Annotated in this window: 55 protein-coding genes and 1 pseudogene (1 of these 56 running past the window's edge); 22 read left to right on the top strand and 34 right to left on the bottom strand. The window is 62.7% G+C overall.

Features of this window, described 5'->3' with window-relative positions:
• Together P1U55_RS06480 and P1U55_RS06485 are read left to right on the top strand one after the other, a co-directional pair.
• A pseudogene (locus P1U55_RS06480) lies at positions 1 to 377 on the top strand (IS5/IS1182 family transposase); the annotation flags it as partial.
• A 125-nt stretch (positions 378 to 502) separates the two neighbouring features.
• Complete coding sequence (locus P1U55_RS06485; RefSeq protein ID WP_301046720.1) at positions 503 to 655, top strand: hypothetical protein; 153 nt, start codon at positions 503 to 505, stop codon at positions 653 to 655.
• Between the two features lie 68 nt (positions 656 to 723).
• On the opposite strand, the gene P1U55_RS06490 is transcribed toward P1U55_RS06485, so the two are convergent.
• On the bottom strand, positions 724 to 1,398 hold the full coding sequence (locus tag P1U55_RS06490) for a DsbA family protein (RefSeq protein ID WP_301046721.1): 675 nt from the start codon (positions 1,396 to 1,398) through the stop codon (positions 724 to 726).
• Between the two features lie 42 nt (positions 1,399 to 1,440).
• On the bottom strand, positions 1,441 to 1,968 hold the full coding sequence (locus P1U55_RS06495; protein ID WP_301046722.1) for a DciA family protein: 528 nt from the start codon (positions 1,966 to 1,968) through the stop codon (positions 1,441 to 1,443).
• 87 nt (positions 1,969 to 2,055) lie between these two features.
• Here P1U55_RS06495 and mutY point away from each other — a divergent pair, with 87 nt between their 5' ends.
• Positions 2,056 to 3,111, top strand: a complete 1,056-nt coding sequence (gene mutY / locus P1U55_RS06500) for an A/G-specific adenine glycosylase (RefSeq protein WP_301046723.1) — start codon at positions 2,056 to 2,058, stop codon at positions 3,109 to 3,111.
• Between the two features lie 45 nt (positions 3,112 to 3,156).
• Positions 3,157 to 4,311 (top strand): alkane 1-monooxygenase, encoded by a 1,155-nt coding sequence (locus P1U55_RS06505; protein WP_301046724.1) that lies wholly within the window; start codon positions 3,157 to 3,159, stop codon positions 4,309 to 4,311.
• A 39-nt stretch (positions 4,312 to 4,350) separates the two neighbouring features.
• Here the strand turns inward: P1U55_RS06505 and P1U55_RS06510 are convergent, their stop codons facing one another.
• Together P1U55_RS06510 and P1U55_RS06515 are read right to left on the bottom strand one after the other, a co-directional pair.
• Positions 4,351 to 5,055, bottom strand: coding sequence for a hypothetical protein (locus P1U55_RS06510; protein WP_301046725.1), 705 nt, complete (start codon positions 5,053 to 5,055; stop codon positions 4,351 to 4,353).
• The gene (locus tag P1U55_RS06515; protein WP_301046726.1) at positions 5,027 to 5,320 is read right to left on the bottom strand and encodes a hypothetical protein; all 294 of its coding nucleotides are present in this window, start codon (positions 5,318 to 5,320) and stop codon (positions 5,027 to 5,029) included. Before P1U55_RS06515 ends, P1U55_RS06510 begins: the two co-directional genes overlap by 29 nt.
• A 167-nt stretch (positions 5,321 to 5,487) precedes the next feature.
• Here P1U55_RS06515 and P1U55_RS06520 point away from each other — a divergent pair, with 167 nt between their 5' ends.
• The 5 genes from P1U55_RS06520 (at position 5,488) to P1U55_RS06540 (ending at position 9,170) form a co-directional block, all read left to right on the top strand.
• Entirely contained in the window at positions 5,488 to 5,976 is a 489-nt protein-coding gene (locus P1U55_RS06520; RefSeq protein ID WP_301046727.1) for a hypothetical protein, read from the top strand.
• A gap of 162 nt (positions 5,977 to 6,138) precedes the next feature.
• Entirely contained in the window at positions 6,139 to 6,774 is a 636-nt protein-coding gene (locus P1U55_RS06525) for a ribonuclease HII (protein ID WP_301046728.1), read from the top strand.
• A 92-nt stretch (positions 6,775 to 6,866) separates the two neighbouring features.
• Entirely contained in the window at positions 6,867 to 7,973 is a 1,107-nt protein-coding gene (locus P1U55_RS06530; RefSeq protein WP_301046729.1) for a site-specific DNA-methyltransferase, read from the top strand.
• A gap of 292 nt (positions 7,974 to 8,265) precedes the next feature.
• Positions 8,266 to 8,643: a hypothetical protein gene (locus tag P1U55_RS06535; protein WP_301046730.1), complete on the top strand. Its 378-nt coding sequence runs from the start codon at positions 8,266 to 8,268 to the stop codon at positions 8,641 to 8,643.
• Between the two features lie 101 nt (positions 8,644 to 8,744).
• On the top strand, positions 8,745 to 9,170 hold the full coding sequence (locus P1U55_RS06540; RefSeq protein WP_301046731.1) for a cytochrome c: 426 nt from the start codon (positions 8,745 to 8,747) through the stop codon (positions 9,168 to 9,170).
• A gap of 24 nt (positions 9,171 to 9,194) precedes the next feature.
• Here P1U55_RS06540 and lpxK read toward each other — a convergent pair whose 3' ends face one another.
• The 4 genes from lpxK to P1U55_RS06560 form a co-directional block, all read right to left on the bottom strand.
• Positions 9,195 to 10,175 (bottom strand): tetraacyldisaccharide 4'-kinase, encoded by a 981-nt coding sequence (gene lpxK, locus P1U55_RS06545; RefSeq protein WP_301046732.1) that lies wholly within the window; start codon positions 10,173 to 10,175, stop codon positions 9,195 to 9,197.
• Position 10,176: 1 nt separating this feature from the next.
• Positions 10,177 to 11,382 (bottom strand): glycosyltransferase N-terminal domain-containing protein, encoded by a 1,206-nt coding sequence (locus P1U55_RS06550; RefSeq protein WP_301046733.1) that lies wholly within the window; start codon positions 11,380 to 11,382, stop codon positions 10,177 to 10,179.
• A 13-nt stretch (positions 11,383 to 11,395) separates the two neighbouring features.
• Positions 11,396 to 11,641: a DUF4170 domain-containing protein gene (locus tag P1U55_RS06555; RefSeq protein ID WP_301046734.1), complete on the bottom strand. Its 246-nt coding sequence runs from the start codon at positions 11,639 to 11,641 to the stop codon at positions 11,396 to 11,398.
• A gap of 200 nt (positions 11,642 to 11,841) precedes the next feature.
• Entirely contained in the window at positions 11,842 to 13,884 is a 2,043-nt protein-coding gene (locus tag P1U55_RS06560; RefSeq protein WP_301046735.1) for a TonB-dependent receptor, read from the bottom strand.
• 197 nt (positions 13,885 to 14,081) lie between these two features.
• Here P1U55_RS06560 and P1U55_RS06565 point away from each other — a divergent pair, with 197 nt between their 5' ends.
• The 7 genes from P1U55_RS06565 to P1U55_RS06595 all read left to right on the top strand — a co-directional run bounded on the left by P1U55_RS06565 (position 14,082) and on the right by P1U55_RS06595 (position 22,452).
• Positions 14,082 to 15,134 (top strand): ChuX/HutX family heme-like substrate-binding protein, encoded by a 1,053-nt coding sequence (locus tag P1U55_RS06565; protein WP_301046736.1) that lies wholly within the window; start codon positions 14,082 to 14,084, stop codon positions 15,132 to 15,134.
• On the top strand, positions 15,131 to 16,027 hold the full coding sequence (locus tag P1U55_RS06570) for an ABC transporter substrate-binding protein (RefSeq protein WP_301046737.1): 897 nt from the start codon (positions 15,131 to 15,133) through the stop codon (positions 16,025 to 16,027). The genes P1U55_RS06565 and P1U55_RS06570 overlap by 4 nt, the downstream gene beginning before the upstream one ends.
• A gap of 3 nt (positions 16,028 to 16,030) precedes the next feature.
• A complete protein-coding gene (locus P1U55_RS06575) occupies positions 16,031 to 17,098 on the top strand; it encodes an iron ABC transporter permease (protein WP_301046738.1) in 1,068 nt (355 codons plus the stop codon).
• Positions 17,095 to 17,898: a heme ABC transporter ATP-binding protein gene (locus P1U55_RS06580; protein WP_301046739.1), complete on the top strand. Its 804-nt coding sequence runs from the start codon at positions 17,095 to 17,097 to the stop codon at positions 17,896 to 17,898. The genes P1U55_RS06575 and P1U55_RS06580 overlap by 4 nt, the downstream gene beginning before the upstream one ends.
• Complete coding sequence (locus P1U55_RS06585) at positions 17,889 to 18,638, top strand: ChaN family lipoprotein (protein WP_301046740.1); 750 nt, start codon at positions 17,889 to 17,891, stop codon at positions 18,636 to 18,638. Before P1U55_RS06580 ends, P1U55_RS06585 begins: the two co-directional genes overlap by 10 nt.
• 602 nt (positions 18,639 to 19,240) lie before the next feature.
• The gene (locus tag P1U55_RS06590) at positions 19,241 to 21,595 is read left to right on the top strand and encodes a glycosyl transferase family 1 (protein WP_301046741.1); all 2,355 of its coding nucleotides are present in this window, start codon (positions 19,241 to 19,243) and stop codon (positions 21,593 to 21,595) included.
• On the top strand, positions 21,592 to 22,452 hold the full coding sequence (locus P1U55_RS06595) for a hypothetical protein (protein WP_301046742.1): 861 nt from the start codon (positions 21,592 to 21,594) through the stop codon (positions 22,450 to 22,452). Before P1U55_RS06590 ends, P1U55_RS06595 begins: the two co-directional genes overlap by 4 nt.
• A gap of 1 nt (position 22,453) precedes the next feature.
• Here P1U55_RS06595 and P1U55_RS06600 read toward each other — a convergent pair whose 3' ends face one another.
• From P1U55_RS06600 to P1U55_RS06655, 12 genes are all read right to left on the bottom strand, one after another.
• Positions 22,454 to 23,425 (bottom strand): glycosyltransferase, encoded by a 972-nt coding sequence (locus tag P1U55_RS06600; RefSeq protein WP_301046743.1) that lies wholly within the window; start codon positions 23,423 to 23,425, stop codon positions 22,454 to 22,456.
• A gap of 206 nt (positions 23,426 to 23,631) precedes the next feature.
• Complete coding sequence (locus P1U55_RS06605; protein WP_301046744.1) at positions 23,632 to 24,789, bottom strand: NAD-dependent epimerase/dehydratase family protein; 1,158 nt, start codon at positions 24,787 to 24,789, stop codon at positions 23,632 to 23,634.
• A 100-nt stretch (positions 24,790 to 24,889) separates the two neighbouring features.
• On the bottom strand, positions 24,890 to 25,837 hold the full coding sequence (locus P1U55_RS06610) for a sulfotransferase family 2 domain-containing protein (RefSeq protein WP_301046745.1): 948 nt from the start codon (positions 25,835 to 25,837) through the stop codon (positions 24,890 to 24,892).
• Positions 25,838 to 25,851: 14 nt separating this feature from the next.
• Positions 25,852 to 26,751, bottom strand: coding sequence for a glucose-1-phosphate thymidylyltransferase RfbA (gene rfbA / locus P1U55_RS06615; protein WP_301046746.1), 900 nt, complete (start codon positions 26,749 to 26,751; stop codon positions 25,852 to 25,854).
• A gap of 82 nt (positions 26,752 to 26,833) precedes the next feature.
• Entirely contained in the window at positions 26,834 to 27,577 is a 744-nt protein-coding gene (locus tag P1U55_RS06620) for a glycosyltransferase family 2 protein (RefSeq protein WP_301046747.1), read from the bottom strand.
• Positions 27,567 to 29,819 (bottom strand): glycosyltransferase family 4 protein, encoded by a 2,253-nt coding sequence (locus P1U55_RS06625; protein ID WP_301046748.1) that lies wholly within the window; start codon positions 29,817 to 29,819, stop codon positions 27,567 to 27,569. Before P1U55_RS06625 ends, P1U55_RS06620 begins: the two co-directional genes overlap by 11 nt.
• A gap of 16 nt (positions 29,820 to 29,835) precedes the next feature.
• Complete coding sequence (gene rfbB, locus P1U55_RS06630; RefSeq protein WP_301046749.1) at positions 29,836 to 30,876, bottom strand: dTDP-glucose 4,6-dehydratase; 1,041 nt, start codon at positions 30,874 to 30,876, stop codon at positions 29,836 to 29,838.
• Positions 30,873 to 31,442 (bottom strand): dTDP-4-dehydrorhamnose 3,5-epimerase, encoded by a 570-nt coding sequence (gene rfbC / locus P1U55_RS06635; protein WP_301046787.1) that lies wholly within the window; start codon positions 31,440 to 31,442, stop codon positions 30,873 to 30,875. The genes rfbB and rfbC overlap by 4 nt, the downstream gene beginning before the upstream one ends.
• A gap of 121 nt (positions 31,443 to 31,563) precedes the next feature.
• The gene (rfbD, locus tag P1U55_RS06640) at positions 31,564 to 32,418 is read right to left on the bottom strand and encodes a dTDP-4-dehydrorhamnose reductase (RefSeq protein ID WP_301046750.1); all 855 of its coding nucleotides are present in this window, start codon (positions 32,416 to 32,418) and stop codon (positions 31,564 to 31,566) included.
• A complete protein-coding gene (locus P1U55_RS06645; RefSeq protein WP_301046751.1) occupies positions 32,415 to 33,329 on the bottom strand; it encodes an NAD-dependent epimerase/dehydratase family protein in 915 nt (304 codons plus the stop codon). The genes rfbD and P1U55_RS06645 overlap by 4 nt, the downstream gene beginning before the upstream one ends.
• Before the next feature lie 381 nt (positions 33,330 to 33,710).
• Entirely contained in the window at positions 33,711 to 34,367 is a 657-nt protein-coding gene (locus P1U55_RS06650; RefSeq protein WP_301046752.1) for a sugar transferase, read from the bottom strand.
• A 39-nt stretch (positions 34,368 to 34,406) separates the two neighbouring features.
• Positions 34,407 to 35,759 (bottom strand): UDP-glucose/GDP-mannose dehydrogenase family protein, encoded by a 1,353-nt coding sequence (locus P1U55_RS06655; RefSeq protein ID WP_301046753.1) that lies wholly within the window; start codon positions 35,757 to 35,759, stop codon positions 34,407 to 34,409.
• 173 nt (positions 35,760 to 35,932) lie between these two features.
• On the opposite strand from P1U55_RS06655, the gene P1U55_RS06660 reads away from it, so the two are divergent.
• From P1U55_RS06660 to P1U55_RS06670, 3 genes are all read left to right on the top strand, one after another.
• Positions 35,933 to 36,568, top strand: a complete 636-nt coding sequence (locus P1U55_RS06660; RefSeq protein ID WP_301046754.1) for a CAP domain-containing protein — start codon at positions 35,933 to 35,935, stop codon at positions 36,566 to 36,568.
• Positions 36,569 to 36,701: 133 nt separating this feature from the next.
• Positions 36,702 to 36,953 carry a hypothetical protein gene (locus P1U55_RS06665; RefSeq protein ID WP_301046755.1) on the top strand — a complete coding sequence of 84 codons (252 nt, stop codon included), beginning with the start codon at positions 36,702 to 36,704 and terminating at the stop codon, positions 36,951 to 36,953.
• A gap of 104 nt (positions 36,954 to 37,057) precedes the next feature.
• Complete coding sequence (locus tag P1U55_RS06670; RefSeq protein ID WP_301046756.1) at positions 37,058 to 37,282, top strand: hypothetical protein; 225 nt, start codon at positions 37,058 to 37,060, stop codon at positions 37,280 to 37,282.
• Between the two features lie 207 nt (positions 37,283 to 37,489).
• On the opposite strand, the gene P1U55_RS06675 is transcribed toward P1U55_RS06670, so the two are convergent.
• The 14 genes from P1U55_RS06675 to P1U55_RS06740 form a co-directional block, all read right to left on the bottom strand.
• Positions 37,490 to 38,515, bottom strand: coding sequence for an SDR family NAD(P)-dependent oxidoreductase (locus P1U55_RS06675; RefSeq protein ID WP_301046757.1), 1,026 nt, complete (start codon positions 38,513 to 38,515; stop codon positions 37,490 to 37,492).
• Positions 38,516 to 38,533: 18 nt separating this feature from the next.
• Complete coding sequence (locus P1U55_RS06680) at positions 38,534 to 39,250, bottom strand: YjbF family lipoprotein (RefSeq protein WP_301046758.1); 717 nt, start codon at positions 39,248 to 39,250, stop codon at positions 38,534 to 38,536.
• On the bottom strand, positions 39,250 to 41,331 hold the full coding sequence (locus P1U55_RS06685) for a YjbH domain-containing protein (RefSeq protein ID WP_301046759.1): 2,082 nt from the start codon (positions 41,329 to 41,331) through the stop codon (positions 39,250 to 39,252). The genes P1U55_RS06680 and P1U55_RS06685 overlap by 1 nt, the downstream gene beginning before the upstream one ends.
• Before the next feature lie 165 nt (positions 41,332 to 41,496).
• Positions 41,497 to 42,981, bottom strand: a complete 1,485-nt coding sequence (locus P1U55_RS06690) for a glycosyltransferase family 39 protein (RefSeq protein WP_301046760.1) — start codon at positions 42,979 to 42,981, stop codon at positions 41,497 to 41,499.
• Positions 42,959 to 43,264: a lipid-A-disaccharide synthase N-terminal domain-containing protein gene (locus P1U55_RS06695; protein ID WP_301046761.1), complete on the bottom strand. Its 306-nt coding sequence runs from the start codon at positions 43,262 to 43,264 to the stop codon at positions 42,959 to 42,961. Before P1U55_RS06695 ends, P1U55_RS06690 begins: the two co-directional genes overlap by 23 nt.
• The gene (locus P1U55_RS06700) at positions 43,257 to 44,021 is read right to left on the bottom strand and encodes a glycosyltransferase family 2 protein (RefSeq protein ID WP_301046762.1); all 765 of its coding nucleotides are present in this window, start codon (positions 44,019 to 44,021) and stop codon (positions 43,257 to 43,259) included. Before P1U55_RS06700 ends, P1U55_RS06695 begins: the two co-directional genes overlap by 8 nt.
• Positions 44,022 to 44,028: 7 nt before the next feature.
• Positions 44,029 to 45,072, bottom strand: a complete 1,044-nt coding sequence (locus tag P1U55_RS06705; protein WP_301046788.1) for a LacI family DNA-binding transcriptional regulator — start codon at positions 45,070 to 45,072, stop codon at positions 44,029 to 44,031.
• Positions 45,073 to 45,350: 278 nt separating this feature from the next.
• Positions 45,351 to 46,067 carry a phosphatase PAP2 family protein gene (locus P1U55_RS06710; RefSeq protein WP_301046763.1) on the bottom strand — a complete coding sequence of 239 codons (717 nt, stop codon included), beginning with the start codon at positions 46,065 to 46,067 and terminating at the stop codon, positions 45,351 to 45,353.
• 135 nt (positions 46,068 to 46,202) lie between these two features.
• Positions 46,203 to 46,934 (bottom strand): proteasome-type protease, encoded by a 732-nt coding sequence (locus P1U55_RS06715; protein ID WP_301046764.1) that lies wholly within the window; start codon positions 46,932 to 46,934, stop codon positions 46,203 to 46,205.
• A gap of 18 nt (positions 46,935 to 46,952) precedes the next feature.
• Complete coding sequence (locus tag P1U55_RS06720; protein ID WP_301046765.1) at positions 46,953 to 47,750, bottom strand: transglutaminase family protein; 798 nt, start codon at positions 47,748 to 47,750, stop codon at positions 46,953 to 46,955.
• Positions 47,751 to 47,786: 36 nt separating this feature from the next.
• Positions 47,787 to 48,728: an alpha-E domain-containing protein gene (locus tag P1U55_RS06725; protein ID WP_301046766.1), complete on the bottom strand. Its 942-nt coding sequence runs from the start codon at positions 48,726 to 48,728 to the stop codon at positions 47,787 to 47,789.
• A 3-nt stretch (positions 48,729 to 48,731) separates the two neighbouring features.
• A complete protein-coding gene (locus P1U55_RS06730) occupies positions 48,732 to 50,159 on the bottom strand; it encodes a circularly permuted type 2 ATP-grasp protein (RefSeq protein WP_301046767.1) in 1,428 nt (475 codons plus the stop codon).
• 83 nt (positions 50,160 to 50,242) lie between these two features.
• Positions 50,243 to 51,448, bottom strand: a complete 1,206-nt coding sequence (locus P1U55_RS06735) for a M20 family metallo-hydrolase (protein ID WP_301046768.1) — start codon at positions 51,446 to 51,448, stop codon at positions 50,243 to 50,245.
• Positions 51,449 to 51,453: 5 nt separating this feature from the next.
• Entirely contained in the window at positions 51,454 to 52,119 is a 666-nt protein-coding gene (locus P1U55_RS06740; RefSeq protein WP_301046769.1) for a DUF1028 domain-containing protein, read from the bottom strand.
• Positions 52,120 to 52,257: 138 nt separating this feature from the next.
• On the opposite strand from P1U55_RS06740, the gene P1U55_RS06745 reads away from it, so the two are divergent.
• From P1U55_RS06745 to P1U55_RS06755, 3 genes are all read left to right on the top strand, one after another.
• Positions 52,258 to 53,838 carry an ABC transporter substrate-binding protein gene (locus tag P1U55_RS06745; protein WP_301046770.1) on the top strand — a complete coding sequence of 527 codons (1,581 nt, stop codon included), beginning with the start codon at positions 52,258 to 52,260 and terminating at the stop codon, positions 53,836 to 53,838.
• 149 nt (positions 53,839 to 53,987) lie between these two features.
• The gene (locus P1U55_RS06750) at positions 53,988 to 54,935 is read left to right on the top strand and encodes an ABC transporter permease (protein ID WP_301046771.1); all 948 of its coding nucleotides are present in this window, start codon (positions 53,988 to 53,990) and stop codon (positions 54,933 to 54,935) included.
• Between the two features lie 211 nt (positions 54,936 to 55,146).
• Positions 55,147 to 55,976 carry the 5' portion of a dipeptide/oligopeptide/nickel ABC transporter permease/ATP-binding protein gene (locus P1U55_RS06755; RefSeq protein ID WP_301046772.1) on the top strand. The gene runs 1,048 nt beyond the window's last position, so 830 of the gene's 1,878 nt are visible here — the first part of the coding sequence; its start codon is at positions 55,147 to 55,149; its stop codon lies beyond the right edge, outside the window.

Genomic DNA, 55,976 nt, shown 5'->3' on the forward strand with positions numbered 1-55,976 from the left:
TCCTGGCGCAAGCTGCACCTCGGTCTCGATCTTGTCAGCGGCGAAGTCGTCTGCTTGAGCGCTTTGGCGAAGGAATTGAGATTGCGATCCCACCTCCCAAAACCGCGATGCTGAGCCCGGACGCCGCCCGGAATCCGACGATCCGCGATCGGAAAACTACCGAAAATAAGGCGTACGGACGCATAGCTTGGCAGAAGACATCGGGCTACAATCAGCGCAGTTGAAGTGGAACTTTGATGGGTCGTTGGAAGGCCGTCATCGGGCCGAAGCTAAAAGCGCGCAGCTTTGAGAACCAGAAAACGGAGGCCAGGATTGGTGTCCGCGTGCTGAACCGGATGACCGAACTTGGTCGCCCCAGTTTCGAACGCACCGCCTGAATTCCGTCTCGGGCAGGGCCTGTTCCGAATTGGAGGCGATCCGTGCAGCACGACCCCACTACCCGCTGTTTGACAGCATCGAAGGCGAGATTTTGTTGGTGGTAGACCGGATTTATCGCCCGAGCATGCGGGAGAAGCGCGATAGCATTGGGGTCACCACCATCCCCTGCCCGGACGAGCGCCTTGACGCTGAAACCAACCTTATGGACCCGCGTTTTCGCACCTGGCGCCAAGCGGATACGCACCATGCCACCCAGAATGGGGTGGCATGGTGCTAAGTGGTATTCACGCTCATCTGGATGCCCTGACCGCCATAGCGGCCTGAGCTTTCACGCGCTTGAGGGGCTTATTCTCCCAGTTTCTTGTCGAGGATCGCCTTGAACTCATCGTAGGACATGTTCGAGTACTTTTCGCCATCAATGATGAACGAGGGGGTTGAGCTGATGTCATCGGCCTTGGAGTTCGTCTGGAAGGTCGCGATCAGCGCCTGAGCCTTGTCAGCGTCTTTCAGGCAGGCGTCGATTTGGCCTTGGTCAAGCCCGGCGCGCAGGCCGAGGGTGCGCAGGTTCTTGTCAATCTCGGCGGGGGTGCCGGAGCCGATCCATTCCTGCTGCTCACTGTAGATCATGTCGGTGATGCCAAAGTACCGGATCGGGCCTGCGCAGCGGGCAACCATGCCGGCCCAGAGGCCGAACTTGTCGAAATACACTTCGCGGTGGATGAACTTCACCTTGCCGGTGTCGATGTAATCGGCCTTCAGACGGCCGAGCACCTGATCGTGAAAACTTGCGCAATGCGGGCAGGTGAAGGAGGCGTATTCGATCACGGTGATCGGTGCATCCTGCTGGCCCATCGTCATATCTATCACCGACGAGGTATCAACCTCGGCGGCGGTCTGGGCGTTGGCGGTAAGGCTCAACCCACTCGTGCTGCTGACCTGATTGCTTGTGCCAATGGCAAAGTAGGCGCCAAGCCCGAGGGCGACGGCAAAGATGGCGGATAGGGTGATCTTGTGGTTCATTGGTTTCCTCGTTTTGTCCTGCTCGATAGCACCGCCAGCGCTTTAGCTGCTCCGGTCGGCCTTTTCCATAACATGTGCGCCCAGACGATCGAGCGCCGCTTTCAGCCCCGGATCGGTGACCCCGCAAGACAGGGCCTCGGCGGCCTCAACGTGCTGTGGGGCGGGGCGGCGGCGCTTGGGTTTGGGGGCGTGGTTGAAATCTGCCTGCCCTTCGGCAAAGCCGGTGGGGGCGGTTTGGGTGAAGCGGATTTTCTGAATTGCCGCATAGCCGTAAACGGCGTTGATTCGGGCGCGCAGCTGGGGCTCCTGCATTTGTAGCATCGGTGCTTCGGCCCCTGTGGTGAGCACCGTCAGCGTCGCGCCAAAGGCACCGCGACCAAAGCTCACCTTCACCGGGCGGGTCTTGCCAGCCACCTCATCGCCCACGATTTCAGCCCAATGGGTCAACACGCGCGTCTCCGCAAAGCCGCGCGCCTCCCCGGCCTTGCGGATCTCGGAGGTGAGAAACTGCCCGGTTTGAGCGAAGCCGCGTTTGGTGCGCTTCGGTTTAGTGTAGGGCTGTTTCGCCATGGCCTCGCAATCTGATGGTCTGCGCCCTATCTTACCGTCCGGGTGGGCCGTGGGGCCAGCCAATTGCGCGAGGGGGTGCCATAAACATTGCGTGACGGAGATTTGAGCGAGGCGCTTCTGGCGTGGTATGACAAGCACGCACGCACGCTTCCGTGGCGTGTGCCGCCGGGTGCGGACGAGCGGGCCGATCCCTACCGCGTGTGGCTTTCGGAGGTGATGCTCCAGCAAACCACGGTTGCGGCGGTGAAGGGTTATTTCATCACATTTACAAGCCTTTGGCCGAGGGTTGAGGCGCTTGCCGCCGCCCGTGATGAGGATGTGATGGCGCGTTGGGCGGGGCTTGGCTACTACGCCCGTGCCCGCAACTTGCTAAAGTGTGCAAGGGTTGTGGCGGATGAATTCGGCGGGGTATTCCCGGACAGCGCCGAGGCCTTGCAAAAGCTGCCGGGCATCGGCCCTTACACGGCGGCGGCGGTGGCGGCGATTGCCTTTGATCGCCCCGAGGTGGTTGTGGATGGCAATGTGGAGCGGGTGATGGCGCGGCTGCACGGGGTGCAAACCCCGCTGCCCGCAGCCAAGCCCGAGCTTGTGGCCTTGGCTGCGAAACACACGCCAAACACCCGCCCCGGCGATTACGCTCAAGCGGTGATGGACCTTGGCGCAACCCTGTGCACCCCGCGCAGCCCGGCTTGCGGTATTTGCCCGTGGCGCGCGCCTTGCGTGGCAAGTGCCGAGGGGATTGCCGCCGAGCTTCCGCGCAAAATCCCCAAGAAACCAAAGCCAATCCGCCATGGCACCGCCTATGTGATCCGCCGCGATGATGGCGCTTTCCTGCTGGAGCGGCGGCCTGACAAGGGCCTGCTGGGCGGGATGCTGGGCTGGCCCGGCGGGCACTGGGCCGAGCAGGCCCCCAGTGCCGCTCCACCCGTGACCGCCGCGCTGGAGGAGGTGGGCGAAGTGCGCCACACCTTCACCCATTTTCACCTGATCCTGAGCATTCAGGCCGGAGAAGCCACGGCAATCACCGAGGCCCCGGATGGGCTGGACTGGTTGCGCCTGTCCCCCGCCGCATTGCCAACGGTGATGCGCAAGGCCTATGACCTTGCGGCCACATCCCCCGCCCTTGGCGCAGCCAAAGATTGACGGCGCGCACCATGAGCCTATGGTCCGGCTCCGAGGGGCGCGCGCATGACGAACCGGAGAGCCATGATGGTCCCGTCTTCCACAGTTGAGTCCTTTCGCAGCGCGGCCCCCTTTGGCCTGTCGCTGTTGACCCTGCCGCTTGCGCTGGCCTCTGCCGCATGGGGCGGGCTTTGGGTGATTTCGCTGCCGCTTTTCGCGTGGATGCTCTTCACCCTGCTCGATGCCGCGCTGGGCCTGAACGAGGAAAACGCCGACCTGACCACCACCGAGGCGCAGCTTTTCTGGTATCGCCTCATCACGATGATCTGGGCACCCATTCAGGTGCTGCTGATCCTTGGGATGCTGGCCTATGTGCCGCAGGCGGCGCATCTCAACGTGCTGGAAAAGATCATGATCTTCTTCGGCCTCGGGGTGATCACCGGCACCATCGGGATTGTTTACGCGCATGAGCTGGTTCACCAGCGCAACCGGGTGGAGCGCTGGCTGGGGGATATCCTGCTGGCCTCGGTGCTTTACTCGCATTTCCGTTCCGAGCATTTGCTGGTGCATCATCGCTACATTGGCACCCCGCGCGATGCGGTGACGGCACGCTATAACGAGCATTTCTGGGCCTTCCTGATCCGGGTTATGCGCGAAGAGCCGGTTTCGGCGTTCAAGGCGGAGCGGGATATGTTGGCGCGGCGTGGCCTGCCGTGGTGGCACCGCAGCAACCCGCATTGGCGCTACTGGTGCCTGCAAGCCGCCTTCCTCATCGCGGCGGTGGTGCTGGGCGGCTGGGCCGGGCTGTTTTTGTTTTTGTATCAAGCCTTTGTGGCGGTTTGGCAGCTTGAGTTGACCAACTATATCGAGCACTACGGGCTAACCCGAAAGCACCTTGGCGAGGGCAAATATGAGCATGTTTTGCCGCGCCATAGCTGGAACGCTTCGCAGACCGCATCGAACTGGCTGCTGATCAACCTTCAGCGCCACTCTGATCATCATTACAAGCCTGACAGGCGCTTTCCACTGCTGCAAACCTACGACGAGGATGAAGCGCCGCAACTGCCCTATGGCTACCCGCTGATGGGGATTTTTGCGATGATCCCGCCGGTCTGGCTGCGCCGGATGAACCCGCGTGTGCGCGAATGGCGGCGCAAGTATTACCCCGAGATCGAGGATTGGACCCCCTACAAGGAAGCGACCAACCCCTTGCCGCGCTGATGGTGGGTTTCACCCACCACCCGGCTATCACGAACCGGCTCAGACCATGCGGATCACGTTCTTGTCGATGGAGAGCATGTAGCCCTTGCGGGCGATGTTCTTCACCAGCAATTCGCTCACCATCTGGTTGCCAAGGCTGTCTCTCAGCCGCTTGATCCGTGTCGCGCCTGCGGCTTCATCACAATCGGCCTCGGGCTTGCCCTGAATGACGCCCTCGATGGCGGCCCCGGTGAGCACATCTTCATCCATCCGGGCCTCGGCCAGCACGGCCAGTGTTTCAATCGCGGCTTCGGTGAGCTTGAATTCCATGTTGTTCAGCAGCACCACCCGCTCCTCGCGCGAGATCACCAGCGATGACACCTGAATGCCCTGCCGCTCAATCTCGCCCATCCGGCGATTGAGCGCGATGATGGTGACGAGAAACACCAGCGAAGCGATCAGCAGTGCCGTGGCAAAGATTAGCAGCACAAAGATGACTATTCGGTAACTGACCAGCACATCCCCGAACGCCGTGCCCGATTGTGCGAGGATCTCCAGCAGCGTCACGGCCTCGCCGGACACAAGCGCATCGTTTTCTGTGAATATCTGCTCAACCCGCGCGTTGAAGGCGTTGCCGTCCGGCAGGGTGAGGAACAAAAAGACCGCAGCCACAGCGAGGATCGCCACGATCCCGCCGATGCCATAGGTCACCACACGGCCGCCGGAGCGGCGGATGTCAGTAGCGGAGGTAGTTTGATCCGGCATTCTTCTCCTGCGCCTTGCTTGGCTCCCCGTCAAAGAGCGAGATCACATTAAGCAGCACCCAGCCGCCACGGGAAAGGCGGGCAGAGACCTGCGCCTGTGCCTCGCCGCGTGGGGGGCAGGTGGCGCCAAGCTGCATCACACCGTAGTGGAGCTGAAGCGGATTGTCCTGCTTGGCCTTGTATTCAGCATAGCAAGTCGCCGCAGCCGGGCTGGCCAGAAGCGCCAGCGCGGTGAGGGCAGCGCTGAGGGAGATGAGGTGTTTCATGCTGTATTTCATGAGGTTTGCGTCGCTGATATTCAATAGCAATCGCACCCTGGGCGGGCGCTATCCCATATCTGCCTGCCGTTATTGAGCGACAGGGCGACCTGCCGCCATCCTGCTCTCATCCCGCCCCGTTTGTGGGGATCGAACAGCACATGAGAGGACAGGACATGATCAGGAAATTCACTGCGACCATTGCCGCTGGTGCCATTGCGCTCACCGGTTTTGCCGCCACCCCGGCGCAAGCGCTTGATGAGGGCGAAACGCTGCGGCTGCTCCTGGGGGTTGGGGCGCTTGCCGCGATCGCCAGTGCTGCGCACAACAAGAACAAGGATAAGGATCGCAACACGGGCCGCGTGAAGATAAATGCGTGGCCAAACGACCCGCATGATAACGGTTATGTGCAGGTGAAACCCTATCAGCAGCAGGGCGTCAAAACCCGCAGGCGCGCCACCCTTCCGGCCAAATGCGAGACGGTGGTTCCCACACGGCGCGGCGACCAGCGCTTCTTTGGTGAGCCTTGCCTCAAGCGCTCGGGTTTCCATGCCAAGCTGCCGCAGAAATGCGCCAAAACGCTCGATTTTGGCCGTCGCGAGGTGAAGGCCTATGGCAAGACGTGCCTTCAGAAAAAAGGTTACCGAGTGGGCTACCACCGCTAACGCCAGACACAGGTGAGGCGCGTCCCGCTTGGCGTGGGGCGCACCTGTCAGCAGGGCGTGGCCGTTATCCCCATGGGGCCACGTTGAACTTGGGGCGAAAGGTGCAGGCTTTTCGCCCCCTTTTTTCGTTGCGGTTTGCGGCGGGGCGGGGGAGAGAGGGGTATGAAAACTATGCCTGATTTCTCCTATGAGAGCACCGCCCTTGCTCAGGGCTTCACCCGGATTGCCGGGGTGGATGAGGTGGGCCGCGGGCCGCTGGCCGGGCCGGTAACAGCGGCGGCGGTGATGCTGGATAAAACGCATATTCCAGAGGGGCTTAACGATTCCAAAAAGCTCACCGAGAAGCGGCGGGTAGCTCTGGACGCGCAGATCAGGGCCACGGCGCAGGTGTGCATTGTGCATGTGAGCGTTGAGGAGATTGACGAGATCAACATCCTGCAAGCCTCGATGCAGGCGATGCTGCGGGCTGTGGCGGGGTTGAGGGAAGCGCCGGATCACCTGCTGATTGATGGCAACCGCCTGCCGCAACCGATGCCCTGTTCCGGGCAAGCGGTGGTCAAAGGCGATGGCAAATCACTGTCGATTGCGGCGGCGTCTATCGTGGCCAAGGTGGCGCGTGACAGGCTCATGGTGGATTTAGCGCAACAGCACCCCGGCTACGGCTGGGAGAGCAACGCCGGCTACGGCACAAGTGTGCACTTAAAGGCACTACAGGATTTGGGTGTGACACAACATCATCGGCGTACCTTTGCACCGATACGCAACATCTTGTTGCAACAAAAATCTTCAAACCCCTGATTCAAAAAAGAAATTGACCGGGAATCAGCTCTGACTCATTCTTCACCCCAACAACACCGAACGCCAAAAGAGCGTGGGGACAGAGGCAGACAATGACAAAGACAACAACCCGAACGGGGCAGCAGAAGCTGCCACTGAACCGGATTTTGCCGGGCGATTGCATCGAGGTGATGAACTCCCTCCCCGAAGCATCGGTCGACCTTATCTTTGCAGACCCGCCCTATAACTTGCAGCTCAAGGGCAATTTGCACCGCCCCGACAACTCCCAGGTAGACGCCTGTGACGACCATTGGGACCAGTTCGACAGCTTCAAAGCCTATGACCAGTTCACCGAAGAGTGGCTGAAAGCGGCGCGCCGCATCCTGAAGCCAAACGCGGCGATCTGGGTGATTGGCAGCTATCACAACATTTTTCGCGTTGGGACCAAGATACAGGATGCCGGTTTCTGGATCCTTAACGACGTGGTCTGGCGCAAATCGAACCCCATGCCGAACTTTCGTGGAATGCGGCTGACCAACGCCCATGAAACGATGATCTGGGCCAGCAAATCAGAGGGCGGCAAATATACCTTCAACTATGAGGCCATGAAGGCCCTCAACGATGATGTTCAGATGCGGTCAGACTGGGTGCTGCCGATCTGTAACGGGGGAGAAAGACTTAAGAATTCCAGGGGAGAAAAGGCGCATCCGACACAAAAGCCGGAGGCCCTTCTCCATCGTGTCCTGCTCGCCACGACGAACCCTGGCGACGTGGTGCTGGACCCGTTCTTCGGGACCGGCACCACAGGCGCCGTTGCCAAGATGCTCGGCCGTGATTTCATTGGCATCGAGCGTGAAGAAGAGTACCGCGAAGTTGCGCAGGAACGCATTGATCGCGTTCGCAAAATCGACAGTGACGCACTGAAGGTGAGCGAAAGCAAACGGGCCCAGCCAAGGGTTCCATTTGGCCAGGTGGTGGAGCGTGGGATGCTTCGCCCCGGCGAAATGCTGATCAGCGGGAATGGCAAGAAAGCGGCAAAGATCAGGGCGGACGGAACCCTTATTTCTAACGATGTAAGAGGGTCCATTCACCAGGTTGGCGCGCAGTTGGAGGGGGCTCCAAGCTGCAATGGCTGGACCTACTGGCACTTCAAGAAAGACGGCAAACCCGTGCCGATTGACGTGCTGCGCCAGCAAATCCGCTCGGAGATGCAAGCCTAAACACCATAATTTCAATGAGTTACCGCCGGTGCCTGTGGCCTGACCATGGCACGACCTAGGCCCCGCTTGCCCTTGTGGCAGCGGGGCCCTTTTTTGTGCGTGCGGTGGGGCAGGAAAGCGCCGTTAACCGCAAAAAGCGAAGGGCCACAACCGATGCACAAGTGATGCACAACCCATGCGCAGGGTTTTTCGAACGAGCGGTTGAAAGCAATGCAGCGTGCGGCGGGGTAACGGGTGGTTTGCCGGATTGGCGGCCATTGTTCTGCCCGCGCTCATCCCCTAGGGTTCTGCCATGGCAGGTGTGCTTCATAAAGCCTCGGCGCTTCTCATGGTGTCGCTGGTTGCCCTGATCGTTTGGGGCGGCACGGCGCATGCGATGGTGATGGGCTGTTCCGGCCCCCATTGCGCCAGCCTGATGAGCGGGCCCGGTGCCAAGGATCATACTGCGGATCACACCGCCCATAGCGGCCTGCAAACCGCCCCGGAGGGCAAGGCACCGCCTGCCGACGAGGCGGCGGCCTGTGATCAGGCGCTGTGCCATGCGGTGGCGCTGGTGCCTGCGCAGGCACCTTTCAGCCCGGCCCCCGTTGCCCAAAGCGTGGCGTGGCAGGTTGTGAACATGCTCAAACGCCCGCCGCATGGCCCGCCCGAGAGGCCCCCGAACCTGTAAAGCCGCACCTCACGCGCGCGCGCCCATAGGCGGGCTGGCGCGATGACCGGGCGCGGGATGCTCCGCGCCTGCAACGCTTTATAGATACCGGGAAAAACCCAATGAAACGACCCATCATCCTGATCGGCCTTGGCGCCGTTGCAGCCGTGGCTGCCCTTTCATTTTATCAACGCGGCGCCCTGCCCGCCGCCGGAAAAGAGGCCGCTGGCAGCGCAATCGTGGCGATAGAGGTGCCGCCACTGGAGGGCGATGCGCTGATTGGAAAGCGCGCCTTTGAGAACGCCTGTGCCTCTTGCCATGGGAAGAACGCCGTGGGCCAGAACGGCGTGGCACCGCCGCTGGTGCACAAGATTTACGAACCGGGGCATCATGGTGATGCGTCCTTTCAGGCGGCGGTTGCATATGGGGTGAGGAGCCACCATTGGCGGTTTGGCGATATGCCCCCGGTAGACGGGCTGACCGAGGGGGATGTGGCGATGATCGTGGCCTATATCCGCACATTGCAGCGGGCAAATGGCATTGAATAGGCCGGTTTGGTGCGGCGCGCGCGGCTAGCTCACGCCGATCCGCGCCAGCGCGGTATCAAGCGCAGTCCAATCGGCGACCTCAAGGCGCACTGGCAGGGTGAGCACCTTCTGGCGAAACTCTGGCGGCAGGCGGACCGAGTCCTTTTCGGTGGTGACGAGCTGTGCGCCGAGGGTTTTGGCCTCTAGCTCAAGGCGGGCCATGAGGGCGGCGGTGAGGGGCTGGTGATCATCCAGTGCCTCACCGCGGATCACATTGGCCCCGAGGCCGCGCAGGGTGGCGAAGAACTTTTCGGGGTGGCCAATGCCGGCAAAGGCGAGGGTGGCGAGGCCTTCCCAATCCATCCCGGTTTGCAACGGGGCGAGGTGGCCGGTGAGGTGGGGCACGGTGATATGGCTGCCCCAATCGGCCTGGAACCGCTCCTGCGCGGCAGCGGGGCCGATGGAGAGCAGCAGATCGGCGCGCGCCATACCCGCCGCCACAGGCTCGCGCAGGGGGCCAGCGGGGATGCAGCGGCCATTGCCAAAGCCGCGATGCGCATCGACCACCACCACCGAGAGGGATTTGACGACCGAAGGGTTTTGAAAGCCGTCGTCGAGCAGGATCACCTGCGCCCCGGCGGCTTCGGCGGCCTTTACCCCGGCGGCGCGGTCTTTGGCGATCCAGGTGGGGGCGAAGGCGGCGGTGAGCAGCGGCTCGTCACCCACCTCGGCGGCGCTGTGGCTGCGCTCATTCACCTGCACCGGCCCGTCAAGGCTGCCGCCGTGGCCACGAGACACCACATGCGCCCCGGTAATCCGCTGGGCGAGCGCGATGGTGGTGGGGGTTTTGCCGGTGCCGCCCGCGTTGATGTTGCCGATGCAGATCACCGGGACAGAGGCGGTATAGCCCGGCTGGCCGAGGCGGCGGGCGGTGGCCTTGGCATAGAGCGCCCCGAGCGGGGCGAGCAAGCGGGCTTGCAGGGCCGGGGCCTTGGGCGGGGTGAACCAGTAGAGCGGTGCGCGCATTTCAGGCGACCCCTTCAGATTGCAGCTGCGCCACGAGGTGGTTGGTGAGGGCGGCCATGGTGACGGCGTCTTCGCTGATGACGGTCCAGGCCGCTTGGGCCAGCTCGGCGGCGCGATCGGGTGAGAGCAGCTCCAGCACCGCATCGGCGATGGCGGCGGGCGCGGCGATGGTGCGCGCTCCATTCGCGGTGGCGAGGCGTTTGAGGCCGGTGGTGCGGGTGGGGCCAAGAGGGCCGAAGATGATGGCGGAGCCGAGGGCGGCAGCGGCGGAAGGCGGCTCAGCCGGGGCGGGGCCTGCGAGCGTGCCACCAAGAAAGCAGACCGGGGCGAGGCGATACCACAGGCCATTTTCCTCAGGCGAGTAGCGATCCGCGAGGTAGATTTCGGTGTGATCCTCGGGGTCGTCGCCCTCATACCGCGAGGCGGTGGCAAAACCGGCATCGGTGAGATCGGCGGTGAGGCGGGCATCATCGGGGCAGCCCGCGCCGGGCAGGAGGATCAGCAGGGCCCGGTGGGCTCCAGCGAGGGCGGCGTGGTGGGCGGCGAGCACGGCGGGAAGCTCCTCTGCCGTGGGGTGGACGGCAAACCAGAGCGGGCGCGCGGCGAACCGCTCGGCCAGTTCGGCGCGCTCACTTTCGATGCAGCGGGGCGGATCAGCCAGCGCGGTGAGCGGAGCGGCGAGCCGGGTATGGACGATGCCAGCGATGCGGGCGGCGCGCAGGGAGGTGGCATCAGACACCCATGCCTCGCGGACCGCGCGCAGGGCCGTGCGGGTGGGGCGATCAAGGCCGCTGAAGGCTTCGGGCGCGCTGGTGACGAGCGTGAGGGGGCAGTGGGAGGCCCCGGCAGAGAGCAGCGGCGCAGCTTCGGCGCGGCCAAGCCAAAGCGCGACGTCGGGTTCCCAGTGAGACAGGAAGCGCCGCGCGGAGGTGCGCCCCGGCGCGGGATGCGGCTGCCAGAGCAGCGGCGTGCCCGGCGGGGTATCGGGCGGCGTGGTAGAGGTGACGAGCAGGGTCACGCCGGGATTTTCGCTTGCCAGTTCACGGGCCAGCGTGGGCAGGGCGGTGGCCTCGCCGGGCGCGGTGACATGCGCCCAGACCAACGGGCCGGGAGGCCGGGGAGGCGCCTCGCCCGAGTCCTCCCGCTCGGCGCTGCCCTGCGGAAGGAGACGCCGGAACAGGGCGTTGCGAAGGGGGCTGCGCGTCATTGGTGTTCAGGGATCAATCGTCGAGTTCTTCGGTTGGCGATGCTTCGCGCCCCTCATCGCGCAGGCGGTGCAGGTGGGCGATGAAGTAGCGGGTATGGGCATTGTCGACGGTGCGCTGGGCCTCGGCCTTCCAGGCATCGTAGGCGGCGGCGTAGTTGGGGAAGATGCCGACAATATGGATGTCATCGACATCTTTGAAGGTGGTGCCGGAGGGATCGACGAGATCGCCACCGAAGACGAGGTGCAGGCGCTGGGTCATGTTGGTCTCCGTGGGGTGAGGGCCATGTAGCCTGAGGGTAGAGGATGTTGCCGGGAGGTTGAACCAGTTTGAGGTTGAGGAAGGGTGGAGAAGGGTTCCGTCGTGCTTGTCGATTGCATTCGGCGTCGGTTTCGGCCCCTTGCCAGAGCTGAGACAGACAAATGGTGGTGGCGGTCAGCCCCAAGCGCTGACCGCTTCACTCAGAACGTTTTCGACAGTGTCACTTTGAAGGTCCTGCCCGGAGCTTTGCGGCTGGGCGATGACAGGCGACCGACGTAATCGGCGTCCAGGACGTTTTCGACCCCAAAACGCACCTCGCTTCCATCCAGCCACCCTTGCGCTTGGGGCTTCCAGGTTGCACGCAGGTTGTGCACCGTGCTGTCGGACAGATCAGCGCCCAGCGCGTCACGGCGATCAGTTGCATGGACAATTTCCCAACTGAGATCGAGGCGGTCATCCCAATTCTTGCCGAGTGTCAGCTGCGCCCGATCCGCCGGGCTGTTGCGCCAGGTCGTATCGGTGCCGTCGGGATTGAACTCTGTTCCCTCGCCAAGGTGCGCCGCGAAATCGACATAAAACCCGTTCGCCATGCCATAGGAGGCCTCCAGTTCGAAACCGCGTGAATCCACACGGTCCAGTTCGGTCGACGTCGAGCCAGCGACCGTGTAGCTGGTGATGTCCCAGAGTTCTGTCTGATAAAGGTTGCCGCGAATGGTGAACGTATCGCCAGCAACGAAGACATCCGTGCCGGTGTATTCGGCGCCAAGTTCGAAGGTATGGGATTTCTCAGATATATCGATCCGCCGTTGCGCGGTGGCACCGGTGCCCAGATCGTCGATGATCGGAAGGCCCTCAGTATAGGCGGCCGAGCCGAAGACCGACAGACCGTTGCCGAAATCGTAGGCCAGCGCCAGACCGCCCATCAAGGCGTCTTTTTCGTAGGTGTCCGGCGCGCCAGCCAAGGGCACGGCGCTTTCAATTCTGGAATTTTCATACCGCAAGGCCGGCGTGACCGAAAATTGCCCGATAGACATTTCGTCAACGACGAACAGCGCGAAGCGGTCGTTCGTGCCACCCGGCGCACCTGCTGCCGTGTTGTCCGCGCGGATGCGGCGCTGCGCCTCAACGCCCGCGAGCATGTCGTGCGACACCGCGCCGGTGGCGAACAACGCGCGGTTGGTCACGGTCAGCTTGGTTGTTTCATAGCGTTGATTGGCGTTCACGGTGCCAACGATGGCAGGGAAGCTTGGCGTGCCTTCCAGCGGGGATGAGCCGGGGATGTAATCGTATTCGATTTTCTGATCGGCATAGGAGAGGTTTGCGCGCAGGTCGACGAGGTCGTTGGTCGGGTTGAAGCGATACTCCAGAACCGTCTGGATCGTTTCGGTCAGTCGGTCGACGTTGCCGAACATTCCCCCGGAGGTGTCGAATTGGTCATAGGGCACGTCCTTGTCATCTGCGACGGTGCTCGAATGGCTGAATGTCAACGAATGCGCGTCGTCCTGTCCAAAGGTGAACTTGCCTTTCGCAAGGTAGGAGGGGGTGCGGAATGCGCTGTTGCCGACGGTAGAACCGTCGCCGGCCGTAAGGTCTTCCTGATCGCGCAGGGAATAGTTCAGGAGAAACTCGGTGCGTTCGGTCGGCATCCAGGCCAGGTTTGTTGAACTGACCCAGCCTTTTCCATTTGAGCCGAACTCAAGAGTCTGGGAACCGCCGAAACCCGGCACGCCGCCTGTGAAATCAGACGCGTCTTTCGTCTCCAACTTCACGACACCACCAACGATGCCGGACCCGTAGGCAAAGCTGCCGATGGTGCCGCGCAGCACCTCTACCTCGCGATAAAGCAGGGGGTCGGTGAAGAGCTGTGTGCCAATCCGGTACAGTTCTTCCGATCCGACCGAGGCGCCGTCGATCTGCACGGCGATCTTTTGGTCCGAACCAAATGTCGTGTTTGCACCAAAGCCACGGATGTTGATGCCCGAGCCTTGCGGCGTGGTGCCATTTACAAGCGTGACGCCGGGCACGGAATCGATGAGTTGCGCGACGGTACTGGCCTGACGGTCCTGGATTTCTTCTTCACCGACCACCGTGCGGGACAGCGCCGTGCCAAAGCTGAGATCCCTTTTCCCTCCGGTGAGAATCAGGGTGCCGAGAAAGCCTGGATCGCTATCCTGCGCCATGGCAGGCGTCGCGAGCGACAGGCAGACAAGCGCGGTCGAGCCACGCATCAGAGAAGTGAGCATTGCGCCATCCTTCGTGTGTTTCTAACCGTAGCTTGCAAAGGCTGGCGCGGCTTTGTTGGTGATTTTGTGATGAACTTTATCGCGATGGGTTGCAGCACTAACTGTATCAGACTAAAACAGTCAAGTAATTAGAGAGCCACGCACCGCTTCCTTCCGGGCGCAGCCATCGGACCACAGCCCAACCTCCGAGGACGCCCATGATGCAGCAAAACGCTGTCAGACCTGCCGATATTCGTTCCTTTGTAACGGACAACCCGAAACTGCGCGCCCGTGACGCGGCAGATGCGCAAGGCATCACCGAGGCGCAGCTCGCCGCCGCCAGCGTAGGCCATGGCGCGACCCGAATTGCGGCCCATCCCGACCGGATCATTCCCGCCGCGGAACGGCTGGGCGAGGTCATGGCCCTGACCCGTGTCGATGCCTGCGTGCACGAAAAGATCGGGGAGTACGGCAACTACCATCCGGGCGCTCATGCCGCGATGACCCTGACCGAAGAGATCGACCTGCGCATCTTTCCGTCGCATTGGGTGCATGCCTTTGCTGTCGAAACCGAGTCTGAGCAGGGCCCGCGCCGGTCGTTGCAGATTTTCGATGCAGCGGGCGACGCGGTGCACAAGATCCACCTTGGCGATGGCTCGAACCATGACGCCTGGGCCGGGCTCGTGGCGGACCTGGCCGTGGCAGACCAGTCCGACATGCAGGCTGTCGCGCCGCGCAAACCGGTCGAGCCGCCGAAACTGCGCGAGGACAAGCGCGACATCTTGCGCGAGGAATGGGAGAAACTGACCGATACGCACCAGTTCCTGCGGCTGTGCTCGAAGCTCAAGATGAACCGGCTGGGCGCCTACCGGATCGCCGGTGCACCCTGGGTGCGACAGCTCGATCCAGGTGCTGCCGATGCGATGCTTCAGGCCGTCTGCGATGCGGGGATCGAGGTGATGATCTTCGTCGGCAATCGCGGCTGCATCCAGATCCACACCGGCCCGATTCACACGCTCAAACCCATGGGGCCCTGGCAGAACGTCATGGACCCCGGGTTCAACCTGCATCTTCGGCTCGACAAGGTGGTTGAGATCTGGGCCGTGGAAAAGCCCACGCAACGCGGCCCTGCCGTGTCCGTCGAAGCCTTCGATGCAGAGGGCGGGCTCATTTTCCAGGTGTTTGGTGTTGGCAAGGAGGGTCGCGACACCCGTCCCGCTTGGGGCCGGATCGTCGAAACGCTTCCGACCCTCTCTGAGGTTCCGGCATGAAATCGAGCAACAAGAAGAACACGCCCTTCAAGGCCATAATAATGTCAATGTTCAGCGCCTTGATCGCGCTGCCCGTCAGCGCGCAGCAGAGCGCGGACCTGACGAACCCCCATGCCGATGTGCTCTCCATCGGGGGGTCGGTGACCGAAATCGTCGCCGCCCTTGACCAGCAGCATCGGCTGAAGGCGCGCGACACCACGTCCAGCTATCCACCTGACGTGATCAACCTGCCCGACGTGGGGTACATGCGGTCCCTGTCGCCCGAGGGCGTATTGTCAGTTGGCCCGTCTCTGATCCTCGCTGAAGAAGGCGCTGGACCACCCGAGGCGCTCGAAGTGATCCGCGCAGCGGATGTGGACTTTGTCGAGGTGCCCGATGCGCTGACGCCGGAGGGCATTATGCGCAAGATCGAGATCATAGGCGATGCCCTTGGCGTGCCTGACAAGGCCGATGCGCTGGCCGCTCAAGTTGAAACCGCCCTGTCCACGGCACTCGACGATGCAGAGCGCCCGGAGTCCGACAAGAAGCGCGTGCTTTTCGTCCTGTCCACGCAAGGCGGCAGGATCAATGCCTCAGGCACCGGAACCACAGCGGATGCGCTGATCCGCATGGCGGGGGGCGTGAATGCCGTTACCGATTACGAAGGATACAAGCAGATCACCGACGAGGCCGTCGGACTAGCCGCACCGGACGTGATCCTGATGATGGACAGGGGCGGTGATCATGGCGCGGCAGATGACGAGTTGTTCGAGATACCTGCGATCAAGCTGACGCTGGCAGCACAGACGCGCTCGGTGGTGCGGATGGACGGCCTGCTGATGCTGGGCTTCGGGCCGCGCTCGGCTGAGGCGGTGCGCACGTTGAACGAAGCGCTCTACGCGCCGAAGACCTGAGCCTTGATTGCTGTGACCGAGATCGATGCCGTTCCGCGCGACCGGCTGTCCCATGCCCGGACCTGGCATTGGATCCTCGCCGGTGCGCTGGCGCTGGCCTGCATCGCCAGCCTTCAGGTCGGCGCGACGGACGTGGCCCTGTCAACGATGCTGGCCAAACTGGCGAAGGGCGAGGCGCTGAGCCAGATGGAGCGCGTGGTGCTGTTCGACATTCGCCTGCCGCGGCTCGTCATGGGCGTGCTGGTTGGCGCGGCGCTGGCGGTGTCCGGCGCGGCGATGCAGGGGCTGTTCCGAAACCCGCTTGCGGATCCGGGCATCGTAGGCGTCGGTGCGGGGGCGGGCCTTGGCGCGATCCTGGCGATCGTGCTGGGCGCGCTGCTGCCCGTCTGGATGATCGATCTGACCGGCAATCAACTGGTGCCCTTCGCGGCCTTCCTCGGCGGATGGGGGTCGACCCTCCTGCTCTATCGCGTTTCGACGCGGCATGGACGCACCTCTGTTGCGACGATGCTCTTGGCGGGCATCGCGCTTGGCGCGCTGGCCGGGGCCCTTTCAGGCATCCTCGTTTACATCGCGGATGACCGGCAGTTGCGCGACCTGACCTTCTGGGGGCTTGGCTCGCTCGCCGGGGCAAGCTGGGCCAAGGTGCTCTCCGCCGGGCCGTTGATCCTACTGTCCATCAGCGCCGCGCTGATGCTGGGCCGGGGACTGAACGGGTTGGCGCTCGGCGAGGCGACGGCCGCCCATATCGGCATCGACGTGCAGCGCATGAAATCCATCGCAATCCTTGCCGTGGCAGGCGCCACCGGCGCGGCGGTCGCTGTGTCAGGCGGGATCGGTTTTATCGGCATCGTCGTGCCGCATCTCTTGCGTCTGGCCTCCGGCCCGGATCATCGGACGCTGCTGCTCAATTCCGCGCTCCTGGGCGCGATCCTGCTGATCCTTGCCGATGTGATCGCCCGCGTGGTCATCGCGCCCGCGGAACTGCCCATCGGAATCGTGACGGCGGTGCTGGGCGCGCCGGTGTTTCTGTGGATCCTGCTCAAGCGCCGGGGGCTGGTAGAGCTATGAGTCTGACTGCCAATAATATCCGCGTAAGCTATGGCAAGCGCGAAGCGCTGCGCGGGGTGAGCCTGACCGCCCTGCCCGGCGAGGTCACCGCCATCGTCGGCCCTAATGGGTCTGGTAAATCCACCCTGTTAGGGGCGATCACCGCCTCGCTGCCCTTTCACGGCCGTGTTGGTCTGAACGGGCGCGACATCGGTACGCTCAAACCATGGGACCTGGCCGCCCAACGCGCCGTGTTGCCCCAGGCGTCGCGTCTGGCCTTTCCCTTCACCGTTGTCGAAGTGGTCCGGCTTGGATTGCAATCGGGCACCGCCGGGGACCGCCCCGAGGTGCCGATGCAGGCGCTGGCCCGCGTTGGACTGGCGCATTACGCAAACCGGACATTCCAGGAACTGTCCGGTGGCGAGGCGCAGCGCGTCATGCTGGCCCGCGTTCTGGCGCAGGTCTGGGCCCCGGTCGAGCACGGCGAGCCGCGCTGGCTTTTGCTGGATGAGCCTGTCTCAAGCCTCGACATCGGGCACCAATTGCAGGTGATGGAGATCCTCCGCGATTTCGCCCGCGCGGGGGGCGGCGTGGTTGCCGTGATGCACGACCTGAACCTGACCGCGCTTTCTGCCGACCGCGTCGCGGTGCTCGCCGAGGGGCAGCGCCTGGCCTTCGGAGCGCCGGGCGAGGTCCTGACCGATGATATCCTCTCGCGCGCCTATGGCTGTGCCTTACGGGTTTCTGCCCCACCGCCCGAAACCATCCCTTACATCCTGCCCCATGCAGCATCAGCCCAAAAGGAACCTGCATGCGTCTGAGCGCCCTCTTTTTGGCCCTTGCCCTGCCCGCGACGGCCAATCCCTCGGCGGATATCGTCGTCCTCAGTGAGGTGCATGACAACCCGGACGCGCATCGTGGACAGGCCGCCGCGTTGCGAGAGCTGCGCCCTACCGCTGTCGTGTTCGAGATGCTGACCGCAGAAGAAGCGACGCGTGCCGACGCCGACCGCAGCCGGATCGCCGCCGCGTGGGAAGCCAGCGGCTGGCGAGATTTTCCAATCTATGCACCAATCTTCGAGGCCCTCGGAGCGGCCCGCATCGTTGGGGCGGCGGCTCCGCGCGAGGCAGTCCGCAGCGTCTACAGCGACGGGCCCGCGGCCCTGTTCGGCGCGGAGGCAGCCCGCTATGGCCTCGACGAAGCTCTGCCGGACGAACAACAACAGGTGCGCATGCAGATGCAATTCGAGGCGCATTGCGAGGCCATGCCGCTCGAAATGATGGCCGGTATGGTCGCGACCCAACGCTACCGCGACGCGGTTTTTGCCCGTGCCGCGCTGGCGGCGCTGGAGACCTATGGACCACCGGTCGCCATCATCGCCGGAAACGGTCACGCCCGCACCGATTGGGGTGTGCCCGCAATGATTGCCAGGGCCGCACCCGAGGTCACGACCCATGCAATCGGTTTTGTCGAAGATGACACCGGCATGCCTTTCGACGAGATCCGCATCGTGCCGCCGGCCGAGCGGGACGATCCCTGCCAATCGCCGACATTCAACTGAGGGGAGAAACATATACCTTGCGAGCAACCGTTTCCCCATACCACCTGAAAGCGCCGCCGAGTTCAAAGAGCTTTGGTCCTGTTCGACGATGGTATTGAGGTATTTGGATCGGTAGATCCTGACTCTTCGCAATCTACGCCAGCCTTGCAACGTGAGAGGTAGCCTGTCGCAGTCAGCGAGAAAGTTTTGCGGCGGAACCCCAATTGCACGGAATAGGCCGTCGCGCTGGTCCCGGCGGCATCGCCAGTTTCGCCTATATGCGCCCCTCCCGAGATCGCCGCCAGAAACAGAGGGCCCGGTGCCACGTTTTCATTGGGCGTATCCGCACATGCGAACAGGCACATCTCGCACATGGCAGCATCCGATCTCTTGGGGACATCCCGTCGCGCAGCACGGCAAACATCGTCGCTGGACGGCTTGACCCTTGCGCGCCAAATGGGCTTCAGGAGGGCCACTTTCTAGCGTGACCGGGCCAATCGCTTGGCGCGGATCGGGCGCTTGGCGGGCTAATCCGTAGCGTGTTTCCACATATTAGAATTTTTCCTTCGGTTGCATAGGGATGCAGCGGCGGCTAGAGATTTGCCTTGATAAGAGGAAGAAATTTGTCCCAAAATCCACAATACAAATCCGCCGCCGCAACCCCGCCTGTCTGGGTGGTTATGGCTGTGTTTCGCCCCACCCCCGACCACCTTCGCGCACAGATCCAAAGCATCGCGGCGCAAAGGCACTTGCCCGCCGGGCTGGTGCTCGTCATCGCCGATGGCACCTCCGCCGATCTGGCCGGCGACATTGCCGCCGAGGCGGGTATCACCGCCGTTCTGGTCACCCCCCGGCACGAGCTTGATGCCGTCCGCGCCTTTGAGGCCGGGCTTGACCGCGTGCTTGAGCTGGCCCCCGCCGAGGCCCTCATCGCCCTGTCTGACCAAGATGATATTTGGCACCCCGATCGCCTTTTGCGCGGTGTGCAGGCCATGGCCGATCCCGCCGTCATGCTCTCCCACGCCGATGCGCGGCTGGTCGATGACACGGGCGCCGAGATTGCTGCCTCGATGTTCGCCTTCGAAAAGCGCCACCATGCCCCCGGTCTGCGTGGTCTGCTCTACCAGAACAACGTCACCGGGATGACAGCACTGTTCCGCGCCAACGTCGCCCGCCTCGCGCTGCCTTTCCCGCCGCAATCGGGGGTGCATTTCTACCACGATCTCTGGTTGGCCATGGTCGCCGCGGCCCTTGGCAAGATCACCTTTATCAACACCCCGCTGGTTGATTACCGCCAGCACCAATCCAACGCGATTGGCGCGGTTGATCGCCGCTCCGCCACGCTGCCCCGCAAGTTGCCCAGCCGCAAGGGGATGACCAATTGGTTCATGCGCGAGGCCGGCGCCTACGGTCTTGCGCGGTATCTTGCCCGCAGCCTTCAGGCGCGGCTGTCCAGTGCTGTCACCAGCGGCACACTTGCCCATGGCGTGGCCCAAACCGCCCCGTTGCGCCCCTACCTGCGCACGCGCAGCACCGGGTTTGCGCACCTTTGGGATGGCACCAAGCTGCTGTGCACCGGCCATCCCCGGCTGGCCCGTCTGGCCAGCGGGCAGGCGATTGTAACGCTGGGGCGGTCCTTCTGGTCGCTGCGTCTGGCCCTCTCTGAAGGGATGCGCGCGGCGACCGAGCGGTTTGACACGCGGATCTATTCCCTGTCTCCCGGCGTCATCCCACCGCATATCGACAGCGCAGGCAATGTTGCAGCCGCCACGTCAGACCCCGCCGAAGCGCATATTGATCCCCGCAAGCACCCCTCGTGGACGCCTGTCTTTACAGCCGATACCGCCGCGCTCAACCTTCTGGTGCCCACGCTCAATCCGGCCGAAGTTTTTGCCGGGGTGGCCACCGCGCTTGATGTGGGCATCGGGTTGGCCGCGCTGGGCCACCCGGTGCGACTGATCGCCACCGACCTGCCCATCGCCTCCCATGCCGCCTCTCGCCGCTTCCTCACTGGCCGCATCCCCGCCGATGCCGCCCCCGGAACCGCCGACCGGCTCTCCCTCGCCTGCGGGCTGCACGGCACGGGCGAGCGCAAGGACTCCACCGTCACCATCCCCTCGCACAAGGACGATGTTTTTTTGACCACCGCCTGGTGGACAGCCCATGTGGCGCGTGAGTTGATTTCCACGCATGGCTACACCCAGCCCCGCTTTGCCTACCTCATCCAGGACTTCGAGCCCAATTTCTACGCATGGGGCGCGCCCTTTGCCGAAGCCATGGCCACCTATTCGATGGAGTATGTGCCGGTGTTCAACACCGCGCTGCTGCGGGATTATTTCGTGTCCCAAGGCCTCGCCTCGCCCACCGCTCTCACCTTTCGCCCCTCTATCGAGGTGCCAAACTACAGCTCCGGCACCCGGCCCAGCCGCACCGGCCCACGCCGCCTGGCGCTCTATGGTCGCCCGGAGGTTGAGCGCAATATGTTCCCCATGGCCATCGAGGCGCTCTCGTCTTTCCTCGAGGCCGAGGGGCTCGGCCCCGATGATATCGAGTTGGTCTCGATAGGCCTGCCCCATCCGCCAGTAAAGCTGCCCGGTGGGCTGCGCCTTACCAGCCTCGGCAAGCTGCCGTGGGAGGATTATCCGGATTACCTGCTCACCGTCGATCTGGGCCTGTCGCTGATGTTTTCGCCCCACCCGAGCCACCCGCCAATCGAGATGGCCGCCTCCGGCGTGCGCGTGGTGACCAACAGCTTTGGCCCCAAAGACCTATCCAAGCTCAGCCCGGCGCTCATTTCCGCCGCCCCCACCGCCGAGGCCGTGACCGCCGCCTTGCACCGCGCCTGGGCCGCAGCGCCCGTGACCCAAGCCGAGCGTGAGTTCTCGCTCGCACCGCTTGGCCTGTCGATGGACGAAATGCTCACCGCCCTGTCGTCCGAGATCACCACCCTCGGCCTGCCTCCGGAGCCCGCCACATGACAGAGCGCCACATCATCCTTCACATTGGGCTGCACAAATGCGGCTCTACCTTCCTGCAACGGGTGCTGATGCAAAACGCCCCTGCGTTGGCCGCGGCGGGGCTGGCCTATCCGCACAGCGGCACCGGCCACCCCGGCAATGCCGCTGGCGCGCATGAGTTTGACGCCGCGCAGATCGAGGAAATGTTCGGCCATTGCCAGCAGCTGTTCCTCAGCCACGAAGACCAAATCAACTTCGGCGATCAGGCCCAGCCGTTTTCTCGCGCGGCAGCCTCACTTGGCGCATCGGTAGAGATCCTGTGCTTCGTGCGCCCTTTCCCGGAGTATATCTTCGGCGATTACTCGCAACAGATGAAGCAACATTATCCAGAGTGGATCGAGGCCCGCGAGGCGTATAAGGGAATGTCGTTCGAGCAGTTCGTTGGGTCACGCTGCCGTTGGGTGAACCCGGCCAAATGGCTCAACCAGTGGCGCAATGCGCTGCGCCGCTCGCTGGGCGAGGTGCCTGTCACCGTTGCCAGCCACCGCGACATCCGCGAAACGGTTGAGCCGCTCCTGCCCCCCGGACTGGACCTTGATTGGCACGTTCCCAACCACCTCACAAACCCTTCCCTGCGGGCCGAGGATTGCGACCGGCTGGCCGCGATGATCGAAGATTTCGACATACCCGGCGAGGACATCGTGGCCACGTTAAAGGAAGCGCTGCATCACACCGGCGGGCCTGATGCAGGCCGCAACGAAGAGCGGATACGGTGGATCGAGGCGCTGTTTCGCCAACAGATCCAGCAGCTATACGATCAATATGGCTACGATATCAGCACACCGGCTTCCGGCAGGTTTGAGTACGAGGCCGAGTAGATCAGAACTTGCCGATCAGCACCGAAAACCACATCACAGCCGAGCCAAAAGCCGTTTGCCGGTAAATCCCGGCCTTTTTCAACATCAGGATGCGCCGCACCAGCGGCGCATTGCGGGCTTTTGCGATCGTTTCGAGCACGGCGCGGTTTTCCGGGGTAAAGCGATGGGCCGAGCGTGACAGCGTATCAATGTTGTCATCCAGCCAGCTTTGATAGGTGCCTTCAAACACCATCTTCAGGCGTTTCCAGCGGGCACGCCAGCTATCATTCGCGCCGATGAGGTTGTTGTCATGCTGGCGATAAAGCAGCCCCGGCGCGGGGTCATGCATCACACGCCCGCCTGCGCCCGTGATGATCTGATAAAGCCACCAGTCATGCACCGGCACATCGCCCGCCTCAAACGAGGCCGCATGGGCCAGCCGTGCGGCGGCTTCGTTCAGCACGATCGTGTTGCCACCCGCAATGTTTTGAACCACCGCGTTGGAAAAGCCCGGCGGCTTGCGGCGCATCGGCGAAACCCGATGGTTCTTCAGGTTTTCATCCGTCACCCAGCTGCGCGAGTGGTACATCGCCGGAATCCGTGGATCGAGCCCGTCAAACTTGCTGAGGGCGCGGGTTAGCTTGTGGCGCAGCCACACGTCATCCTGATCGGAAAAAGCCCAATACCCTTCAGGGCGCACCTCTTGCATCAGATTGAGGAAATTGGCTGCACAGCCCCGGCCCGGCCCGTCAATGCAGGCGATGCGCCAGCTTTCGGGGTGGTCCTCCATCAACGCGCGGCCACCGTCATCCCGGCCCTCAACGCTGGCAATCAACCTCCAGTTGGGGTGGGTTTGTTCGGCAAAGCTGTCAATCTGCTCTTCTAGATGATCGCAGCCCTCATAGACCGCCATCAAAATCGTGACCGCCGGCTCCGAGGTGAGCAGGTCAAACGCTTCTGCGTTCTTTTGCCATTCTAGCGTGGATTGCAGCATGATAGTGGCTCAGGCTCCCTGTTGGCGGGAGTCGGCACAAGTGCGCGCCAAGCCCGCAAGGGCAGCGCTCGCCAAATGGTTGCGTAACATTTGCGTCGGGCGACCTGCGGCCCGTTGCCGATTCTTCACTGGTATTCCTGTCATGCCATAGACTGTGGCACGTCCCCAATTAACAGATACTTAATGCGCATACCTTGCAGGCGCACTCATCTCCAAGTGGAAACACACGGAATCTTGTCAAGGTTGCATCGATCGGCGTATTTCTGCGCAATTTCCTTAACTTCATCAACCAAACCGCCCTCTAAACGGATTGGATCGAGGCCCAAGCCTATAAAACGGTCATTCGAAACATGCAGGTCGTTCTCTGCGGCTTCATTGCGCGGGTTGTCGATAGTGGCAATCTCGCCGCCGGTCATCTCCTGCAACATCCTGGCCAGATCACGCACCCGGTGAGTCTCGGTCATCTGGTTGAGGATATTCACGCGCTCGCCCGCTTGCGGCGGGTTGGTCAGCGCCAGTTCAACGCAGCGGCAGGTGTCCTGGATGTGGATAAAGGCGCGGGTCTGGCCCCCGGTGCCATGCACCGTCATCGGGTAGTTGATCGCCGCCTGCATGATGAAGCGGTTGAGCACGGTGCCATAATCGCCATCATAGTCAAACCGGTTAATCAGGCGCTCGTCCATCCGGGTTTCATCGGTTTGCGTGCCCCACACGATGCCCTGGTGCAGGTCGGTGATCTTTACCGCGTCATTCTTGTTGTAGAACGCAAAGAACAGCTGATCCTGGCTTTTCGTCATGTGATAGATCGAGCCGGGGTTGGTGGGGTAAAGGATCTCGGTCTCGGTCTCGCCGTCAGGCGTGGTCATCTTCACCGTCAGGTAGCCCTCGGGGATCTTCATGCCCGCCGTGCCATACCCATACACCCCCATGGTGCCCAGGTGGACAAGGTGAATGTCCTGCCCGCTTTCCACAATGGCCGCGAGCACATCATTGGTGGCGTTGAGGTTGTTGCTGACGGTGTAGCGCTTATGCGCACTCGATTTCATCGAATAGGGCGCGGCCCGCTGCTCGGCGAAGTGGATCACCGCATCGGGCTTTTCGTCCTGAAACAGTGTCAGCAGGCGGTGGTAATGTTCTCCAACGGTGAAGTCATGAAAGCCTATGCGCTTGCCGGTCAGTTCCTTCCACACGGCAATGCGCTCGCCAATCGGACGGATCGGCGTCAGGCTTTCGACCTCCAGCTCAATGTCGATCTTTCGGCGCGACAGGTTATCAACGATGATCACATCGTGCCCAAGGTTGGAAAGGTGCAAGGCCGTCGGCCATCCGCAAAATCCGTCGCCGCCAAGAACGATTACCTTCATGCGCCTCATCCATTAAATGTGCTTGTCAGTCGCGCACTTTATGTCCCGCGCCCACACAGAGGGAAAGGAAAACCTGCCCGCAGTGCCAAGCCCAGCCGGGTTAGCCCCTACGCGTTGCCGTTTTTTCCCCGTACGCCCGCCGAGCGGTATTGTAGAGCACCGTGTCCCCCTCAAACCACGGGGCCAAAACCTCGCGGGCAATGTCATTATCGGCGGTCAGGGCGCGAATGTCCCCGCGGTTTTCATGCGGCAGCGCCTCGGGCACCGGGCGCCCGATATCCGCAAGGAACCCCTCCAGAAAGCTCAAACCATCCTCGCAAAAGCCCACACCGGCAAAGCCTTCCAGCGTTTTGATCGCGCTGTCCACAAAAGCGGGTGTCGCCTCGGCAGTCATCTGAACATTGCGCCCGGTAAACAGCATCCGGCATTGCATATTGTCGAAATGGGCAAAGCGGCCCTTTTCGTTGGCGCGATCACGCAGTTTGATAATGCTTTCCCGGTCCAGCCATTCAGTCTCGGCCAGCAATGCGACGATATGAGCATAGCGCTCTTCGTTGTTTCCCTGCCCGGCCAGCGCCTCGCCCCGGTTAAAGCGATCAACCCAGTTGATGTGGCTTACCAGCCGCTTCCACGGATCGCGCAGCACTGTGATGGGGGCGTAGGCATCGGCCCCCTGCTGCCGGTGCCAGTTATTCCAGGCGATATGCCCGGTAATGCAATCTGCCTGCACCGGCGGAACCTGCCCGGATTTGATTACCGCGATGTGATATTCGGCATGCGATAGAAAGTTGTCTTCGCCGTAAGCCTGCTCCAGCACCCGGTTCCAGCTTGAGCCTGCCGTCTTGGGAATATGCACAAAAAGCACCGGTTTCAGCTTACCCTTGGGGGTGAACGGCGCCGGAACCGGAGCTTCTTGCGCAACCGTGGGGCTTAACGGCGCCGGGACCGGGGCTTCTTGCGCAACCGTGGGGCTTAACGGCGCCGGGGCCGGGGCCTCTTGCGCAACCTTGGGAGCAAGCCCCAGCCGAAGGAGGATTTTCTGAAGCACGTCGCGGCTCAGCCTCAGTTCAACAGGCGTTTAAGGTAGGTGCCATAGTCGTTCTTGGCAAAAAGCTTGGCGCGCTCCACCAGTTGCTCACCGGTGATCCACCCCCTGTGATAGGCGATCTCCTCCAAAGAGCCGGTCTGCAAGCCCTGCCGCTTTTCCAGCGTGCGCACAAAGTTGCCAGCGTCCAGCAGCGAGGCATGGGTGCCGGTATCAAGCCAGGCATAGCCACGCCCCATAAGCTGCACATCCAACTCCCCCGCCTCAAGATAGATCTCCAGCAGGGTGGTGATTTCCAACTCGCCGCGCGCCGAGGGTTGCACCTGCCTAGCGCGCTCAGGAGCGTTGCCATCCAAAAAGTAAAGGCCCGTCACAGCGTAATCCGAGGGCGCAACCTCGGGCTTTTCCACGAGCTGGCGCACCTTGCCGCTTTCGTCAAAATCCACCACGCCATAGCGCTCCGGGTCCGCCACGCGGTAGCCAAAAACCGTGGCGCCGCTGTCTCGCGCGGCGGCTTCCATCAGCATCTCCGGCAGGCCGTGGCCAAAGAAAATATTGTCTCCCAGCACCAACGCCGATGGGGCCCCGGCCAAAAACTCCTCGGCCAGCAGGTAAGCCTGTGCAAGGCCATCGGGGCTTGGCTGCTCGATATAGGTAAAAGACAGGCCCCACTGGCTGCCATCGCCCAGCAACCGCTTGAACTGATCGGCATCCTCAGGCGTGGTGATGATTGCAATCTCGCGGATATCCCCCAGCATCAGCACCGACAGCGGATAGAAGATCATCGGCTTGTCGTAGATCGGCAAAAGCTGCTTTGAAAGGCCCAAGGTGATCGGGTAAAGCCGCGTGCCACTGCCGCCTGCAAGGATGATCCCTTTGCGCTTCACGCTTGCACCGTTCTGTCCTGTCTGTGTCATCACGCTTGCTCGCTCAGGTTGTCTTTTCTGGCGGAGCTATAATCTGCTTTGCTACGGCATGCCAGCGCTGGCACGCGCCCCCTCAGCCTTCGGTGGCAGACCGCTCATAAATCGGGTGGGTATAGTCCGTTAGCGGGTTGCGACGGCCAAGTGATTTGCTGGCCGAAGCCCTTATCGTTTGCGAGTTGTTTTGCCGCCGTTTGAACAGCACCGACTCGGGCACAACCTTATGAAATTTGCCCGCGGCCACCGTTTCACAGTTCCAGACCCAATCCTCATAGGCGTAGCCAGCCTCGATATCGCGATCACAAAACGGGATCTCATGGTAAATCGCCGTGGGGCATACGCAAAGCGCATCCCAGTAGTTGGCGATCCGCAGCAGATCGGGGCGAAACGCGTCGCTCTCCTGATCAACATGGCAAAAGATCGTGGCCTGCTGCTCGAAGAAGTAGTTATAGGCCGGGTGGGCGATGTGGGTTTCGGGCGCACCATCAAGGAAATCCAGCGCCTGCACCAGCCAGTCCTCGCTCCACAGATCATCGGCATCAAGGAACGCGGTGTAGCGGCCATTTGCCTTGGCCACCGCCTCGTTGCGCACCTTGCCCTGATCGCCGTGATCATAGGCTTCAAACGCCACCGCGTCCTTGCGATGCGCTTCAAAGACCGCATGGGTGAGCGGGTTGGGGCGGTCCAGCACCAGCCGGGCCTCTACCGCGTGGCCAGCGGCGCGGGCGGCATCAATCGCGGCCCAGAAACTGCGCAGCGAGGCCACGGCAAGCCGGCCCTCCCGGTGGCCGGTGATGATGCAGGTCAGATCACAACTCATGGCGCTTCAACATCCCCTCGATCTCGGCCTCATAGCGCGATTCGGCAAATGTCGCGGCAACACGCTCGGCCAGCGCATCGGCCTTCTCTCGCGCCCCCGCAGGATCAGCCGTGGCTTGCTTGAGCGCCTTAGTGTAGGCGTCAATGTCGGTGAAATCCTCGATCAGCCAGCCGGTGCTGTCGTCCAGCATCTCGCCAATACCGCCCAGATCGGGCGCGATGATCGGCAGGCGGGCCGCCGCCATATCCAGCAGGATCGTGGGCAGCCCATCCCACTGCGCGGTGTAAAGAAAGGCCGAATAGGGCGTTTCAAGCACCTCTTGCAGGGTGCTGTAGGTGCCCTTCTCAATAATGTTTTCCGGTGGATCAAAATCTGGCAGGCGGGCCTCGGAGAGCACCGCCTTGCCGTAAACATCAAAGGTGATCTGCGGATTGGCGCGGGCGATCTCCACAAGGATATCCACCCGCTTTTGCCGGTCAAACCGCCCCGCCCAAAGCACCCGCTTTGGCGCATTGCGCCCCGCCACCACGGCGCGCACGCCGCTGTCGCTGGCGGGGGTGTGAAGCGCCAGCACCTCGGCCCCTTCGGCCCCCTCAGCATTGATCACACCATAGCCAAAACGCTCGGAAACGTCCCGCGCCAGCGCCTTGGTGTCGGTCAGCAGCACATGGTGGTGATTGCAGGTGTGACGCAGCCATTGGATCGGGTAGCCAACCCGGTCGCCATCCGGCGTTTCGTCCCATGTGAAAAGGTAGGTCACCACCTTCATCTCGCTCGCCAACTGGCGGCCAAAAGCCTCCAGCGTCTCCCACATGAGGCGGCTGTTGACGTTGATCACCGCCTGCGCGCCACAGCCCCTGAGCAGGTCAATCAGCGCCCGCTGGCGTTGCTCCTCGCTCAGATGTTCAATCAGCGTCGACAGGTTGAGGCGATCAATCTCATCGGGAAACCAGCCAATGTACTCCGCCTCAGAGCTATCGGTGGTGATGACCAGAATATCCTGCGGCCGCCGCACCCGCGCCAGGGCGGTCGCAAAGATCGAGGCCACCCGGCTCGCGCCCGACATCCGCACATGCGGCACCGCCACGATATAGCGATACCGCCTGCCGCCCAGCGCCTCGCGGATCGCCTCAACGGCATCGGCAGGGGCCTTGGCCGAAAGGGTTGGCGAGGTTGTCATGCGCTTTTCGGGTGGCATGGCAACCATCGGATCAAGCGCCTTTGCGGCATCAAGCCGGTCTTTCATGGCGCCGGGCTCGCTGAAGCTGTTGAGGATCTGCGCTTCGCGCACGCTCACCGCACGGCGCCAATGCTCCCTATGGCCGTGGCGTAGAAAGTCCAAAAACGGATTGGCGGGGTTGCTTGCCAGATCGCGGTTTTCCTTCAGGTAGAAAGACACCGAAAACTCCGCGCAGGGATCGCGCCCCTCGATCCAGCCCACGGTGGCAAAATGGAGCAGCGGATCGGTGATGTTGGCAGGCAGATCGGGGTTGGTGGCGCGGTAATAGTCCGGATCAAAATGCGCGCGCATCAGGTCCAGGTCGGCGCTCCGAGGGAGCCGCGCCTCCACCACAATCGGGCGGCGCGCACCGGCCTCGTCATCGCCTATCTCTGCGGTGGACACCATCGGCAGCGTTACATACTGGGGCGCGGACGACTCGGCGCTGATGCCGGTGAGATGCAGCCATTTCTCCTGCGGGTCTTCTCCTCCGGCCTCTATCCCCGCGTGGGAAATGAAGTGCAAAAAGGGGTTCACCGCAACCGGGTCAAGATCGGGGTTCAGGCCACACCACTGCTCTGCATCAAACCACAGGGCCGCGCGCCGCCCCTCGCGCCAGCCTGCCTTTAGATAATGCTCACGCGCATCCATCCCATGCCCGGCAACATCGGGGTTTTGTTCCAGGTAGGAAACCGGATCAAAAACGCTGTCAAACGCGGCGGTCAGCTTGCCAAGCGGTTGCTCGGCCAAACGGCCCTCCAACGTGGGATCATCGGCGCTTTTGCCCTCAAGGAACACCAGCAGCGCCGGGTCCTGACGGGTGCGGCGCCGCTGTTGCGGGCTGAGCAGGGTCGCGGCATCAAACCACGGCGCGGGCGGGCGGCCTTCGCGCCAGCCAGAGGCCATGTAATGATCCAGCGGATCAAGGCCCGCAATCGCCACATCCGGATTTTGGCTCAGGTAATAGGCGCCATCAAACGCGCGCCGCAGCAGGGTTTCGTTGACCGGTTCCGCCTTGCTCACCTGCCCCAACCCTTCGTCAAACCGTTACGCCCAGCCGCTGGCCCACACCGTCGCGCGCCCGCAACCCCTGCCACCAGGCCTCGTTGTCGAGATACCAGCGCACCGTCTTTTCCAGCCCTTCCTCCAGCGTGACCGATGGGTGCCAGCCCAGCTCGGTCGCAATGCGGGTCGGGTCGATGGCGTAGCGCAAATCATGGCCCGGACGGTCGGTCACATAGGTGATCTGCTCGGCATAGGGCCTGGCACCGGGGCGCAACCTGTCTAGCGCCGCGCAGATGGTGCGCACAATGTCGATGTTGCGCGCCTCATTCTCGCCGCCAATGTTGTAGCTGCGCCCGATCTCGCCCTTTTGGAGCACCGTCAGCAGCGCATCGGCGTGATCTTCCACATAAAGCCAGTCGCGCACATTTTCGCCCGCGCCGTAAACCGGAATGTCCTTGCCCTCCAGCGCGTTCAAAATGACCACCGGGATCAGCTTTTCGGGGAAGTGATAAGGCCCGTAGTTGTTGGAGCAATTTGTCAGCACCACCGGCAGCCCATAGGTCTCATGCCACGCCCGCACCAGATGGTCAGAGCTGGCCTTCGAGGCGCTATAAGGGCTGCGCGGATCATAGGGCGTGTCTTCGGTAAACTGGCCTTCTGCGCCCAGCGAACCATAAACCTCATCGGTGCTGATATGATGAAATCGAAAGCCCTCGGGCCGCCCCGCATCCTGCCAATAAGCGCGCGCGGCTTCGAGCAGATGGAAGGTGCCCAGCACGTTGGTTTCGATAAAGGTTGCCGGGCCATCAATCGAGCGGTCCACATGGCTCTCGGCGGCCAGGTGCATGATCGCATCGGGGCGGTGCGCGGCCAATACCTCATCAAGCGCGGCACGGTCGCGGATATCGGCCTGCACAAAGCTGTATCCCGGCGCATCGGCCACGCTGGCCACGTTTTCAAGGCAGGCGGCATAGGTCAGCGCATCGAGGTTCACCACCTCATGCCCCGCCGCGACCGCTTGGCGCACCACGGCCGAGCCGATAAAGCCTGCGCCCCCTGTGACCAACAGCTTCATACTGAACGCTCCCAGTTAAACGGGCTGTCAAAACCCTCAAAACCCGGCGCCGCCTCGTCCTTGGCCGAAAGGCACGGCACCGCACCGCCAAGGCCCCAGTCAATGCCGATTGCAGGATCATCCCAGATCAGCGCACCCTCGGTCTCGGGGGCGTAGTCATCGGAACATTTGTAGATGATCTCGGTGTTGGGCTGGCGGGTCACGAACCCATGCGCAAACCCTGGCGGAATCCACAGCTGCACGCCGTTTTCCGCCGTCAGATCCTCCCCCACCCACTGCCCGTAGGTGGGCGATCCCTTGCGAATATCCACCGCCACGTCAAACAGCGCCCCACGGCCACAGCGCACGAGCTTGGCCTGCGCCCTGGGTGGCGCCTGAAAATGCAACCCCCTCAGGGTGGGCGCGTCCACGCTGACAGAGTGATTGTCTTGCACAAAGTCCGCTTCCAGACCAAGCGCCGCCAGCTTGTTCTTGGCATAGGTTTCGGCAAAAAAGCCCCGGTTGTCCCCGTGACGAACCGGCGTAATCCTATAGACGCCGGGCAATGCCGTTTTTTCAACCTTCACGATTCGCGCGTCCTTCTGGCCATTGCCCGCAAACTCTGTGATTTGCACGAATTTCGGGTTGTGGCGGTCCTTAGCAGGTAGGCAGGGCACTGTCACCTATGCCCATTGCGCTTTCGAGCTATCAAGACAACTCGCGCAACACGCGCGCCAGCCCTTCGCGCCAATCCGGTCGAGGCAGGCCAAAGGCGGCTTCGGTGGCGCTGCAATCGAGCCTTGAGTTGGCCGGTCGCGCCGCCGGGGTGGGGAAATCGGCGCTTGTGATCGGGGTCACCTCGCAGACCACATCCGCCTGCGCAAAGATCTCTCGCGCAAAAGCCGCCCAGCTTACATCGGGCGCCCCGCTGAAATGGTAGGTGCCTGCCTTATGCGGTGCCTCGCACAGCACCCGCGCCATACGGATTGCAGCGCTGGCAATATCACCCGCCCAGGTTGGCCCGCCGTGTTGATCGTCTACAATCGCCAGCCGCTCCCGCTCGGCACCAAGCCGCAGCATGGATTTCACGAAGTTTCCGCCATGCGCCGAAAACACCCAGGAGGTGCGCATCACCGCCGCCGCGCCGCCTGCCTGCGCAATCGCCACCTCTCCGGCCAGCTTTGAGCGCCCATAGGCGTTCACCGGTGACACCCTGTCGCCCGGGGACCATGCCGCCTCGCCCGTGCCATCAAACACGTAGTCGGTCGAAATATGCACAAACGGCACGCCCCTGGCCGCGCAAGCCTCTGCCATCGCGCCCGGCGCTTCGCCGTTGATCACCGTTGCCAGCGCCTCTTCGGCTTCGGCCTTGTCAACGGCGGTATAGGCGGCAGCGTTCAGCACCGCGTCGGCTGTGCTGGCGGCAATCACGGCGGCACAGGCCGCAGGATCACTCAGATCACAGTCGCCACGCCCAAGCGCCTGCACCTCAAGCCCAGCGCCCGCCCATGCCAGCACCTCGCGCGCCACCTGGCCGGTCTGGCCAAACATCAAGAGCTTCACGCCATGTCCTCAAACCAGCGAAATGTTCGCGCCACACCCTCTTTCACGTCAAACTGCGGCTCAAAGCCCAGCTCAGCCTGCGCCTTGGTGATATCGGCGCAGTTATGGCGCACCTCACCTGGTAGCGCCTCCGCATGTTCGATCCGGGGTGCATTTGAGGGGGCGAGATCGGCCAATATCCCGGCCAACTGCAACACCGAGGTCGCAACGCCTGTGCCAAGCTGGTAGCACCCCTCCGCCTCGCGCCGGATCACCGCCGAAATCGCCGCGCTTATATCGTCAACGTAAATATAGTCGCGGGTCTGCTCGCCATCGCCATTCACCGTCATCCGGTTGTCCGCCAGAAGCTGGCGGCAGAAAGAAGGGATAACCCCGCCCTGCCGCCGCGCGTTTGGCCCATAAACATTGGAAAACCGCAGCGCCACGCACTTCATCCCGAACGAGCCGCGATACGCCGAAAGCAGCCCCTCCACCGCCAGCTTCGACGCCCCGTAAGGCGAAAGCGGCGCGGGCGGGGTGGCCTCGCTGATGGGGCCGTCATGATCACCGGCAACAGCGGCGGTCGAGGCAAAGATCAGCCGTGTTGCCGGGGTGTTGGTGCGCAAATGCTCCAGCAGCGTTTCGGTTTTGCCGACATTCTCAAAGAAGGTGCCCGCCGGATCGGCAATGCTGTCCTGCACCGAGCATTGCGCGGCCAGATGCACCACCACATCGGCCTTTTCTGCCATCGCCAACCCCTCGCGGGAGGCAAAGCAGCCCTCGCTCACATGATCAAAGGGCGCGCGCTCGGCCGGGGTAGACTCCTCCAGCCAGTCAACGGCAGAAATCTCGCTCACACTGCCTTCGCTGCGCAGGTAGGAGGCAAGGTTTACACCAATAAACCCAAGGCCCCCTGTGACCAAAACCTTCATCGGCGCACCGCCCCAAGGCCACGCGCTTGCAACTCTACAGTTATCGCTGCCCTGTCCAAGGTCCGCATTCTGCCGGTGCCCTCGCTTGTTCCCGGTCGCGTGATCCCGGCGGTTAAACAGCAAAATCGGGCCAAAGGTAAAGCCCAATCCCCGTGCCCTGGCGGCACCCCGCCTGCCCCATTCCCGGTGGTCTGGATGAGCTGCGACCGTCCCTTACCTGTGCGCCACTTGCCCCCAAATGGATCGCAGGCTGGAACGGCCGTCTGCATCATCATCGAGGTCAGCTATGCCCTTCCGCTACGGCAGCGGCGTGGAAACACCGGGGCAATTGTACGGCATTTGCCACCAATCGCGCAAATGGGGGCAGATTGTTGCGCGAGCCTAAACCCGCTCCGCCTTCGCCCTCAGCCGCGCCACACGGGCACCGGGCAGCGGCATCAGCTTCGCGGCGGTGAGGTAGATCAGGTAAAGATCAAAGCAAAAGCTCTGGCGCGCGTTGTAAAGGATATCCAACTCCGCCTTGCGCGGAATGCAGCGGGCCACATAAACCGCATTGGTCTGCTCGGCGCTGTCGGTGTCACGCAGCAGCATCTCTTCGTGGCTGTGGTAAATGATCGTGGCCAGCCCGGTGATTCCCGGCTTTGATTTCAGCACTTCGCCATAAATCTCGGGAAACATCTCAACATATTCTCGCATCGGCGGGCGCGGGCCAACAAAGCTCATATCGCCCTTCAGCACATTGAAAAGCTGGGGCAATTCATCCAGCCGCAACCGGCGCAGCTTGCGGCCCAGCGGGGTGATCCGCTCGGCCTTGTCGCCCCCCGAAACACCGCTCTCGGCCTCTTTTGACCCCTTTCGCATGGTGCGGAACTTGTAAAGCCTGAAGGGCTGACCGGGCGCTTTCATCCGCTCCGAGGTGTAAAGCGCCGGACGCCCGTCTTTCCACGCGATCGCGCACCACAACACGGCCAGCATCGGCAGGCCGGGGAGCAGCAGCACGAGCGCGAAGCTCACGTCAAAAATCCGCTTCGCCGTCACGCCCAGCCATCGCCTCCCTAGTCCTGCGCCCTTGCGGCCTTAGCCTGCAACCGCTGCCGGGTCGTCGCCCTTGTCCACCGTCATATCCGGGCGGCCAACGCAGCTATAGGCCTCAAAGCCCGCGGCTTCGGCATCTGCCGCCGAATATATGTTGCGCAGATCGGCCATGCGCGCGCTTGCCATGCTCTGCGCCATACGGCTCAGATCGAGCGCCCGAAATTCGTTCCACTCGGTGATCAGCACCAATGCATTTGCCCCCTCGGCGGCGGCGTAAGGGTCTTCCACCCAGTCCACGCCGGGCAGCAGCTTTTCGCCCTCATGGCGGCCCTGCGGATCAACCACCCGCACCTTGGCCCCACCGCCCACCAGCGCCGGCACAATGGTGAGCGACGGCGCATCGCGCATGTCATCGGTGTTGGGTTTGAAGGTGACACCCAGCACGGCAATCGTCTTGCCGTTGAAACTGCCTTCGCACAGGTCCCGCAGCTTCTCGATCATCCGCCGCTTCACCTCTTCGTTCACCATGATCACGGCTTCGGTGATCTCCTGAGGCACCGCGTGCTCCTGGCCAATCCGGGCCAGCGCCTTGGTATCCTTCGGGAAACACGAGCCACCATACCCCGGCCCCGCATGGAGAAACTTGTTACCGATCCGCCCATCCAGGCCCATCCCCTTGGAGACAGATTTGATATCAGCCCCCACCCGCTCGCAAAGCGCGGCAATCTCGTTGATGAAGGTGATCTTCGTCGCAAGGAAAGCGTTGGCGGCGTATTTGATCATCTCCGCGCTTTCCAGATCGGTGTAAACAACCGGGAAATCGCGCAGGAACAGCGGGCGGTAAATATCGCCCATTACCTCCTGGGCGCGCTCGGTCTCCACACCCACAACCACCCGGTCGGGGCGCATGAAGTCATCAATCGCGGCGCCTTCGCGCAGGAACTCGGGGTTGGACGCCACATCAAACTCATCCGTCGTGCGGGTTTTGTTGATGATCTCAAAGACCTTGCGGTTGGTGCCCACCGGCACCGTCGATTTGGTCACGATGACCGTGAAGCCCTTGATCGCAGCGGCAATTTCCTCGGCGGCGGCGTACACATAGCTTAGGTCCGCATGGCCATCACCGCGCCGCGTGGGCGTGCCCACCGCGATGAATACCGCATCCGCATCCGCCACAGCCTCGGTCAGATCACCGGTGAAAGCCAGGCGGCCGGCGGCCACGTTCTTCTCCATCAGCACATCGAGGCCCGGCTCATAAATCGGCACCTCGCCGCGGTTGAGCTGGGCAACCTTCTCGGGGTTCTTGTCCACGCACACCACAGTGTGGCCGAAGTCCGAGAAGCAAACACCCGAAACCAGCCCCACATACCCGGTGCCGATCATCGCAATCTTCATTCGTTTACCCTCGCAAATACCGGTTTGCCCTGTCCGACCTTCAATGCGCTTTTGCGGCGCAGAAAGTCAACTTGTGCAGCAGTGTTTCCCCAGATGCGCCTTATTTCGGCCCCACCCATGCGGCCTATATGACAACAGCTTTCGGGTGGGGATCCGAAGCACTGAGGTAACCGATGCATAAGGCACTGCCCTTGGCCGCTGCGGCCATCGCCATTCTCATCGTTCTGTCTCCCGCTGCCGCTTCGGCCTGCACCCGCGCTCCTGTTGCCGGTGCCCAGGCCACGCTTCAGCCCGGACAGATCAACCAGACCCTGCTTGACGCATCCATTGCGTCGGAGGTCAATTTCCAACGGTGCCGCTTGGGCCTTCGCCCGCTTGGCAAGGCGCCCGCCCTGCAACGCACCGCCAGTGAGCACGCCAGTTGGATGGCCCGTAAGGCCAAACTGAGCCACAAAAGCACGCGTCCGGGCCGGGCCACCGTCAAGGCGCGCATCCTGTCTTCGGGGCTTAAAGTCCGCCGTGGCTCGGAAAACATCGCCAAGGTCGCGCTCTACAAGGTTGAAGAGGCAGGTGGCTACCGGATCGTCAACGCTTCCGCCTGCCAGTTCGCCAGCCGTTCCGGTGCTCCGATCCCGCGCCACACCTATGGCTCGCTTTCGCGCTATGTGGTCGGCCTTTGGATGAAAAGCCCACATCACCGGGTCAATATCGTTGACCGCAAAGTCTCAATCGCGGGCACCGCCGCTGCCATTGATCCGCGTGGCAGAAACTGTGGGTCGATCTATCTTGCGCAAAATTTCGCCGGTTGAGGGCGAAATAGCTGCAAAAAAGTCACCCAAAACCCCTTGGTACCGGGTTCTTCTTGATTTTTGACCCCCCTGTGTCACTTAGGAATCAAAGGCCGGGATAACCTCGGTTTTGTGATTCTGATGTGGAGACAACATGATCAAGCTCGCAACCGCCGCCACGCTGGCACTTGCCATGAGCACCTCGGCTTTTGCTGGTGGTTATCAGGAACCTGTGCTTGAAGGCGAAGTCTTCGTTGATGAAGGCGGTTCTTCGTCTGCATCCATGGGCTCGCTCGGCAACGGTGCCGTCATCGGCGGCGTGCTCGCCCTGGCTCTGATCGTTGCGCTCGCTTCGGATGATGACAGCGACGACGATCGCGGCCCAGTCGGCGCCGTTCGCCAGTAAATCCACCACCGGTTGAAGCCCGTAACTGAGTTTCAATCCTTTTGAATTGAAATGCCCCGTGCAAATGTGCTCTAAACGGGACAGATAACATGAGGTACAGACTAATGAAAAAGCTTCTCGTAACCACCGCCGTCACCGTCGCCATGGCCTCTTCGGCCTTCGCTGGTGGCTATCAGGAACCCGTGCTTGAAGGCGAAGTCTTCGTTGATGAAGGTGATTCTTCGTCCGCTTCCATGGGTTCGCTCGGCAACGGTGCCGTCATCGGCGGCGTGCTTGCTCTGGCTCTGATCGCTGCTCTGGCTTCCGACGACGACAGCGACGACGACTGATATCCCGTCCGGGATTTCAGCCCAAACTTATAGAAAGCGCCGTGCAGAAATGCGCGGCGCTTTTCTTTTGGGCATAAGCTCGGCGACGGTGCCGTGATCGCCAGCCTCGTCGCGCTCGCGGCCCGCACCTCGGGTGACGACGGCGAAATCGGCACCGAAGTTCCTCACTGCCCGCAGGCCTTGCCGCCTGCCCAACGCGGCCCGTCCTCAGTTGGTTGGGGCGTAGTCCGCATCATACCATGAAACAAAGGCCTTCACGCCCTCATCCAGCGAGGTTTGCGGCAGTTGTCCAACCAGCGCATTGAGCAGCCCGGTGTCTGCCCAGGTGGCCGGAACATCGCCGGGCTGCATCTCCATCAGGTTCTTCTCAGCCGTCTCGCCAAGGGCACGCTCGATAGAGGCAATGAACTCGCCCAGCTCAACCGGCGCAGCGTTGCCAATGTTCACCACACGCCAGGGCGCGACGGGTGAAACACTGTCATGCGCAATCTCGGCGCGGCCCTCTCCGGGGGCTTGCGGCGCGGCCTCGATCAGGCGGCGAATCCCCTCCACCAGATCGGTGATATAGGTGAAATCGCGGCGCATCTTGCCGTGGTTATACACATCAATCGGCTGACCTCCGCGAATCGCCTTCACGAACTTGAACAGCGCCATATCAGGCCGCCCCCACGGACCATAAACCGTGAAGAACCGGAACATGGTGATCGGCAGCCCATACAAATGCGCGTAGCTGTGCGCCATCGCCTCATTGGCCTTCTTGGTGGCGGCGTAAAAGCTCATCTGGTGATCGGCGCGATCGGTTTCAGCGTAGGGCATCTCGGTGTTGGCGCCATAAGCCGATGAGGTTGAGGCCATCAGCATATGTTGGGGCGGGTGGGCGCGCGCGGCTTCGAGCAGGCGGAAGGTGCCAATCAGGTTGGCCTCCACATAGCTCTCCGGCGCTTCGATCGAGTAGCGCACCCCGGCCTGCGCGGCGAGGTGAATCACCACCTCTGGCGTGTGCTCGGCCATCAGCGCTTCCAGCCGCCCCGGCTCTTCCAGCCGCGCCTCAACGGCGGTGAACCCTTCAGATTGCATAAGCCGCTGGTGCCGCCGTTGCTTGAGGGTGACATCGTAGTAATCGGTCATCGCATCCAGCCCGATCACCTTGAAGCCATCGTCAAGCAGGCGGCGCGCGGTGTGGTAGCCAATAAACCCGGCGGTGCCGGTCACGAGGGCGGTGCGTTGAGCCATTATTGTGATCCGTCTTTGTCAGGGGCGCAGCAGCGATACCGCGATATAGCCGTTGTCATTGCCCAGCCACTGGCGCGATTGCCAAATCGTGCCGCCGCCGCTCACCCAGTAGATATTGGTGAATGTGGTGCCGCCACTGGTACTGCGGCAGATTTCGATCATCCGTTGCGTCTGCACATTGCCGCGTGTGGCGGTGGGGATGGTCTCGGCCTGATCGCGGCTGACACGGCAGGCAAAACTCAGCCCAACCTCCTGCCAATCGCCCGTCAAAAAGCGCATCACCCGCTGGCCTTGCCCGGCGCTGCGGGCGCGCACCAGCCGGGCGGTTTCATCCACGCTGGAGGACATCAGATCACCCCCCAACCCCCGGCTGGAGGTGATGATCCCGCCGCGCAGCGTGAGCGTTTGCCGCTCTGTGGTGGTGTAGGTCATGTAGCCTGCGCGGTTTTCCTGCTCACCGAGCACTGCCACCTGCTTGCCGTCGTTCAGCAGCGCCAGCAGCGCCGATCCCTTCACCCGCTTCAGCGCCAGCGGCACCAGTTGCGCTACTTGTGCGTCTGTCTGGGCACCGCCCTTGTTGTCCCCCTTCGAAACGGTCTTGCGCAGCACCTGCGTGATGTCTTTCAGCAGCGTATTGCCCGCGCCCCGGTTCGGGTCATTGCCGCAGCCCGCAAGGGCGAGGGTCAACGCAAGGGGCAGGGCCAGAAACGCGCGGGTCAGGGTCATCTGTTTCATCATCTCCAGAACCGGCCCCAGCTGGCCTCAAGATCGGGCTCATGGGCCTCACGCACGGTTTCATAAAGCCGCCCGTTCACCGATAGCTTCGCGCCACCATCGCGGCTGAGCGAGCGCAGCACAGTGCTGGACGCCGCGCGCGTCGGCTTGCCGTTGAAATAGCTCAGCGGAACGGTAATGCGGATGCCCTTGTCATAAGAGCCTTCGCCAAATTCCTCTGCGGTCACGTCGGTCTTGGTCACATAGGCCCCAATCCGCCAGCCGTTGGCAAACTCGCGGTCAATCGCCAGGGTCGCCCCCCAGTCACCGGCCAGGTAGCGGCCCACATCAAGCGTACCGTGAAAGCCGTTGCCAAAGGCATAGTAGGCCGAGGCATGGCCGGTCACGACCTCATAATCGAGAAACGAGAATTGCTGATCGTAATCGCGCTGCTTCACCCAGTTCACCTCGGCGCCAAAGGCAAGGCGGCTATCAACCGGTTTCCACAAAACCTCACCAGACACACCGGCAAACATCGGCTCAAGCAGGCCCGCGGTAAGGCGGCTGTAAAGGTCGGGTCCGGGGCGGCCATAGTGGGCAAGCGTCAGGTGGGAAATCGCGGTTTCACCTTCGGCCGCGTATAGCGCCGCATCAGAGCGCACATGCTGCAATACCGAGTTTGAGGTCTGGTCACTATCTTCAATGTTGCCCGCCAGCTTTTGCACAATCGCCCCCGAAAGCACGAGGCCGGGGCTAATGTCATACTGCGCGGCAAATTGCACCCCAAGCTGCCCGCGCACCGGCTCATCGGGATCAAACGCCGAGAAGGTCACACTTGGGCTGACCGACCATGTAAACCGCGGGTATTGGCCATCCGCAGCCACCAGATTTGCGGGCGCGGGGCCTGCGGCATCTTCAACTCTGGCACGCGCCAGGATCGCGGAGGAGGGCGCTTGCTCCAGCGCCTCCAGATCGCTGCGCTTCAGCGTTACCTTCGATCTCGGTACACCGTTGGAAACCGGCACCAGCACAAAGGTTTCAACCGAGGCGGGCAAGGCGCGGGTCATGATCCGCGCGGTGCGGCCAATCGCCTGCGGCTCGGCCCCGTAGCGGTTGTTGCGGTAGCGCACTTCGGCACGGGTGCCGCTCACGGCGAGCGATTCCAGCGTTACGCCTTCCTTGGCCATCGCCTTTGAAAGCACCCGCCGGATTGCCGGGGCCGAGGTGCTGTCAGCCGCCCAATCCTGGCTCCATGCGTCCGGGTCAGAGCGCCGCGCCGGGCGTCCGCCCACAGGCAAGGGCGCGTTCTCGTTTGCGGCCCCTGCGGCGGGTTTGCGCGGGTTGGCCGAAAAGCTGAGCTGCACCGCCATCTCCGAGCCGCGCAAGTAGGCCGCCTGCACATGCACATTGTCACGGACGCGATAATCCACGCCAAAGTTCCACGCGCTTTCAGGCTCGATGAAGGTATTGCCAGCCTCGTCATCATATCCTGCGGTCGAGTATTCGGCCTTCAGGGTCAGCCGGTCACTGGCCTGCCACGAGATGCCGCCAAACACCGCCGCATCCCCCTTGAACCAGCTTCCCGCATTCAAATCGCCGCCCTCTTCGCCCGGCACATAGGCGTCGCGCACCGCGTCCGAAAAGCCAAGCCCGCCGTATTTGGCCAAGCCCCCCCAGCCAAGGCCCGCCGAAACGCGCAGGTTGGGCAGCACCGATTTGGTGGCCACGATATACTCACCGCTGTAAATCCCGGTGCCCAGAAAGTCTTGCAGGCCAACCGCGACGGCAGGGCGATATTGCCCCTCATCCAGCAGTTGGAATTTCAGATCAAAGCTGCGGTCAAACAGATCGTCGCCATCGGCGTAGTAGCCCGTAAAGCGCGAGTAGCGGAAGCTCCCGGTCACGCGCGGCGCGATCTGAAAAGTCAGCGTGTTGCGCATCTGATCACCAATGCGGGTGACGCTGGCGGTGATTTGCGCATCTTCCTGCATCTCGGCGCTCGGCATCTGCAACAGGCCCGGCGTGCCAAACAGGTTCAGGCTTTCCGTTATCAACGGTTCAGGCGAAGCCGGGCTCGCCAGCCCCAAGACCAGCGCCGCCATGCTCCCTGAGCTGCTCCACCGCAGAATTTGTGCCAAAACCTGCCCCTTTTGCCCGCGTTTCATCCCGTGGGTCACTATAGCCACGCGGCGCGGCGCACAAAGACAAAGGCCACGCGTCGTGCAAAATGTCGCTTAATGTCGCTCACCTGCATCGCCATCGGTGGGTTAATCGGCCCAGCAATCCCCCGGCACCAGCCACACGGCTTGCGGCCGCTTGCGATAGGCCCCCTGCGTGGGCTGCAAGGTGCCAATCTCCCTGGCCCCTTCGCAGGCGGGCGGCCCTGCCTGCGCGGTGACAAAAAGCACCTCGCCCGCGCCGCCGGGATAGCTCATATGCTGCACATAATGGTTGGGCGGGCGGCCCGGTTGCGGTTTGGCAAACACCGCCACACCCTCGGGCGCCGGGCTGCTCACCCCTTGCCCCTGCACGCGGTAAACAAGGTCGGCCAGCACGTCGCGGTCATCGGCAACCACCGTGCTCACCCCCGCCATTTTGGCCAGCTCAAACACCTGCGTGCTCATCGCCTCGCGGCCCACATAGCGGCCCAGCAACAGCGTTTTGCCATCAAGGCTCAGGTGGCTGGCCTGCGTGGTGGCCAGCGGCAAAATCACCGCGAAAGCCGCGCCAATCGCAAGGCTCGCGCCTATCCACAGCCGCCCCGCGCGCAGCAGCGCAGGCGCGGCCACAAGGCTTGCGGCCAGATAGGCGGCAGCGGCCCAGTTGGCATAGGCTTTTGAAAGCAGCGCCTGCCCGCAGACCAGCAGCACAATCGGCACGGCAAACCACAGCAATAGCCTGGTCGCCTCTTCCTGCCGCTTCCACCGCGCCACCGCCCAGATCAGCGCGCCAAGGCACAGCGGGCCAAACACGATGAACTGGCTGCCAAAGAACTCCCCCAGCGATCCCCAGTTGAGCGCCGCTTTTGCGCCGGGGTCGCGCACCCAATCGGCGTTGTCCATGGTGTGCTCAAAGGTCGAAAGCCCGTTCTGAATGTTCCACAGGATGTTGGGCGAGATCACCACGATTGCCGCCACCAGCGCCATCACCGCATGGCGCGGCGCGGGCCGGGCAGCGGGCATCGCAAGCGCGGCCAATGCGGCGCAGAGCACGTAATACACCCCGGCATATTTCGCCATCACCGCCGCGCCCAGCGCCACACCCGCCAGCACCGCCGCGCCGCCGCTCTTTTCGTGCAGCACCCGCACCCAGGCCCAAAGCGCCACCGCGAGGAAGGGGAACATGATCGTATCGGTCGAGATCAAAAAGCTGCCGACGCTCACCAACGGCAGGGTGATGTAGGTTGCCGCCACCGCCAGCGCCTCTCGCCGCCCCCAAAGCTCTGCCGCCAGCCCGCCAAGGATCAGCGCGGTTGCGCCATGAAACACCGCCGCCGGGGCGCGCAGCCAAAAGGCGCTGTCGCTGCCCGCAAGCTCTGTCACGGCCCTCAGCACCCAGCCAATCAGCGGCGGCTTGGAGTAGTAGCCAAACTCGATCGACTGGCCCCAAAGCCAGTATTGCGCCTCGTCAACAAACACCTCCGCCTCGGCGAAGGGCAGCAGCGCGAGGCGAAACAGCACCACCGCACCCACCAGCGCCACCGCCGGGCCAAACCATCCGCGCCGCGCCTCAGGCATCGCGCTTCTCGGCATAAATCAGGTAAAGATTGCGCAGGTAAATGAAGAGCCCCATCGACTGGCCAAGCACAAATACCGGGTCTTGCCGATAAAGCGCATAAGCCAGCAGCACCGCCCCGCCGCCGATGGAAAACCACCAGAAGGCCAGCGGCACCACCGAGCGGCGCGCCCGCTCACTGGCGATCCACTGCACCAGAAACCGGCCCGTGAACAAAAGCTGCCCGCCAAGCCCGATCAGCACCCACCAGAACTCGACCCAAGTGTCGACGTGCAGCATCCCGAACAGCCACTCAGCCATCCTCACCGCCCCCGGGTTTCACCTCTTCGGGGGCTTGCGTCTTGCGGCGGCGGATCAACCACGCCACGCCCAGCAAATCCGACACGCCCACAATCGCGCGGCCAAAGTTGGTGTATTTCGATTGCCCCGCCGCGCGTTCGGCGTGGGTCACATCCACCAGCGCAATCTCCCAGCCGTCACGCTTGAACAGCGCGGGCAGATAGCGGTGCATATGGTTGAAAAACGGCAAGCCCAGAAAGGCATCGCGGCGAAAGCCCTTCAAGCCGCAGCCGGTATCGCGCGTGCCGTCCTTCAGGATCCTGGCCCGCAGGCCATTGGCCAGCTTCGAGGCCCAGCGCTTGCTCGCGGTATCCTGCCGCGCCACTCGCTGCCCGGCCACCAGCGCCAGCTTACCGATGTCATCGGCGAGCAGCGGCTTGAACAGTTTTGGCAGTTGGTCCGGCGGGTTTTGCCCGTCACCGTCCAGCGTGCAAATGATCTCGCCCCTGGCCGCCCTCACGCCCGAATGCACCGCCGCGCTTTGGCCCGCCGGGGCCGCGTGGCGCAGCACCCGCACCCTCGGGTCCGCCCTGGCCAAGCCCTCAAGCACCGCTCCGGTGCCATCGGTCGAGCCATCGTTCACCGCGACCACCTCGAACGCCACGCCTTCGCCCTCGCAGGCGGCGCAAATGCCCTTGATCAGCGGAGACGCGTTTTCGGCCTCGTTCATCATCGGGATCACGACGGATATCCGGGGAAGGCTCCCGCCCGCGCTCATGGCGGCGTCAGCTCCGCACCAGCGTGTCGCCCAGCGCCAGCACCGGCTCCAGCACGATCGTGGTGCCACCGCCCTCGCCCGCCGCATCGCCACTTTCGTTGCGCTCTTGCACGATCCGGGCCGCAGCTTCGCCGATCTCGCGGCGGCAGGCGTCCATGGTGGCGAGCTTTTGCGGGAAGGCATCCAGCATCTCAACCCCGTTAAAGCCCGCCAACCCCACTTCGCCCGGCACGTCAATTCCGGCGGTGAGGCAATGCAGCATCCCGCCCGCGCCGATCATGTCATTGGAATAATAGATGAAATCCAGCTCCGGCGTGCGCTTCAGCATGGTTTCGGTCATCTGGCGGCCCTTGGCGAGGCCCGAGCCACCAGCGTAAAATTTCTTGTCGATGATCTCCAGCCCAGCCTTCGCCAACCCGCCGGTGAAGCCCTCAAACCGCTTCCTTGCGCGGTGGTCGAGCGGCATCTTGGTGCCTGCAAACCCTATGTTCTTGTAGCCCGCCCCGGCAATCGCCTCGGCCATCATGCGGCCCGCGCGGCGGTGCGAAATGCCCACCATGCTGTCAATCGGCTCACCGTCCACATCCATGATCTCAACCACCGGGCAATCGGCGTTGCCCAGCATGGCGCGCGCCGCCTCGGTATGCTCCAGCCCGGCAATGATCACCCCCGAGGGCCGCCAGGACAGCATCTCATACAGCACCTTCTCGGCCCGTTCCGGCTTGTAGTTGGTGACACCCACCACCGGCTGAAGCTCGGTATCCGCCAGCACATTGCCGATCCCTGTCATCACCTCGGGGAACACCATGTTGGAAAGCGACGGGATGATCACCGCCACAAGGTTCACCCGGCTTGAGGCCAGCGCCCCGGCGATCTTGTTGGGCACGTAACCCAGCCGCTTGGCGGCGGCGAGCACCTTTTCGCGGGTGGCCTGGCTCACATCGCCCCGGTTGCGCAACACACGGCTCACCGTCATCTCGCTCACACCGCTGGCTTCAGACACATCGCGCAGGGTGAGCGGGCGGCGGGGGGGCTTGGTGGGTTTGGGCATGTCGGTTGGCACGTTGGGCACCTTTCTCGGAGCTGTTACGCCTTGATTATCCCCATTTGCGCCCGCTGTCCAAGCGGTAGCCGTCCGCCCCGGCCAATGCCGCCCATCATGGTGGCGGTTTCAGGGCCAAACCCTGCTTCCGCAGACCTCATCCACGGGGGAAAACACGCATAAACGCGGTTCAGGCAGATCAGCAACGCCACACCTATTGCAGCGGGGTCGCGGCGGTAAATCTGGTTCGCAAGGCAAGCCCGGCGCCTCTTGGGCGCGCTCCGGCCTCACCCAATGCCGCCCTCCGGCTCAATCGTGCCGCGCTTGGCCAAAGCGCGGGCCAGCAGCCACACGCCCAGCGCCCAGGCCGCGCCCAGCATCCAGCCGGCCAACACGTCAGAGGGCCAATGCACGCCCAGATACACCCGGCTAAGCCCCACCATCACCGTCACCACAATTGCCGCCGCAAAGTAAAACACCTTCAGCCGCATTCGCTTTTCCACCCGCGCGATCATCACCGCAATTGTCAGGTAGGTGACCGCCGCCATCATCGAATGCCCCGAGGGGAAGGAGGCCGTTGCCGCATCCACCGCATGTGGCACCAGGTCGGGCCTTGGCCGCGAGAACCCCGTTTTCGCAAGGTTCGAAATCAGCAAGCCACCCATCACCGCAACCCCCATGAACAGGGCCGAACTGCGCTGGCGATGCAGCAGCAACAGCATCAGCACCGTCAGGGTGATCAGCGTCAGCACACTCACCCCGCCCAGCGCCGTAAGATCGCGCATCGCGATCTCCACATGCTCGCCGCCTATCGGGTTTGAAACGTCACCGGGGGTGCGCAGCGCCAGCAGCACCCGCTCGTCAAACCCGCCCAGATCACCCTCCAGCATCTCATCGGCCAGCGCCACAAAGCTCCAGAGCGCCCCGGCCACCACAAAGATCGCCACCAACGTCACAACCTCGAAGCGCTTGAGAAAGCTGAGAAGAATGGCAGGAATTTTCATGGCTCGGCCCTGTAAAATTGCAATGTCACCGAAAGATCGCGGCATCAGGCGCAGAAAGCAACCGATGCGCCAGCGGGCCATCATGCAAGGACGGGGGAACCGCACATTCCCCCGGCGATCCCGTTGGGGGCGGCGTTAAAGCTCGATATCCGGCAGGCTATCGAGGGCCTGCCCAAGCGCCTCGCCCCACCCATCCGAGATGCGGCGAAAATCGGCATCGTCCACTTCAATCCGCTTGCTCAACCCGCTCTTCAGCGAGTTAGCTTCGTAAAGCTGCACATCCAGCGGCATCCCCACGGTGAGGTTCGCCTTGATGGTTGAATCAAAGCTCACCATCAGCAGCTTGATCGCCTCGGCAAAGGTCATCTCCGGGCGATAGGCCCTTACCAGAATGGGCCGGCCATATTTGGTTTCCCCGATCTGAAAGAACGGCGTGTCGTCGCCCGCCTCAATGAAGTTCCCCTCGGGATAAATCATGAAAAGCCGCGGATCGCTGCCCGCGATCTGGCCGCCCAGGATCAGCGTGGCGTTGAATTTGCTGTCAGCCCGCATTCCCACGTCGGCTTGAAGGGCAATCACATCGCGCAGACATGCCGCAATGAGCCGCGCCACCTGAAACATGCTTGGCGCTTCCAGCACCGAAGGAGAGCGCTCGCTGGGGGCCTTGGTGCGCTCTTCCAGCAGGCTCACCACCGCTTGCGTTGTAGCAAGGTTGCCCGCCGACATCAGGGTAATCACCCGATCTCCGGGCACGTCCCACGTGTGGCTTTTCTTGAAAATGCTGATGTTATCAACGCCCGCATTGGTGCGGGTGTCCGACATGAAGACAAGCCCGCAATCGAGCTTCATTCCCACGCAATATGTCATTTTTGTCCTGCCCGGCTCTTACTGCTGCGAAATGTCCAGTTCAACGGTGAGCACCTCGCCCTCGCCGCCAATTCTGGTGCCAGTTACCGGAGCAGCATCCCCATAGTCCAGCCCTGTTGCAACGCGAACATAGCGCGTATCGGGGGAAACCTTGTTGCTCACGTCAAAGCCCACCCAGCCCAGGCCATCCACATGTGCCTCGGCCCAGCCGTGCATGGCGTCCTGATCGGTGCGGTCATCCAGCTTGAGATAGCCCGAAACATAACGCGCCGGATGCTTCAAATGGCGCGCGGCGGCGATGAACACATGCGCCTGATCCTGGCACACGCCGCACCCCTCTTCGAGCGCCCGCTCGGCGGTCCAGTCCGGTTCCGAGGTGTTGATCTGGTATTTCACCGCCTCATGCACCGCGCCAAGCAACGCGTGAAGCTGATCCAGCCCCTCCTTGCCAGCCACCCCGCGGGCAAGATCACGCACCTTTGGCCCCACGCGCGTAAGCGGGGTAGACCGCTCAAACAGCCACACCGGCGCCGGGCCTTCATGCGGGCCAGTCACCCCCGACGCATCCTGCATCTCCACCTCGCCCTCGCTTGAAAGGATAAGCTCGGTCGCGCCGGGGGCGATGCTGATCAGTTCCACCACATTGCGGTGGTGATCCTCGTATTGCAGCTCTTTCTCGCCGCCAGCCACCTTGGTTTTCCAGTTCAGCACGGTCTGCGCCCTGTGGCTCTTGGGCGTTTTGCGCAGCTGTTCCAGCCCGTAAACAACAGGCTCGGTGAAGCTGTACTTCGTGACGTGGCGAATTTTGAGGCGCATTCTGTCTCGTTTGCGGCTGGATCTGTCGGAACGGCTTTACTGGTAGAAGCGAAAATCAATCTCGATCTGTCGGCTCAGCTCCCCGAGCGAGATCAGGATGTCCTGAATATACTCGTGCAGACCATAGTCGAAAACATTGTCGATGTCATTCTCTCGCAGCCTGCGGCACAGCGCTTCGGCCTTGTCGCGGGCCAAACAGCCGCTGCCGTAGTCATGGGCAATGAAGTTGAGGTTCTCCATCAGCCGGTTGGCGCAAAAGTAAAGACTGCGGGGCATCCGCCCGTCACGCACCAGAAAGCTGGCAATGTCGCGCGGGTTGGTGTCATGGCCATAAACCGCGCGGTAGCCGCTGTCGGCGGAGACAGAGCGCAGGATGGTTTCCCACTGCACATTGTCGAGGCTGGAGCCCACCGCAAAGGAAGAGGGCAGCAGCACATAGTATTTCACATCCAGAATGCGGGCGGTGTTGTCGGCCCGTTCCAGAAAGGTGCCGATGCGGCAAAAATCGTAGATGTCATTGCGCAGCATGGTGCCATGGGTCGCGCCGCGCACAAGGCCGGTGCGCTGGCGGATCACTTCAAGCACGCTGGGCAGATCGCGCTCGTTCACCTTGCGGCGCAGCAGCTCCTTCATCTCCATCCAGCAGCCGTTCATCGCCTCCCACACTTCATGGGTCAGCCCGGTGCGCACAAGGCGGGCATTGTTGCGTGCACTCTCCAGCGAGCGCAGCACCGACGAGGGGTTATCCTTGTCGCGCAACATCCAGTCGATCACCGCATCCTTGGACAGCTCGTCGTATTTCTCGAAATACCCCAGATCGACCGAGGCCGTCTGCATGATCGAGGCCCACTCATCGGCATCATCCGCCGAGCGGGTGAGGGCAATGCGCTGGCCCGTGTCGATCACCCGGGTAATGTTTTCGGCCCGCTCAAGCGAGCGGAACATCCAAAACAGCCCCCCTGCGGTTTTCCCAAGCATGCCCTAGTCCTCCAGCACCCAAGTGTCCTTGGTGCCTCCGCCCTGGCTGGAATTCACCACCAGCGAGCCCTTTTGCAGCGCCACCCGCGTCAGCCCGCCGGGGGTAATGTTGATCCCCTCCGGGCTGACCAGCACAAAGGGGCGCAGGTCTACGTGGCGCGGCGCAAGGCCCTTTTGCGTCATGATCGGCACCGTCGAAAGGCTCAGCGTGGGCTGCGCGATGTAGTTGCTCGGTCTGGCTTGCAGCTTCTTGCGGAACTCGGCGATGTCTTTCTTGGTGGCTGTCGGGCCAATCAGCATCCCGTATCCGCCAGAGCCATGCACCTCTTTCACAACCAGATCCTTGAGGTTTTCCAGCACGTATTTCAGGCTGTCAGCATCGCTGCACCGCCACGTTGGCACGTTCTGCAAAATTGCCTTCTCGCCGGTGTAAAACTCAACGATCTCAGGCATGTAGCTGTAAATCGCCTTGTCATCGGCAATGCCGGTGCCCGGTGCGTTGGCAATGGCAATGTTTCCGGCGCGGTACACATCCATGATCCCCGGCACGCCAAGGGCGCTATCGGGGTTAAAGTTGAGCGGATCAAGAAATTCGTCATCAACCCGGCGATACAGCACATCAATCGGCTTGTAGCCCCGCGTGGTGCGCATGGCGACGCGGCCATCAACCACCCGCAAATCATGCCCTTCCACCAGTTCCACACCCATGCCATCCGCGAGGAAAGCATGCTCAAAATAGGCGCTGTTGTAGCTGCCCGGCGTCAGCACGGCGACAGTGGGCGTCCCCTCGGTGTTGGCCGGCGCGCAGGCCCGCAAGGACCGCAGCAGCGAGCGCGGGTATTGGCTCACCTTCTGCACCCGCGTTTTCGAGAAAAGCTCGGGGAACATCTTGAGCATGGTTTCGCGGTTTTCGAGCATGTAGCTCACACCGCTGGGCGTGCGGGCATTGTCTTCCAGCACATAAAATTCATCATCGCCCGTGCGCACCAGATCAATGCCCACGATATGCGTATACACCCCGCCCGGCGGCGTCACACCGGCCATCTCGGGCAGGTAGGCATCGTTGTGCTGGATCATCTCACGCGGCACACGCCCCGCCTTGATGATCTCCTGGCGGTGGTAAATGTCATAGAGAAAGGCGTTGATCGCCCGTACCCGCTGCTCGATCCCGCGTGTGAGCTTCGTCCACTCACTGCCCGAGATGATTCTCGGCACAATGTCGAACGGGATCAGCCGTTCCTCGGCCGCCGATTGCCCATACACGTTAAAGGTGATGCCCGTCAGGCGAAAAACCTCTTCGGCTTCGCGCTGCTTGGCTCTCAGTCGCGCGGGGTCTTCCCCGTCATACCACTGGCCGAATACCTCGTAGGGGCGGCGGAGCTTTTGGCTCTCCGGATCGCGTCCCCACATTTCATCAAATGTCCCCGTCATTGCTCCGAGTATCTAAGCTGCGCGCCGGATTTACAAAGTGAATTGACATGATGACAGGAAATTAGCGAACTTGTGCTGAAAATTTAAGCAGCCGGCAGGGCGCGCAGGAAGGCGGCCATGGCCACGACGGCCTGGCCAAGATCACCCGGCGTGGCGGATTCTTCGGGGCGGTGGCTCAGGCCCCCCTTGCAGCGCAGGAACAGCATCGCAATCGGGCAAAGATCGGCCATGGCGCTGGCATCATGTGTTGCCCCCGAGGGCAGCTCCATCCCCTTACCACCGGTTGTGCGCATCGCCCCGGCCAGCACCTTGCGCAGCTTTGCATCACAGGGCGCGGCGGGTTGGTGATAGCTGCGACGCATCTCCAGCCCCAGCCGCATCTCTTTGGCGGTGGCCTGCGCAAAACGGGTCAGCGCCGCGCCAGCCTGTTCGCGCAGAGCATCGTCTTCGGAGCGGAGTTCAATCGTCAGCCGCACTTCGCCCGGCACCGCGTTCACCGCATTCGGGGCAAGCTCCAGCGCCCCAACCGTGCCGCGCAATTGGGGCGTGCTTCGTGCCAGCCGGTTCACCTCTGTCACCAGCGCAGCCGCCCCCACCAACGCATCCTGGCGCCCCTCCATCGGCAAGGTGCCCGCATGGCCGGTTTCGCCCCGAAGGCGCACCTGATGCCGCTCGATCCCGCAGATCGCGGTAACAACGCCCAGCGCCTCGCCCGCCCGTTCCAGCACCGGCCCCTGCTCGATATGCGCTTCAAGGTAGCCAATCGCCTTGGCCGGATCACGCGCCAGCGCCGGGATGCCCTCCGGGTTCACCCCGAATGCCTCCATCGCCGCGCGCATCGGCTCTCCGGGGGCGAGCGTTGCCATATCGTTGCTGCCCGCCAGCGCCCGCGATCCCACCAGCGCCGTCGGAAAGCGCACGCCTTCTTCATCGGCAAAGGCGCAAACCTCCACGGCAAAAGGCAGCTCCACGCCCTCTTGCGCCAGCAGTTCCACCGCCAAAATCGCCAGCACCACGCCAGCGATGCCATCATAAGCGCCGCCGTTCGGCACGCTGTCCTGATGTGAGCCCAGGTAAAAGGTGCGCCCCTCGCCTTTGCGGCCAATCAACGTGGCGGCGGCATCCAACTGCGGCACCAACCCGGCAGCCGTCATCATCCTCGCAAGGTAAACCAGCGCCGCGCGGTGCTCTGCGGTATAGGGCAGCCGCGTCACCCCCGGCCCGCCTGCCGAGATCTTTGCCAGTGCGCGCAAATGCGCCTCCGCCCGCTCCCCCCAGCGCTGCGCCACGGCGCTCATCCCTTCAGCACGCGATAGGGGTCTGCCGGGGTTGGCACCTGGCTCGCCCATTTGGCATAGTCACCGCTCGTCGCTCGCTCCAGCAGGGCGCTCAGTGCTTCAATCGGCGCTTCGGCATAGTCAATCCGCAGGGTGAGCGGCGCTTCGTCTTCCCGCAGCACCAGCAGCGCGGCTGAACTCAGCCCGCGAATGTCCCCACCCGCCGCCTGCGCCTCTGCCAGCCCTGTAATCAGCCGCTCGGGCAGGCTGCCTTTGCCGTTTTCATAGCCGCCAATCAGCGCCTCCAGCACCGTTGGCCGCTCCAGCATATTGCCCGCCGCAATCCCGCTGGCGCAAGCAAGGCTGGCCACTTCGGGGGTGTTCCTGCCCCCATCATGGCTCGCCACCCGCCCGCGCATGTCCAGCACTGTAAGCTGGCGCCAGTCGCGCCCCTCATCCGGCGCAACCACCGCCTCTATGGCCTCGGTCGGGCTTTGGCCGCCTGCGATACCGTCCAGCACCGACTCACCCCAAATGGTTGAAGGGGCCGCGCCCTGGCTGGCGCTCATTCCGGTGCCCCACCGGCCCCGGAGCACCCATCCGCCCACGCAAAGGCTGCCGGTGGCGGCCACCCCGGCGATGGCGTTTGTTTGTGCATCTCTTACGAGAAGTGAGAATGTCATGGGCGAAACGTAACTCCTTGACCGCAAATTTATCATGAAAAATTGACCGCAGCAATTTATCACTATAAATTGACCTTACGCATAACACGCACCGCCCGCCAAGGGTGGGCCCGAAATCCTCCAAACAGGGAGACACGAATGACCCTTCTTTCATGGACCCGCCGCACGGTGCTTGCCATGGGGGCCGCCCTGGCCCTCTCGCCCCTCGCCGCGCCCTTGGCGGCCTCGGCCCAAACACCCGAAGGCGTGCTCATCGTCGGGCAGGTGGCCGAACCCAAGTCGCTCGATCCCGCCGCCGTCACCGCGGTGAATGACTTTCGCATCTTGGTGAACCTCTACGAGGGCCTCACCCGCTACAAACCCGGCACGCTCGAGGTCGCCCCCGGCCTCGCCACCAGTTGGGTGGTGTCCGAGGATGGCACCGAATATACCTTCAAGCTGCGCGAGGGCGTCACCTTCCATGATGGCACCCCGTTCAACGCCGAAGCGGTGAAGTTCAACTTTGATCGGATGCTGAAAGAGGATCACTCCTTTCACAATACCGGCCCCTTCCCGCTGGCCTTCTTCTTCTCTTCCGTCACCGAAACCACCGCAGTTGATGATCTGACGGTCAAGTTCACCCTCTCGGCCCCCTACGCGCCGTTCTTGAGTAACCTCGCCTATCCAACAGGCCTCATCGTATCTCCTGCGGCGGTTGAGGCTGGCGGCGCTGATTATGGCCGCTCGCCCGTGGGTACCGGCCCGTTCAAGTTTGTCGAATGGCGCGCCAATGAGGCTGTCGTCGTGGAGCGGTATGAGGATTACTGGGGCGAAAAGGCCGGCACACAGGCCGTTGTCTTCCGCCCCATCGAAGACGCCAACACCCGCACCGCCGAGATGATCGCCGGCGGGATCGACATGATGGTTGAAGTCCCGCCAACCTCACTGTCGCAGTTCTCCGGCGATGGTTTTACCGTGGCCGAGCAGGCAGGCCCGCACGTCTGGTTCCTGATCCTCAACGCCAAGGAAGGGCCCTTTGCCGACAAGCGCGTGCGTCAGGCCGCGAACTACGCGATCAACAAGGAAGCGCTGGTGAATGACGTGCTTGAAGGCACCGCCGAAGTCGCCGCCGGCCCCACCCCGCCCGCCTTTGCTTGGGCCTACAACAGCGATCTTGAACCGTACCCCTACGATCCCGAGAAGGCCAAGGCCCTGCTGGCCGAAGCCGGGGCCGAAGGCGCATCGCTCACCTTTTACGTCACCGAGGGCGGCTCGGGGATGCTTGATCCCGTCGCCATGGGCACCGCCATCCAGGCCGATCTCGCCGCCGTGGGCCTTGATGTGAAGATCGAAACCTACGAGTGGAACACCTTCCTCGGCAACGTCAATCCGGGGCTGGAAGGCAAGGCAGACATGGCCGAAATGGCCTGGATGACGAATGATCCCGATACCCTCCCCTACCTCGCCCTGCGCACCGATGCCTGGCCCGACAAGGGCGGCTTCAACTCGGGCTACTATTCCAACGCCGAGGTCGATGCGCTGCTCGAAGAGGCCCGCACCGCCGTGGACCAAGGCAAACGCGCCGAGCTTTACAAGAAGATGCAAGCCATCGTGCAGGAAGATGCCCCATGGGTCTTTGTCGCCAACTGGAAGCAGAACGCCGTCACCAGCAACCGGGTTGAGGGTTTCGAGCTGGAACCAAGTTTCCTGCTCTCGCTTCAGAACGTGGTGAAGAAGTAACGCGCGCTTGGTAACGAGTTCTCTTTTTTCCCGTCCGGCCCCATCTGTGCGTGTGTTGGGGCCGGGCACTTCTCCCCGCCGGGTGGGCGCTGCCCACACATTCGCCCACCCGGCCTGTCCTGCCTGCGCCAGCCACACAGGAGCCGCCCATGGGTGCCTATATCCTCAAGCGTTTGGCCGCCGCGATCCCGGTGATGATCGGCGTTTCGGTGCTGGTGTTCTTCATCATGGCGATGATACCCGGCGATCCCGCCACCGCGATCCTCGGCAGCTACGCCACACCCGAAAATGTCGAAAAGCTCAACCGTGACCTTGGCCTCGATAAGCCGCTGGTCGCGCGGTATTTCATCTGGCTCGGCAACATGCTGACCGGTGATTTTGGCCGCAGCTACTCGCAGAACAAACCGGTGATTGATGAGGTGATGGGCCGCTTTGGCAACACGCTCATCCTCGCAGGCGTCGCCTTTGTGCTCTGTGCCGTACTGGGCATCCTCGCCGGGGTGATCTCGGCGGCGCGGCAGTATGGCTTTGCCGACAAGGCGATCACCTTCGTGGTGCTGATCGGCATCTCCATCCCCTCTTTCTTTCTGGGGATGATCCTCATCATCCTCTTCGCCCTGAAGTGGAAGCTCTTTCCCGTGTCGGGCATGTATCTCATCTATGGCGGCGGCGGGCTGGCCGATCTGGCCAATCACCTCGTCCTGCCCGCCTCGGCGCTGGCTGTTGTGGCCACCGGGGTGATTGCGCGGCTGTCCCGCTCGGCCATGCTGGAGGTGCTGCGCCAGGATTTCATCCGCACCGCACGGGCCAAGGGCGTGGGCGAGCGGCGGGTCATCATGGGACACGCGCTCAAGGCCGCAATGGTCTCGATCATCCCGGTGCTCGGCATCCAGGCCGGATTCGTGATCTCGGGCGCGGTCTATATCGAAATGGTGTTCGACTGGCCCGGCATCGGCCAGATGCTGGTGAATGCGATCCGCCAGCGCGATGTGCTGCTGGTGCAAGGCGGCGTCGTGGTTGTCGCCGCCTGCTACGTGCTGTTCAACATCGTGGTCGACGTTGCCCAGGGCATGCTCGACCCAAGGATCAAGACATGAGCCGCCTCGCTCAAGCCGGGCGTGCGCCGTTCCGCGGGGTGGCGCTGCGCCCTCTGAGCGGGTGGGCTTTGTGGTCCCGTCGTCATCCACCCTCCAAGGTCATCCAAAACGTCCCCCAAGCGCCACTCCGGGGGGCGGAACGGCGCACGCCCGGCGCCTGCGGCTTGATTCCGGGCACAGCCACACCCGCCCTCCCCACGGGAGGCCCCGCATGATCGCCTTCTTCAAGCTCCTCTTCCGCAACCGCCTCGCCGCTGTTGGCGCTGTGGTTCTCACGGTGATCGTGCTCATGGCCCTCGCCGTGCCGATCCTGCCGCTGAAAGACCCCAACCTGCCCCACACCGCCGCCCGCTTCACGCCGCCCTTCTCCGAGGGCTACCTGCTGGGCGCCGATCATCTTGGCCGTGACCAGCTTTCGCGGCTGCTCTGGGGCACCCGCACCTCCCTTGCCGTAGGGGCCGTTGCCGCCTTTCTTGCGGCCTTCCTTGGCTCGGCCATCGGCATCCTCTCGGGTTACTTCGGCGGGCGCACCGATAACATCCTGATGCGCCTGATCGATATGCTCATGGCCTTCCCCTATATCCTCCTCGCGCTGGCCATCGTTGCCGCGCTGGGCACCGGGCTCATCAACGCCCTGATCGCGGTTGCCGCCGTCAACATCCCCTTCTTTGCCCGCAATATCCGGGGCATCACCGTGGGCCTCTCGCACCGCGAATTTGTTGATGCGGCGCGGCTGGCAGGCAAGGGGCACAGCCGGATCATCCTGTCCGAAATCCTGCCAAATGTGTTGCCGGTGATCGTGATCGCCATGTCCACCACCGTCGGCTGGATGATCCTTGAAACGGCGGGCCTGTCGTTCCTCGGCCTCGGCTCGCAGCCGCCCGATAGTGACCTCGGCTCAATGCTCGGCCTCGCCCGCGCCGCCTTTACCACCCACCCGCACACCTCGATCATCCCCGGCGTGATGATCTTCCTGATCGTCATGTCGGTGAACCTGCTGGGCGATGGCGTGCGTGACGCACTTGATCCCCGCCTTCGCTC

It is taken from the genome of Vannielia sp. (assembly GCF_029212645.1).
GTDB lineage: Bacteria > Pseudomonadota > Alphaproteobacteria > Rhodobacterales > Rhodobacteraceae > Vannielia.

Excerpts from the sequence above, each read along its gene's own strand:
- P1U55_RS06715 (WP_301046764.1), bottom strand. The coding sequence starts at position 46,934 with ATGACATATTGCGTGGGAATGAAGCTCGATTGCGGGCTTGTCTTCATG.
- P1U55_RS06710 (WP_301046763.1), bottom strand. The coding sequence starts at position 46,067 with ATGAAAATTCCTGCCATTCTTCTCAGCTTTCTCAAGCGCTTCGAGGTT.
- P1U55_RS06525 (WP_301046728.1), top strand. The coding sequence starts at position 6,139 with ATGAAAACTATGCCTGATTTCTCCTATGAGAGCACCGCCCTTGCTCAG.
- P1U55_RS06725 (WP_301046766.1), bottom strand. The coding sequence starts at position 48,728 with ATGCTTGGGAAAACCGCAGGGGGGCTGTTTTGGATGTTCCGCTCGCTT.
- P1U55_RS06595 (WP_301046742.1), top strand. The coding sequence starts at position 21,592 with ATGACAGAGCGCCACATCATCCTTCACATTGGGCTGCACAAATGCGGC.
- P1U55_RS06520 (WP_301046727.1), top strand. The coding sequence starts at position 5,488 with ATGATCAGGAAATTCACTGCGACCATTGCCGCTGGTGCCATTGCGCTC.
- P1U55_RS06695 (WP_301046761.1), bottom strand. The coding sequence starts at position 43,264 with ATGGCTGAGTGGCTGTTCGGGATGCTGCACGTCGACACTTGGGTCGAG.
- rfbB (WP_301046749.1), bottom strand. The coding sequence starts at position 30,876 with ATGAAGCTGTTGGTCACAGGGGGCGCAGGCTTTATCGGCTCGGCCGTG.
- P1U55_RS06505 (WP_301046724.1), top strand. The coding sequence starts at position 3,157 with ATGACGAACCGGAGAGCCATGATGGTCCCGTCTTCCACAGTTGAGTCC.
- P1U55_RS06495 (WP_301046722.1), bottom strand. The coding sequence starts at position 1,968 with ATGGCGAAACAGCCCTACACTAAACCGAAGCGCACCAAACGCGGCTTC.
- P1U55_RS06485 (WP_301046720.1), top strand. The coding sequence starts at position 503 with ATGCGGGAGAAGCGCGATAGCATTGGGGTCACCACCATCCCCTGCCCG.
- P1U55_RS06580 (WP_301046739.1), top strand. The coding sequence starts at position 17,095 with ATGAGTCTGACTGCCAATAATATCCGCGTAAGCTATGGCAAGCGCGAA.
- P1U55_RS06750 (WP_301046771.1), top strand. The coding sequence starts at position 53,988 with ATGGGTGCCTATATCCTCAAGCGTTTGGCCGCCGCGATCCCGGTGATG.
- P1U55_RS06605 (WP_301046744.1), bottom strand. The coding sequence starts at position 24,789 with ATGAAGGTAATCGTTCTTGGCGGCGACGGATTTTGCGGATGGCCGACG.
- P1U55_RS06720 (WP_301046765.1), bottom strand. The coding sequence starts at position 47,750 with ATGCGCCTCAAAATTCGCCACGTCACGAAGTACAGCTTCACCGAGCCT.
- P1U55_RS06540 (WP_301046731.1), top strand. The coding sequence starts at position 8,745 with ATGAAACGACCCATCATCCTGATCGGCCTTGGCGCCGTTGCAGCCGTG.
- P1U55_RS06705 (WP_301046788.1), bottom strand. The coding sequence starts at position 45,072 with ATGCCCAAACCCACCAAGCCCCCCCGCCGCCCGCTCACCCTGCGCGAT.
- P1U55_RS06660 (WP_301046754.1), top strand. The coding sequence starts at position 35,933 with ATGCATAAGGCACTGCCCTTGGCCGCTGCGGCCATCGCCATTCTCATC.
- P1U55_RS06620 (WP_301046747.1), bottom strand. The coding sequence starts at position 27,577 with ATGAGTTGTGATCTGACCTGCATCATCACCGGCCACCGGGAGGGCCGG.
- P1U55_RS06740 (WP_301046769.1), bottom strand. The coding sequence starts at position 52,119 with ATGACATTCTCACTTCTCGTAAGAGATGCACAAACAAACGCCATCGCC.
- P1U55_RS06700 (WP_301046762.1), bottom strand. The coding sequence starts at position 44,021 with ATGAGCGCGGGCGGGAGCCTTCCCCGGATATCCGTCGTGATCCCGATG.
- P1U55_RS06490 (WP_301046721.1), bottom strand. The coding sequence starts at position 1,398 with ATGAACCACAAGATCACCCTATCCGCCATCTTTGCCGTCGCCCTCGGG.
- P1U55_RS06535 (WP_301046730.1), top strand. The coding sequence starts at position 8,266 with ATGGCAGGTGTGCTTCATAAAGCCTCGGCGCTTCTCATGGTGTCGCTG.
- P1U55_RS06745 (WP_301046770.1), top strand. The coding sequence starts at position 52,258 with ATGACCCTTCTTTCATGGACCCGCCGCACGGTGCTTGCCATGGGGGCC.
- P1U55_RS06665 (WP_301046755.1), top strand. The coding sequence starts at position 36,702 with ATGATCAAGCTCGCAACCGCCGCCACGCTGGCACTTGCCATGAGCACC.
- P1U55_RS06690 (WP_301046760.1), bottom strand. The coding sequence starts at position 42,981 with ATGCCGAGAAGCGCGATGCCTGAGGCGCGGCGCGGATGGTTTGGCCCG.
- P1U55_RS06585 (WP_301046740.1), top strand. The coding sequence starts at position 17,889 with ATGCGTCTGAGCGCCCTCTTTTTGGCCCTTGCCCTGCCCGCGACGGCC.
- P1U55_RS06645 (WP_301046751.1), bottom strand. The coding sequence starts at position 33,329 with ATGAAGGTTTTGGTCACAGGGGGCCTTGGGTTTATTGGTGTAAACCTT.
- P1U55_RS06680 (WP_301046758.1), bottom strand. The coding sequence starts at position 39,250 with ATGAAACAGATGACCCTGACCCGCGCGTTTCTGGCCCTGCCCCTTGCG.
- P1U55_RS06730 (WP_301046767.1), bottom strand. The coding sequence starts at position 50,159 with ATGACGGGGACATTTGATGAAATGTGGGGACGCGATCCGGAGAGCCAA.
- P1U55_RS06555 (WP_301046734.1), bottom strand. The coding sequence starts at position 11,641 with ATGACCCAGCGCCTGCACCTCGTCTTCGGTGGCGATCTCGTCGATCCC.
- P1U55_RS06550 (WP_301046733.1), bottom strand. The coding sequence starts at position 11,382 with ATGACGCGCAGCCCCCTTCGCAACGCCCTGTTCCGGCGTCTCCTTCCG.
- P1U55_RS06530 (WP_301046729.1), top strand. The coding sequence starts at position 6,867 with ATGACAAAGACAACAACCCGAACGGGGCAGCAGAAGCTGCCACTGAAC.
- P1U55_RS06515 (WP_301046726.1), bottom strand. The coding sequence starts at position 5,320 with ATGAAACACCTCATCTCCCTCAGCGCTGCCCTCACCGCGCTGGCGCTT.
- rfbA (WP_301046746.1), bottom strand. The coding sequence starts at position 26,751 with ATGACACAGACAGGACAGAACGGTGCAAGCGTGAAGCGCAAAGGGATC.
- P1U55_RS06570 (WP_301046737.1), top strand. The coding sequence starts at position 15,131 with ATGAAATCGAGCAACAAGAAGAACACGCCCTTCAAGGCCATAATAATG.
- P1U55_RS06685 (WP_301046759.1), bottom strand. The coding sequence starts at position 41,331 with ATGGCGGCGCTGGTCTTGGGGCTGGCGAGCCCGGCTTCGCCTGAACCG.
- P1U55_RS06600 (WP_301046743.1), bottom strand. The coding sequence starts at position 23,425 with ATGCTGCAATCCACGCTAGAATGGCAAAAGAACGCAGAAGCGTTTGAC.
- P1U55_RS06655 (WP_301046753.1), bottom strand. The coding sequence starts at position 35,759 with ATGAAGATTGCGATGATCGGCACCGGGTATGTGGGGCTGGTTTCGGGT.
- P1U55_RS06565 (WP_301046736.1), top strand. The coding sequence starts at position 14,082 with ATGATGCAGCAAAACGCTGTCAGACCTGCCGATATTCGTTCCTTTGTA.
- P1U55_RS06670 (WP_301046756.1), top strand. The coding sequence starts at position 37,058 with ATGAAAAAGCTTCTCGTAACCACCGCCGTCACCGTCGCCATGGCCTCT.
- P1U55_RS06675 (WP_301046757.1), bottom strand. The coding sequence starts at position 38,515 with ATGGCTCAACGCACCGCCCTCGTGACCGGCACCGCCGGGTTTATTGGC.
- lpxK (WP_301046732.1), bottom strand. The coding sequence starts at position 10,175 with ATGCGCGCACCGCTCTACTGGTTCACCCCGCCCAAGGCCCCGGCCCTG.
- P1U55_RS06510 (WP_301046725.1), bottom strand. The coding sequence starts at position 5,055 with ATGCCGGATCAAACTACCTCCGCTACTGACATCCGCCGCTCCGGCGGC.
- P1U55_RS06560 (WP_301046735.1), bottom strand. The coding sequence starts at position 13,884 with ATGCTCACTTCTCTGATGCGTGGCTCGACCGCGCTTGTCTGCCTGTCG.